At 71.3% G+C, this 56,501-nt stretch carries 49 protein-coding genes and 5 pseudogenes (2 of these 54 only partly in view); 23 read left to right on the forward strand and 31 right to left on the reverse strand.

Annotated features, from left to right (window positions below; translation table 11 throughout):
- The 5 genes from ACXKR8_RS06675 to ACXKR8_RS06695 all read right to left on the reverse strand — a co-directional run.
- Positions 1–1,162 carry the 5' portion of a CoA transferase gene (locus ACXKR8_RS06675; RefSeq protein WP_458271966.1) on the reverse strand. The gene continues 299 nt to the left of window position 1, outside the view, so 1,162 of the gene's 1,461 nt are visible here — the first part of the coding sequence; it begins with the start codon at positions 1,160–1,162; the stop codon falls past the left edge of the window.
- Positions 1,159–1,860: a TetR/AcrR family transcriptional regulator gene (locus ACXKR8_RS06680; protein ID WP_458271967.1), complete on the reverse strand. Its 702-nt coding sequence runs from the start codon at positions 1,858–1,860 to the stop codon at positions 1,159–1,161. The genes ACXKR8_RS06675 and ACXKR8_RS06680 overlap by 4 nt, the downstream gene beginning before the upstream one ends.
- Positions 1,861–1,935: 75 nt before the next feature.
- Positions 1,936–2,199, reverse strand: coding sequence for a DUF6296 family protein (locus ACXKR8_RS06685; protein ID WP_458271968.1), 264 nt, complete (start codon positions 2,197–2,199; stop codon positions 1,936–1,938).
- A 207-nt stretch (positions 2,200–2,406) separates the two neighbouring features.
- Positions 2,407–2,760, reverse strand: coding sequence for a cupin domain-containing protein (locus ACXKR8_RS06690; RefSeq protein WP_458271969.1), 354 nt, complete (start codon positions 2,758–2,760; stop codon positions 2,407–2,409).
- A 43-nt stretch (positions 2,761–2,803) separates the two neighbouring features.
- Positions 2,804–4,339 (reverse strand): hypothetical protein, encoded by a 1,536-nt coding sequence (locus tag ACXKR8_RS06695; RefSeq protein WP_458271970.1) that lies wholly within the window; start codon positions 4,337–4,339, stop codon positions 2,804–2,806.
- Between the two features lie 278 nt (positions 4,340–4,617).
- Between ACXKR8_RS06695 and ACXKR8_RS06700 the strand changes: the two genes are divergently transcribed.
- A complete protein-coding gene (locus tag ACXKR8_RS06700) occupies positions 4,618–5,304 on the forward strand; it encodes a hypothetical protein (protein ID WP_458271971.1) in 687 nt (228 codons plus the stop codon).
- Between the two features lie 18 nt (positions 5,305–5,322).
- On the opposite strand, the gene ACXKR8_RS06705 is transcribed toward ACXKR8_RS06700, so the two are convergent.
- Positions 5,323–5,766 carry a MarR family winged helix-turn-helix transcriptional regulator gene (locus ACXKR8_RS06705; protein ID WP_458271972.1) on the reverse strand — a complete coding sequence of 148 codons (444 nt, stop codon included), beginning with the start codon at positions 5,764–5,766 and terminating at the stop codon, positions 5,323–5,325.
- Between the two features lie 153 nt (positions 5,767–5,919).
- Between ACXKR8_RS06705 and ACXKR8_RS06710 the strand changes: the two genes are divergently transcribed.
- The gene (locus tag ACXKR8_RS06710) at positions 5,920–6,783 is read left to right on the forward strand and encodes an NAD(P)H-binding protein (protein WP_458271973.1); all 864 of its coding nucleotides are present in this window, start codon (positions 5,920–5,922) and stop codon (positions 6,781–6,783) included.
- Between the two features lie 99 nt (positions 6,784–6,882).
- On the opposite strand, the pseudogene ACXKR8_RS06715 reads toward ACXKR8_RS06710, so the two are convergent.
- The 7 genes and pseudogenes from ACXKR8_RS06715 to ACXKR8_RS06745 form a co-directional block, all read right to left on the reverse strand.
- Positions 6,883–7,743, reverse strand: a pseudogene (locus ACXKR8_RS06715) (DMT family transporter); the annotation flags it as partial.
- Positions 7,740–8,246, reverse strand: a complete 507-nt coding sequence (locus ACXKR8_RS06720) for a MarR family winged helix-turn-helix transcriptional regulator (RefSeq protein WP_458271974.1) — start codon at positions 8,244–8,246, stop codon at positions 7,740–7,742. The gene ACXKR8_RS06720 and the pseudogene ACXKR8_RS06715, both read right to left, overlap by 4 nt.
- Positions 8,247–8,284: 38 nt before the next feature.
- Positions 8,285–8,734, reverse strand: coding sequence for an acyl-CoA thioesterase (locus ACXKR8_RS06725; protein WP_458271975.1), 450 nt, complete (start codon positions 8,732–8,734; stop codon positions 8,285–8,287).
- Positions 8,724–11,111, reverse strand: coding sequence for a bifunctional salicylyl-CoA 5-hydroxylase/oxidoreductase (locus tag ACXKR8_RS06730; RefSeq protein WP_458271976.1), 2,388 nt, complete (start codon positions 11,109–11,111; stop codon positions 8,724–8,726). Before ACXKR8_RS06730 ends, ACXKR8_RS06725 begins: the two co-directional genes overlap by 11 nt.
- A gap of 11 nt (positions 11,112–11,122) precedes the next feature.
- Positions 11,123–12,781, reverse strand: coding sequence for an AMP-binding protein (locus tag ACXKR8_RS06735; RefSeq protein ID WP_458271977.1), 1,659 nt, complete (start codon positions 12,779–12,781; stop codon positions 11,123–11,125).
- Complete coding sequence (locus ACXKR8_RS06740) at positions 12,781–13,746, reverse strand: acyl-CoA thioesterase (RefSeq protein WP_458271978.1); 966 nt, start codon at positions 13,744–13,746, stop codon at positions 12,781–12,783. Before ACXKR8_RS06740 ends, ACXKR8_RS06735 begins: the two co-directional genes overlap by 1 nt.
- The gene (locus ACXKR8_RS06745; RefSeq protein ID WP_462100367.1) at positions 13,743–13,970 is read right to left on the reverse strand and encodes a hypothetical protein; all 228 of its coding nucleotides are present in this window, start codon (positions 13,968–13,970) and stop codon (positions 13,743–13,745) included. The genes ACXKR8_RS06740 and ACXKR8_RS06745 overlap by 4 nt, the downstream gene beginning before the upstream one ends.
- A gap of 56 nt (positions 13,971–14,026) precedes the next feature.
- Between ACXKR8_RS06745 and ACXKR8_RS06750 the strand changes: the two genes are divergently transcribed.
- The 3 genes from ACXKR8_RS06750 (at position 14,027) to ACXKR8_RS06760 (ending at position 15,708) form a co-directional block, all read left to right on the forward strand.
- A complete protein-coding gene (locus ACXKR8_RS06750; RefSeq protein WP_462100368.1) occupies positions 14,027–14,179 on the forward strand; it encodes a hypothetical protein in 153 nt (50 codons plus the stop codon).
- Positions 14,180–14,344: 165 nt separating this feature from the next.
- Complete coding sequence (locus ACXKR8_RS06755; protein ID WP_458271980.1) at positions 14,345–14,785, forward strand: RidA family protein; 441 nt, start codon at positions 14,345–14,347, stop codon at positions 14,783–14,785.
- A gap of 74 nt (positions 14,786–14,859) precedes the next feature.
- Entirely contained in the window at positions 14,860–15,708 is an 849-nt protein-coding gene (locus ACXKR8_RS06760; protein WP_458271981.1) for a fumarylacetoacetate hydrolase family protein, read from the forward strand.
- A 25-nt stretch (positions 15,709–15,733) separates the two neighbouring features.
- Here ACXKR8_RS06760 and ACXKR8_RS06765 read toward each other — a convergent pair whose 3' ends face one another.
- Both ACXKR8_RS06765 and ACXKR8_RS06770 read right to left on the reverse strand, forming a co-directional pair.
- Positions 15,734–16,609 carry a PaaX family transcriptional regulator gene (locus tag ACXKR8_RS06765; RefSeq protein ID WP_458271982.1) on the reverse strand — a complete coding sequence of 292 codons (876 nt, stop codon included), beginning with the start codon at positions 16,607–16,609 and terminating at the stop codon, positions 15,734–15,736.
- Between the two features lie 22 nt (positions 16,610–16,631).
- On the reverse strand, positions 16,632–18,140 hold the full coding sequence (locus ACXKR8_RS06770; protein WP_458271983.1) for a carboxylesterase/lipase family protein: 1,509 nt from the start codon (positions 18,138–18,140) through the stop codon (positions 16,632–16,634).
- Between the two features lie 131 nt (positions 18,141–18,271).
- Here ACXKR8_RS06770 and ACXKR8_RS06775 point away from each other — a divergent pair, with 131 nt between their 5' ends.
- The 4 genes and pseudogenes from ACXKR8_RS06775 to ACXKR8_RS06790 all read left to right on the forward strand — a co-directional run bounded on the left by ACXKR8_RS06775 (position 18,272) and on the right by ACXKR8_RS06790 (position 21,198).
- Positions 18,272–18,661: an AsnC family protein gene (locus ACXKR8_RS06775; protein WP_462100369.1), complete on the forward strand. Its 390-nt coding sequence runs from the start codon at positions 18,272–18,274 to the stop codon at positions 18,659–18,661.
- Positions 18,658–18,855, forward strand: a pseudogene (locus ACXKR8_RS06780) (hypothetical protein); the annotation flags it as partial. The gene ACXKR8_RS06775 and the pseudogene ACXKR8_RS06780, both read left to right, overlap by 4 nt.
- A gap of 65 nt (positions 18,856–18,920) precedes the next feature.
- Positions 18,921–19,241, forward strand: coding sequence for an Lrp/AsnC ligand binding domain-containing protein (locus tag ACXKR8_RS06785; protein ID WP_462100370.1), 321 nt, complete (start codon positions 18,921–18,923; stop codon positions 19,239–19,241).
- Positions 19,242–19,629: 388 nt separating this feature from the next.
- The gene (locus ACXKR8_RS06790; RefSeq protein ID WP_462100371.1) at positions 19,630–21,198 is read left to right on the forward strand and encodes an alkaline phosphatase family protein; all 1,569 of its coding nucleotides are present in this window, start codon (positions 19,630–19,632) and stop codon (positions 21,196–21,198) included.
- Here the strand turns inward: ACXKR8_RS06790 and ACXKR8_RS06795 are convergent.
- Complete coding sequence (locus ACXKR8_RS06795) at positions 21,168–21,617, reverse strand: ANTAR domain-containing response regulator (RefSeq protein ID WP_458271986.1); 450 nt, start codon at positions 21,615–21,617, stop codon at positions 21,168–21,170. The two genes, ACXKR8_RS06790 and ACXKR8_RS06795, sit on opposite strands and share 31 nt — an antisense overlap.
- Before the next feature lie 630 nt (positions 21,618–22,247).
- Between ACXKR8_RS06795 and ACXKR8_RS06800 the strand changes: the two genes are divergently transcribed.
- The 11 genes and pseudogenes from ACXKR8_RS06800 (at position 22,248) to ACXKR8_RS06850 (ending at position 36,867) form a co-directional block, all read left to right on the forward strand.
- Positions 22,248–23,972, forward strand: coding sequence for a glycosyltransferase (locus ACXKR8_RS06800; protein ID WP_462100372.1), 1,725 nt, complete (start codon positions 22,248–22,250; stop codon positions 23,970–23,972).
- Between the two features lie 98 nt (positions 23,973–24,070).
- On the forward strand, positions 24,071–24,607 hold the full coding sequence (locus ACXKR8_RS06805) for a hypothetical protein (RefSeq protein WP_462100373.1): 537 nt from the start codon (positions 24,071–24,073) through the stop codon (positions 24,605–24,607).
- Positions 24,608–24,612: 5 nt separating this feature from the next.
- Complete coding sequence (locus ACXKR8_RS06810) at positions 24,613–25,887, forward strand: glycosyltransferase (protein ID WP_458274914.1); 1,275 nt, start codon at positions 24,613–24,615, stop codon at positions 25,885–25,887.
- 389 nt (positions 25,888–26,276) lie between these two features.
- A pseudogene (locus ACXKR8_RS06815) lies at positions 26,277–26,561 on the forward strand (phospholipid carrier-dependent glycosyltransferase); the annotation flags it as partial.
- 250 nt (positions 26,562–26,811) lie between these two features.
- Complete coding sequence (locus ACXKR8_RS06820) at positions 26,812–27,738, forward strand: hypothetical protein (RefSeq protein WP_462100776.1); 927 nt, start codon at positions 26,812–26,814, stop codon at positions 27,736–27,738.
- A complete protein-coding gene (locus ACXKR8_RS06825) occupies positions 27,735–29,006 on the forward strand; it encodes a glycoside hydrolase family 5 protein (protein ID WP_458271989.1) in 1,272 nt (423 codons plus the stop codon). The genes ACXKR8_RS06820 and ACXKR8_RS06825 overlap by 4 nt, the downstream gene beginning before the upstream one ends.
- The gene (locus ACXKR8_RS06830) at positions 29,003–29,665 is read left to right on the forward strand and encodes a hypothetical protein (RefSeq protein ID WP_458271990.1); all 663 of its coding nucleotides are present in this window, start codon (positions 29,003–29,005) and stop codon (positions 29,663–29,665) included. The genes ACXKR8_RS06825 and ACXKR8_RS06830 overlap by 4 nt, the downstream gene beginning before the upstream one ends.
- 40 nt (positions 29,666–29,705) lie before the next feature.
- Entirely contained in the window at positions 29,706–32,348 is a 2,643-nt protein-coding gene (locus ACXKR8_RS06835; protein ID WP_462100374.1) for a CBM96 family carbohydrate-binding protein, read from the forward strand.
- Between the two features lie 211 nt (positions 32,349–32,559).
- On the forward strand, positions 32,560–34,395 hold the full coding sequence (locus tag ACXKR8_RS06840; RefSeq protein WP_458271992.1) for an ABC transporter ATP-binding protein: 1,836 nt from the start codon (positions 32,560–32,562) through the stop codon (positions 34,393–34,395).
- Complete coding sequence (locus ACXKR8_RS06845; protein ID WP_458271993.1) at positions 34,392–36,164, forward strand: ATP-binding cassette domain-containing protein; 1,773 nt, start codon at positions 34,392–34,394, stop codon at positions 36,162–36,164. The genes ACXKR8_RS06840 and ACXKR8_RS06845 overlap by 4 nt, the downstream gene beginning before the upstream one ends.
- A gap of 136 nt (positions 36,165–36,300) precedes the next feature.
- Positions 36,301–36,867: a hypothetical protein gene (locus ACXKR8_RS06850; RefSeq protein ID WP_458271994.1), complete on the forward strand. Its 567-nt coding sequence runs from the start codon at positions 36,301–36,303 to the stop codon at positions 36,865–36,867.
- A 20-nt stretch (positions 36,868–36,887) separates the two neighbouring features.
- Here ACXKR8_RS06850 and ACXKR8_RS06855 read toward each other — a convergent pair whose 3' ends face one another.
- The 6 genes and pseudogenes from ACXKR8_RS06855 to ACXKR8_RS06880 form a co-directional block, all read right to left on the reverse strand.
- Positions 36,888–37,403 carry a CGNR zinc finger domain-containing protein gene (locus ACXKR8_RS06855; protein ID WP_458271995.1) on the reverse strand — a complete coding sequence of 172 codons (516 nt, stop codon included), beginning with the start codon at positions 37,401–37,403 and terminating at the stop codon, positions 36,888–36,890.
- A 66-nt stretch (positions 37,404–37,469) separates the two neighbouring features.
- Entirely contained in the window at positions 37,470–38,408 is a 939-nt protein-coding gene (locus ACXKR8_RS06860; protein ID WP_458271996.1) for an SLAC1 family transporter, read from the reverse strand.
- A gap of 71 nt (positions 38,409–38,479) precedes the next feature.
- Positions 38,480–39,466, reverse strand: a complete 987-nt coding sequence (locus tag ACXKR8_RS06865; protein WP_458271997.1) for a zinc-dependent alcohol dehydrogenase family protein — start codon at positions 39,464–39,466, stop codon at positions 38,480–38,482.
- Between the two features lie 56 nt (positions 39,467–39,522).
- Positions 39,523–39,954: a nuclear transport factor 2 family protein gene (locus ACXKR8_RS06870; protein ID WP_458274915.1), complete on the reverse strand. Its 432-nt coding sequence runs from the start codon at positions 39,952–39,954 to the stop codon at positions 39,523–39,525.
- Positions 39,928–40,815: pseudogene (locus tag ACXKR8_RS06875) on the reverse strand (alpha/beta fold hydrolase); the annotation flags it as partial. The pseudogene ACXKR8_RS06875 and the gene ACXKR8_RS06870, both read right to left, overlap by 27 nt.
- 144 nt (positions 40,816–40,959) lie before the next feature.
- The gene (locus ACXKR8_RS06880) at positions 40,960–42,333 is read right to left on the reverse strand and encodes a helix-turn-helix domain-containing protein (protein ID WP_458271998.1); all 1,374 of its coding nucleotides are present in this window, start codon (positions 42,331–42,333) and stop codon (positions 40,960–40,962) included.
- A 692-nt stretch (positions 42,334–43,025) separates the two neighbouring features.
- Here ACXKR8_RS06880 and ACXKR8_RS06885 point away from each other — a divergent pair.
- Positions 43,026–43,505 (forward strand): hypothetical protein, encoded by a 480-nt coding sequence (locus ACXKR8_RS06885; RefSeq protein WP_458271999.1) that lies wholly within the window; start codon positions 43,026–43,028, stop codon positions 43,503–43,505.
- Positions 43,506–43,651: 146 nt separating this feature from the next.
- Here the strand turns inward: ACXKR8_RS06885 and ACXKR8_RS06890 are convergent, their stop codons facing one another.
- From ACXKR8_RS06890 to ACXKR8_RS06925, 8 genes and pseudogenes are all read right to left on the reverse strand, one after another.
- A complete protein-coding gene (locus ACXKR8_RS06890) occupies positions 43,652–44,008 on the reverse strand; it encodes an STAS domain-containing protein (RefSeq protein WP_458272000.1) in 357 nt (118 codons plus the stop codon).
- A 518-nt stretch (positions 44,009–44,526) separates the two neighbouring features.
- Positions 44,527–45,849 carry an IS4 family transposase gene (locus ACXKR8_RS06895; protein ID WP_458270346.1) on the reverse strand — a complete coding sequence of 441 codons (1,323 nt, stop codon included), beginning with the start codon at positions 45,847–45,849 and terminating at the stop codon, positions 44,527–44,529.
- 310 nt (positions 45,850–46,159) lie between these two features.
- Positions 46,160–47,002, reverse strand: coding sequence for a carbohydrate kinase family protein (locus ACXKR8_RS06900; protein ID WP_462100663.1), 843 nt, complete (start codon positions 47,000–47,002; stop codon positions 46,160–46,162).
- Between the two features lie 94 nt (positions 47,003–47,096).
- On the reverse strand, positions 47,097–48,419 hold the full coding sequence (melA, locus tag ACXKR8_RS06905) for an alpha-glucosidase/alpha-galactosidase (RefSeq protein WP_458274916.1): 1,323 nt from the start codon (positions 48,417–48,419) through the stop codon (positions 47,097–47,099).
- A 9-nt stretch (positions 48,420–48,428) separates the two neighbouring features.
- Positions 48,429–49,354 (reverse strand): annotated as a pseudogene (locus ACXKR8_RS06910) (SIS domain-containing protein).
- A 58-nt stretch (positions 49,355–49,412) separates the two neighbouring features.
- Entirely contained in the window at positions 49,413–50,285 is an 873-nt protein-coding gene (locus ACXKR8_RS06915) for a carbohydrate ABC transporter permease (protein WP_458272003.1), read from the reverse strand.
- A complete protein-coding gene (locus ACXKR8_RS06920; protein WP_458272004.1) occupies positions 50,285–51,268 on the reverse strand; it encodes a carbohydrate ABC transporter permease in 984 nt (327 codons plus the stop codon). The genes ACXKR8_RS06915 and ACXKR8_RS06920 overlap by 1 nt, the downstream gene beginning before the upstream one ends.
- The gene (locus tag ACXKR8_RS06925) at positions 51,268–52,605 is read right to left on the reverse strand and encodes an ABC transporter substrate-binding protein (protein WP_458272005.1); all 1,338 of its coding nucleotides are present in this window, start codon (positions 52,603–52,605) and stop codon (positions 51,268–51,270) included. The genes ACXKR8_RS06920 and ACXKR8_RS06925 overlap by 1 nt, the downstream gene beginning before the upstream one ends.
- Positions 52,606–52,959: 354 nt before the next feature.
- Here ACXKR8_RS06925 and ACXKR8_RS06930 point away from each other — a divergent pair, with 354 nt between their 5' ends.
- Positions 52,960–53,763 carry a DeoR/GlpR family DNA-binding transcription regulator gene (locus ACXKR8_RS06930; RefSeq protein WP_458272006.1) on the forward strand — a complete coding sequence of 268 codons (804 nt, stop codon included), beginning with the start codon at positions 52,960–52,962 and terminating at the stop codon, positions 53,761–53,763.
- A gap of 249 nt (positions 53,764–54,012) precedes the next feature.
- On the opposite strand, the gene ACXKR8_RS06935 is transcribed toward ACXKR8_RS06930, so the two are convergent.
- The gene (locus ACXKR8_RS06935) at positions 54,013–55,467 is read right to left on the reverse strand and encodes a right-handed parallel beta-helix repeat-containing protein (protein WP_458272008.1); all 1,455 of its coding nucleotides are present in this window, start codon (positions 55,465–55,467) and stop codon (positions 54,013–54,015) included.
- A 277-nt stretch (positions 55,468–55,744) separates the two neighbouring features.
- On the opposite strand from ACXKR8_RS06935, the gene ACXKR8_RS06940 reads away from it, so the two are divergent.
- On the forward strand, positions 55,745–56,501 hold the 5' portion of the coding sequence (locus tag ACXKR8_RS06940) for an endo alpha-1,4 polygalactosaminidase (protein WP_458272009.1). 110 nt of this gene lie beyond the right edge of the window; only the first 757 of its 867 coding nucleotides appear in the window; the start codon lies at positions 55,745–55,747; the stop codon falls past the right edge of the window.

Raw genomic sequence — 56,501 nt, forward strand, 5'->3', positions numbered from 1 at the left:
CCATGTAACCGGTGATGAAGTCGTTGATCATGCCGGTGACCGGGAGGCGGGGGGCACCGGGGGTGCCTTCGATTGTCATCAGCCCGGAGGCTGCCGAGCCGTTCATGTCGAAGCCGCCGCGTTCGGCCCAGGGGCCGGCGGATCCGTAGCAGGAGACGGAGACGGAGACGATGCCCGGGTACCGCTGGGCCAGCGTGGCCGGGTCCAGGCCGAGGGCCTCGAGTTTGCTGCCGCGGTGGTTGTTCACCACGACGTCGGCCTCGGCGAGGAGTTGGTGCGCCCGCTGCCGCCCGGCCCCGGTGGACAGGTCGATATAGGCGCTGCGGGAGCCGACGTTGGCCTCGGCGTAGATGAAGTCGTGTTCATAGTCGTTGGGGCGGGTCGCGCACAGCACGTCGGCGCCCTGCTCGGCGAGGGTTCGCCCGACGGTGGGGCCCGCGATGGCGTGGGTGAACGACAGCACGCGGACGCCGTCGAGGGGGCGGTCGGCGGGGGCGAGGGGCCGTGGTGGGGCGTCGCCGATGCGCCGCAGGCCGATCACGGGCTGCTCGGCCAGCAGCGCGCCCTGGGGGTGCGCGCGCCATTCGTCGGGGGTGCGGGCGACGCACAGGGGCAGCCCGGCGCGGTTCGCGGCTTCCTCGAGTGCGAACGCGCCCCAGGTGGCGATGGCGGCCGCGACCTTGTCGCGGTCCGGGGGCACGTCCAGGAAGCGGCACCAGGCGGCGGCCAGGTGCGGGTAGACGCCGGAGGCCAGCACGGTACGCCCGTCGCGGGTCCGGTAGGAGTCGAGCAGGAAGGGGTTGTCGGCGACCAGGGGGTGGGGTGGGAGTTCGCCGCCGAGCGTGGGGTGCCAGAAGGCGTGCGGCGTGATGCCGTGGACAGCCTGGCGCAGATCGAGGTGCAGGTCCTGGACGGGGCCGCCGCGCTGTCGGTGCAGGGCCATCGCCGCGACGGCGCAGGCCATGACGGGTATGCCGATGCAGGCGCCGAGCCGGTGCCGGCCGGGGACGATGGGGTCGCGTCCGGCGAAGGTGACCGTACCGCCGGCGTCGGCTGCCGTCAGGCCGGTGTCGGCGAGCAGGCGGTCGAGGGCCGCCGCTGGATCGAACTCGTCGCCGGTGCAGCCGGCCAGGCCCTCGCGGGGCTGGAGCGGAGCGGTCATGGGCGGGCTTCCTCGGTGGGATCGGCGGGCGCGGCAGGCGCGGCGGGTGCCGGGGCGGCGGCGGGCGCCGGGGCGGGGTGCGGTTCGCGCGGCGTGGACAGGTGCCTCACCACGGCGGTCAGGGCCTTGGCCGCCAGGTCCGGCGGGGGTGCGCCAGTGGCGGCTTGTTCCGTCAACGCCTGGATGTCACAGCCCTCCGCGAGCGCCACCAGCAGGCGCACCAGTTCGTCGACCGGAACCGTCGGGACCCGGTCCGCGGTGTCGAGCGCGGCGGAAAGCGCGGCCGTCAGTTCCGCCCGCCCGAGCGCTTCGTGCTCGGTCAGCCGGGCGGCCACGCGCGGAGTGCGGATGGCGTGCAGGGTGAACTCCATCGACACCAGCACCCATCTGCGGTCCGGCTCCATCGCCGCGAGCGACAACGCGGCGTCTCCGTCCAGGATTCGGGACAGTTCCGGCCCGGTCGGCAGGGCGCGGCGCACCCGATCGGCGCGGGTGCGCCACTGACGGTCGAAGAGCGCGAGGAACAAGGCGTCCTTGTCGGGGAAGTTCGAGTAGAACGCCCCCTTCGTCAGCGTGGCGCGGGCGCAGATGTCGGGGATGGAGGTGGCGGCGAAGCCCTGCTCGGCGAACAGTTCCCACGCTGCGTCCAGCAGCGCCGCGATCGTCGCAGGGCGTCTCTTGGTGATTCCTCTGGGCATGCCCGGACCCTAACAGATACCGTTCGGTATCGGATACCCATCGGTATGCAGGCGCGACCGGTACGAGCGCGGACGTCAGACCGGCAGGCGGCGGCAGGACACGGGGCGTCGGGGGTCCTGGTGGACACTGCTGACCAGCATCCGCACCTCGTCCCCGTCGCTGATCTCCGCGCGTACGATCCCCGTCTCGTCGCAGTACACCGGGTGGCCGCCGGGGCCGCGGACCTGGGTGCGGCGCACCACCACGGTGTCCCCGTGGCCGTGCACGTCGCCGGGAGCCGGGGCGGCGAAGACCAGCTCCCTCGCGTCTGCGTCCGCGTCCGCGGCGTCTGCCGACATGGTGAACCTCCTGGTGTCCTCTCGCATCTATACCCGTAACCCCCCGATATGACCCCTCTTGTCTCATGGCTACGGACGTCGTGGCAGAGGCATCCTGGACGAGCTCACCGGACTCCTGGACCGGCCACCGCGCCTGGGGCCGCTTCCCGGCCCTTCTCTCGGTTGCCGTCTGCGGTGGGCGGGCCCGAGCGGGGGCGCCCGGCGGCTTCAGCGGGGGCGGTAGCGGATTTCGAGCATCACGCATCCCGTGCTGGTGCGGTAGGGGCCGTGGGGCATGCCGGGCGGCCGGCAGGCGTAGTGGCCGGCGGTGAAGGTGGCGCCGAGGGTGAGGTCCTCCAACTGGCCCTCCAGGAGCAGGACTTCCTCGCAGTACTCATGCCGGATCACCCCGGCGGGAGAGGTGTCGAGCCCGGCGGCCCATCGCGCCAGGCGGGTCAGCTCAGCGCTGTCACCGCTGGGCGCCGAGCTGAGCACACGCTCCGAGACCCCGGGCGCTCCGGCCACGTCCGTCCAGGGCAGGCCGTCGACGGCAAGGAACTCCTGGGCCTGCTTCAAGTCCATCGGTTCCTCCAGCCGCTACGGAGGGGCTGATCCCCACGTCGCTCTATCGTGCCTGTGACAGCGCCGCGGAGACCTCGGCGCGCGCACCCGCGACCCGCAGGGACAGCACCAGGTTCTCATGGAGGTCGGCCGAGATGCCCTGGGCGACCTCCAGCAGGAGTGGCACCAGGCGGACCGGGTCGGCGAGCGCCACCCGGGCGCATTCGCTGCTGGCACGGGTACGGAGGTAGATGTCGAGGACAGCGCGGGCTTCCCGGTGCCGTGCCTCGGCGACCAGGTCGGCCACGGCCGCACCCACGTCCACGGCGGACCTGCCCATGGCCAGCCGCAGCAGTTGGTCGCCGTCCGCGGAGCGTCCGGTGGCGCTGAGGGCGTCCGCCGCGGCAAGCACCAGGTCGAGCGGCAGTGCAGCCGCCTCCCACAGCAGGGTGGCCCAGTCCGCGGCCATGCCCGCCCGCTCCAGTTGCGCCGCCAGCAACGGGAACCGCGCGGCCGGCTGGTGCGCGGCCTCCGCGAGGACGACGTGCGCCTGGCCGCCGTGGCCCTGCGCGCGGAGCCGTCGCAGCATCTCGACGGTACTGGTGACCGCCGCACGGTCGGTGTCGTCCACCGCGGGTGCGACCCTGGCAGCGGGCGTGTCGGCAGCCCCTGCGAAACGCGCACCGTGGGAGGCGCCGCCTGCCCCCGGCAGACCGGGAGCCGCGAGATTCGCCACGGAGACCGTGGTCGGCGCGCCGGAGAACCGGGCGCCGCGAGGTGCGGCCACGGCCGTCCCGGTGACCTGGTCCGCGGCTGCCTCGGTGGAGCCTGCCTCGTCCCTGACCTTGTCCTTGACCTCAGGGCCCGCGCCGGCGAAACGGGCGCTGCCCCGCTCCCGACGCTTCCGCTTTGGCACGGGGGTGGTCTGGGGTTCCGGATCCGACGGCCAGGACGCCAACGGCGCGGCAGCAGCAGGCGGCCCTGCGGGCTGGGCCGTGGGCTCGGCCGTGGGCTGGGCCGTGGGCGGTGCCGCGCGGCCCGGCTGAGGTTGAGGCCGAGGTTGGGGTGAGGCCGACGACGGCCAAGGTTCCCAGGGCGAGAGGTGGCCGGATGCCACCTCCGCCTGCTCCAACGCAGCGACACGGCTGCGTAGTTCGGCGATGCGGCTGCAGATCCGCGCGTAGTAGTCGCGAGCCCAGGCCAGATCGCTCCCGCCGGCCTGCGGATCCTCCATGCCGGTGACCGAGGCGCTGATCTTCTGCAGGTCCTGCAGGCGTCGGCTTGAGTGCCGCTCCTCCTCCCGCAGCAGGCGCAGCCGTTCGATGAGCGTCGCCTTGACGCCTTCCGCACGGTCATAGGCGCGGACCGAGGCGCGGTGCAGGGGGCGGAGCCGTGCTGCTTCGTGCCGGGCGTTCTCCCTGCCCCTGACCGCGGCGAAGTCCTGGAGCAGGGATTCGATCACGTCCCAGGGCGGCACCTCCCGACCCTCCAGGCAGGCGCGCATTCCTTGGGCGTCGCGCTGCCAGAACTCCCGGAACCAGCTGCCGTCCCAGTCGACGAGAGCCGCGACCCCGCTCAGGCGCTCCGCGAAGTCCCGCATTTCTCCTGGAAGTTCAGGGAGCCTCTGCAAGGTCGCCACATCCGCCCCTCGACACTGGATTCGTCTCAAAGGCACAGAACACCATCAGTGTTTCGGGCTTACTACGCGAGCTTTACCGACGGGTGTAGCCCCTGGCCCGTCCATGATTTTCGGAGCGGCTCCCGCCTGGAAGCCCGCCGCCGCCACCGGCGCCCAGGACGTGGTGGGTTGGTCGTCCGTGGTATTCGACTTCTCGGATTGGGCTCCAAGCGGCCGGTGGCCACCGCTACGCTGCCTGCATGATCGGTCGCCGCTTCGCCGCCCTGGCAACTGCCCTGCTTCTTGCCGGCACGAGCGCCGCGTGCGGCAGCTCGAAGTCGTCGTCGGACGCCAAGGCCGAGGTGAGCGGGCCCGGCGTGTATTCCCCCACCGCCGAGCCCTCCGACCTGTGCAAGCCGCTGAGTTACCAGTCGTTCGCCGCACTCATCGGCACCCCGGACACCACGCAGCCCCCCGACTACCAGGTCTCCAAAACGGACCAGGAGCGGACGACGACCTGTGTGCAGTCCCTCCAGCACCAGTCGAACGGGAAACTCGACGCAGCGGCGCCCCAGGGAGAGGTCGAGACCGACCTGACGTACTGGCAGGACGTCGACACCGCGAAGAACGAGTTCGGCGCAGTCCGACAGGACGCCACCGGCGGAACCGCCAAGGACGGGGCGACCACTCCCGTCGACGGGGTGGGCACCGAGGCGTTCCAGTACACCCTGAAGGAGTCCACCAGCAGCGCGGCCACGCTGTTTCTGGTGGCCCGGCACAGCAACCTCGTGATCACCGTGAAGCTGGACGCGCTCAGCTCCACACCCTGGACCGACCAGCAGTTCAACGATCTCTTCGCCCGGATGGCCGACCACATCAAGGCCGTTTTCCCGGTGGCCCGCAGCGCTGCCCCGGCCCCGACGGGCACCGCCTCCCAGCAGCCGTGACAGCCGTTGGAGTCGTGGTCATCCGACGTTGCCGCCGGGTTCGCCCAGGAGACCGCTCGCCGACCGGTGGATCTTCGCCAGCGCGCTCAACAGGTGTGTGCGTTCGGCCTCGGTGAGGTCCGCGGTGACCTGATCCTCCATCAACCGCCGTTCCGCTTCGACCGGTTCCCGCAGCGCACGCCCCGCGTCCGTGAGCCAGAGCCGGACGAGCCGGTTGTCCCGGTCGTCGCGGCGACGGGTGAGCAGACCGCCGCTGGTCATCCTGGTGGCCATCTTGACGACGGTGGGAGTCGTGACGCCCACCGCGGCGGCGACCTCCCCGGGCGTGCGTCCGTCCTGTTCCCACAGCACGGCGAGCAGGTGGTTCTGGCCGAGGTGCAGGCCGTGGCGCCGCATGGCCCCGTCGGCCAAGGCCCGGAGCGCCTTTGTTGTTCTGCTGTGCAGGTCCAGGAACTCGGGCATCACGGTCTCCGGAGGGTGTCGATCCAGGTGCGGATCCACGGTGCGGATCCAGGTGTCGATCGGGGCGCCGGCAGGTCGATTGACGGCTAATCAGTTACCGGCTAGCGTTCCCCGCATCAATCGTTAGTCGGCTAGCGTCTCTACGGAGTCCACATGTTACTGGTCACCGGAGCCACCGGAAACATCGGCCGAGAGCTCGTCCGCGAACTCGACGCGAGGGGCGCCAAGGTGCGCCTCCTCGTACGCGACCGCGCCCGCGCCGCCGCCCTGCCCGAGCCCGCCGAGCGCGCTGTCGGGGACCTGGACGACCCGGCGACACTGACGAGCGCGTTCGCCGGCGTCGACACTCTGTTCCTGCTCACCCCGGGCATCGGCACCGCCCACACCGCCCACGCCGTCGCCGCCGCCCGGGCCGCCGGGGTGCGCCACCTGGTGCATCTGTCCTCCATCAATGTCATCGGCGACCCGATGCCCGCGATGGGCCGCTGGCACCACGAGCGCGAGGAGATCGTCCGCGGCTGCGGCATACCCGCCACGATCCTGCGGCCAGGCGGCTTCATGACCAACGCCCTGGAATGGGCGCCCACCATCCGCGAGCAGGGATACGTCCTCGACCCGACCGGCCCCGGCCGCCACGCGCCGATCGACCCCGCCGACATCGCCGCGGTGGCGGCCCTCGCCCTCACCGAGGACGGCCACCAGGGCAGGGAATACGTCCTGACCGGCGATCAGTCGCTGACCGTCTCCGAGCAGGTCCGGATCATCGCCGCCGCGATCGGCCGCGACATCGAGGTCCGCCAGGCGGTCACACCGGCTCAGGCCCTGCAGTCACGCTTCCCCGACGGAGCGCCCCCGGCGCTCGCCGCCGCCATCACCGAGGCGTTCACGCTCATGCGCGCCGACACCGCCGGCTTCCAGACCGACACCGTGGAGCGGCTGCTCGGACGCAGGCCACGCACCTTCGCCGACTGGTGCGCCCGCAACACCGACGCGTTCCGGCGCCCCGCCGACGCCTGAGCCGGCGGACGACCGCACTGTCCGGCCTCGACCGCGCCACCAGCGAGGGGACGGCTCCGGCGCGGCCGTCCGGCCGTCGGGGTCGGAGAACAGGGCGAGCCCGCCCAGGATGAGCGCCGCTCCGAGCAGTTGCCACCTGGTGACCGCCTCCCCGAGGGCCAGCACCGCCGCCAGCAGGCCGAACAGCGGGATGAGGTTGAGGACGATCCCGGCCGTGCCCAGCGAGACTCGGGTGATGGCGTAGTTGTACAGCAGGAAGGCGACCGCGAACCCGACGCCGCAGCCGACCGCCGCCACCCAGTGCCCTGCCCCGGCCGCCCCCGTGCTGATTCGGCCGCCGGCCGCCCACTGCCAGGCGACGAGCGGCAGGCTGAACAGGAGGCCGAACGCGAACTGATAGGCGGTCATCGGAAGCGGCGGCACCTCCACGACGACACGGCCGGCGAGGGTGACATAGAGCGCCGCGGCGAGGGACCCGGCGAGCACCAGCAGGTTCCCCGCGTTCAGACCCAGCCCGGGCTGGGAGCCACCGAGCGCGGCGACGCCGGCAAAGGCCAGCGCAACCCCCGCGACCACCCTGCGCGCAGGGCGCCGGCGCGTGACGACGGCGCCCAGGGCGATGACGAAGCAGGACTCGGTGCCGGCCAGCAGGGACGCCTGGGAGGCCTGGGTGTGCGTCAAGCCCAGATCGACAGCGGCATAGGTCAACGTCGGCTCCAGCAGCCCCAGCAGGGCCAACCGGCCCAACCGCCGCATTCCGACCGGACGCTGATGGCCCTTCAGCAGCAGGACGCCCCATATGACCGCGGTGCCGGTGGCGAGGGTGACGACCAGGACGGTCATCGCGGGCAGCCCCGCCAGCGCGTACTTGGCCGCCGCGTTCTCACCACCCCAGCAGGCCATGGCCGCCACCAGCGGCACGAGGCCACGGCCACGGCTGCGACCGTCCGGGGCGCTCATTCCACAGCCGTCTCGACCGGGCAGACCTCCTGCGGGCAGGCGCTGTAGTCGCACAACCGGCAGACGCGGTCCGCCTGCGCACGGCTGGCAACCAGCGCGGACAGCATGCGTTCGGCCAGGCCGGTCAACTGCCGCTGCTCCGCGGAGGTCAGCGCCTGCAGGGCCACGCCGGCCCTGGCCCGTCGGGCTGCCAGCACCTTGCGTGCCATCTGCTCGCCCGTGGCGGTCAGATGCAGGGCCACCGCCCGCCGGTCGGTGAGCCCCGGACGCTTCTCGACCAGCCCCTGCTCGACCAGCCCCGCCACGAGCCGCACCGTCCCCGAACCGGTCAGCCCCACCACGCCGGACAGCGCGTCGATGCCCTCACCCGGGCAGCCGTGGAGTGTGGCCAGCGCCGCGGCCGTCGTCGCATTGAGCGCTCCGGCGTCCGCCGCACCCGCGAGCACCTCGTCCTGCAGGGCCACCGCCAGTGCGGCGATCAGATTCACGCCTCTGTCATCCACACCTCCAAATTACCTGACTGAGTCAGTCATGTATAGGGTCAGCCGCTGCGCTCCCCCGCGGCGCCGGTCGGCGCGGTGAGCGCCGCACGCCACTGGTCGGGCCAGGGGGCGCTGCGGCCGGTGCCGCGGGGGACATGGGCGGTGACGTAGCGGCCGCGGGCCGCGAGGCGACGCGGCTGATCACCGGTCTGCTCGCCCCAGACCTCGAAGCGGAAGGTCAGCGACGAGGTCCCGACCCGCTCCAGCACCACGGTCGACGTGACCTCCTGGCCGAACCGGAGGGTGGAGCTGAAGTCGGCTTCGTAGCGCACCCGGGGAGAGACCCCGAAGTACTCGGTCAGCCCCCGGTCCCGCATCAGCTGCGCCTCCGCCGCCTCGACGAAGCGCACGATGGAGGAGTTGTGGTGGTGTCCGGCCGCGTCGGTGTCCATCCACTCGACGCGGCCGCGGTACGCGGCCCGGGCGATCCCGGCCGACTCAGACGACATGGGCCGGTGCGGGGGACGGCGTCCAGCGCAGGTGGAGGGTCTGCTGCGGGTCCCGGCTGTCGTCGCGCAGCAGGGCGAGTCGGGGACGCACCGCGTCGGTGCGCGCGGTCGGCGGTTTGCGCCGCCCGGCCCGGTACGGCAGCGGCCAGGTCGCGGCGGCGCCCTGGTACTCCTGCTCGGCCGCCGCGTGCAGGGTCCACTGCGGGTCGTAGAGGTGGGTGCGGCCCAGCGCGCACAGGTCGGCACGTCCGGCCAGCAGGATCGAGTTGACGTCGTCGTAGGACGCGATCGCGCCGACCGCGATCACGGCGGTGCCGGTGCCGGCGGCGACCTCGTGCCGGATCCGGTCGGCGAACGGCGTCTGGTAGGAGCGGCCGTACGCGGGGCGCTCCTGCTTGGCGACCTGGCCGCTGGAGACGTCGATCGCGTCCGCGCCGTGGGCGATGAAGGCGCGGGCGATCTCCACCGCGTCCTGTTCGGTGGTGCCGTCCGGCACCCAGTCGGTCGCGGAGATGCGCACGATCACCGGCCGGTCGGCCGGCCAGGCCGCGCGCACCGCGTCGAAGACCTCCAGCGGGAAGCGCAGCCGGTTCTCCAGCGGGCCGCCGTACTCGTCGGTGCGGTGGTTGGCGACCGGCGAGAGGAAGGAGGAGAGCAGGTAGCCGTGCGCGCAGTGCAGTTCGAGCAGGTCGAAGCCGGCCTGCGCGCCCCGGCGGGCCGCGGCGACGAAGTCGGCGAGGATCTGGTCCAGGTCCGCCCGGGTGGCTTCGCGCGGGGTCTGCATCCCCGGCCCGTAGGGCAGCGGCGAGGGGGCGACCAGCGGCCAGTTGTCCTGCGGCAGCGGTTCGTCCATGCCCTCCCACATCAGCCGGGTGGAGCCCTTGCGTCCGGAGTGGCCCAGCTGGAGCCCGATCCGCGCGCTGCTGCGGTCGTGGACGAAGGAGACCACCCTGGTCCAGGCCTCGCGCTGGGCGTCGGTCCACAGCCCGGTGCAGCCGGGGGTGATCCGCGCCTGCGGCGAGACGCACACCATCTCCGTCATCACCAGACCGGCCCCGCCCATGGCCTTGGAGCCGAGGTGGACCAGGTGGAAGTCGCCGGGCAGTCCTTCGGTGGCGCTGTACATGTCCATGGGCGAGACGATGACCCGGTTCTTCAGCTCCAGCGCCCCGATCCGGAACGGCTGGAACATCGCCGGCGCCACGGTCTCCAGGCCCTGGGCGGCGGCGAACGCGGCGTCCACCCGGTCGGCGAACTCATGGTCGCGGGTGCGCAGGTTCGCGTAGGTGATCCGGCGCGAGCGGGTGAGCAGATTGAAGCAGAACTGGGTCGGCTCCTGGTCGGTGTACATGCCGATGTTCTCGAACCACTCCAGCGAGGCCTGGGCCGCACGCTGGGTGGACTCGACCACCGGACGCCGCTCGGTCTCATAGGCGCTGAGCGCGGCGTCGGTGTCGGGGTGTTCGTGCAGGCAGGCGGCGAGGGCGAGGGCGTCCTCCATGGCGAGCTTGGTGCCCGAGCCGATCGAGAAGTGCGCGGTGTGCGCCGCGTCGCCGAGCAGGACGAGGTTCCCGTCGTGCCAGCGCTCGTTGTGCACGGTGCTGAAGTTGAGCCACTTCGAGTTGTTGGCGTACACCTGGTGCCCGGCCAGTTCCTCGGCGAACAGCTCGCGCAGCCGGGAGACCGCGTGCTCGTCGGAGGCGCCGGGCCGGAACGCGGTGTCGGCCGTGGCGTCGAATCCCGCGGCGTGCCAGACGTCCTCGTGCATCTCGACGATGAAGGTCGAGCCCTGCTCGGAGTAGGGGTAGCCGTGGACCTGCATGGTTCCCCACGGCGTCTGCTTGATGAAGAACTGGAAGGCCTCGAACACCCGGTCCGTGCCGAGCCACATGTACTTGTTGCGGCGGCGGTCCACACTCGGCCGGAACGCGTCCGGATACCCGGCCCGGGTCTGCGAGTTGACGCCGTCGGCGGCCACCACCAGGTCATGGGCGGCGCGCAGTTCCGCGACCGCGGGCGCGGGTGTGGAGAAGCGCAGGTCGACCCCGAGCGCGCGGCAGCGCTGCTGCAGCAGATGCAGCAGGTCCTTGCGGCCCATGGCGGCGAAGCCCTGACCGCCCACGGTGTGGCGCTCGCCCCGGTAGTGGATGTCGATGTCCGTCCAGCGGGCGAAGCGCCGGGCCATCGCCTCGGCGAACTCGGCGTCGGCGTTCTCGATGCCGCCGAGGGTCTCGTCGGAGAAGACCACGCCGAAACCGAAGGTGTCGTCGGGGGCGTTGCGTTCCCAGAGCGTGATCTCATGGGCCGGGTCGAGCTGCTTCATCAGCGCGGCGAGGTACAGGCCTGCGGGCCCGCCGCCGACGATCGCGATCTTCACGGTGCTTCCTCTCAGTGCTCGGCGGGACGGGCGGCGGACTGCTCGTCCTCGACGATCTTGCGGAGCGCGAAGCGTTGCAGCTTCCCGCTGGCGTTGCGCGGCAGGCTGTCCCGGAACCGCACGTCGCGGGGGTACTTGTAGGGCGCGAGGACCTGCTTGACGTGGTCCTGGATCTCCTTGGCCTTGGCTGCACCGGGCTCGATGCCCGGGCGCAGCACCACGAAGGCGCACACCACCGAGCCGCGCTCGGGGTCGGCGCGGGGCACCACGGCGCATTCGAGCACGTCGGGATGGCTCTCGACGGCTGCTTCGACCTCGGGCCCGCCGATGTTGTAGCCGGAGGAGACGATCATGTCGTCGCCCCGGGCGTGGTAGTGGAAGTAGCCGTCCTCGTCCCGGTGGAAGATGTCGCCGGTGACGTTCCAGCCGTTGACCACATAGTCCTTCTGCCGCGGGTCGTCCAGGTAGCGGCAGCCGACCGGGCCGATCACGCCGAGCCGCCCGGGTTCGCCGGGGCCGAGTTCGCGGTCGTCCGGGCCGAGGATGACCGCGCGGTAGCCGGGCAGCGGCTTGCCGGTGGCGCCCGGCCGGATCTGGTCCCCCGCCGCCGAGATGAAGATGTGCAGCAGTTCGGTGGCGCCGATGCCGTCGATGACCGGCAGGCCGAGTTCGTCCCGCAGCCGGTGCCAGGTGTCCTCGGTGATGTGCTCGCCCGCCGACACCGCGATGCGCAGTCCGGCCAGCGACCGCTCGCGGCCGGCCCGGACTATGGCCCGGTACGCGGTCGGCGCCGTGGCCAGCACGGTCACGCCGAGCTCGGCCACGTACTGGGCGAGCTGCTCGGGGGTCGAGGCCTCGGTGAGCAGGGCGCCGGCGCCGGCCCGGAGCGGCAGGACCACGAGCATGCCGAGGCCGAAGGTGAAGGCCAGCGGGGCGGAGCAGGCGACCAGGTCGTCCGGCCGCAGGCGCAGGGTGTGCCGGCCGAAGGTGTTGTCGATCGACAGCAGATCGCGGTGGAAGTGCATGGTGATCTTGGGGACCCCGGTGCTGCCGGAGGTCGGACCGAGCAGCGCCACGTCATCGGCGGCGGTCGCCACATCGGTGAACTCGCCCGATTTCGCGGCCGCGCGCGCGACCAGGTCGTCGGGCCCGGCGCCGCCGAACTCCACGACGCGCAGCTCGGGCAGCGTCAAGTCCCTTACCGCGTGCACGTCCTGGGCGAACCGGTGGTCCACCAGCGCGACCGAGGGCCGGGTCAGCTCGGCGATCGGCGCCAGTTCCCGGGTCCGCAGCGCCGCCATGGTGGTGACCACCACGCCGCCCGCCTTGAGCACGCCGAGCCAGGCGGCGACCGTCCACGGGTTGTTCGGCGAGCGCAGCAGCACCCGCTGGCCGGGCACCAGGCCGAGGTCCTCGGTGAGCACCTGGGCCACCTGGTTGGCGCGGAGCCGCAGTCGCCCGTAGCTCCAGATCTCGCCGTCCGGGGTGCGCAGGGCGGGGCGGTCGGCGCCGAAGGCCTCGGTGGGGACGTCGATCAGCTCGGTGCCGGCGTTGAGCCGGTCCGGGTAGTGCAGTTCGGGGGTGGTGAACTCGATGGTCGGCCACTCCCGCGCGGGCGGCAGGTGGTCGCGGGTGAACGGGTCCAGGTGGGCCGAGCGGGAAAGGGACATCAGCGTGCCGGTCCTTCCGTGGGTCTGCCGGGGCGGATCATGCCCTCCTGGACGACGGTGGCCACGTGCAGCCCGTCGCGGGTGTAGAAGCGGCCGGTGCCCAGACCGCGACCGGCCTCGGCGGACGCGGCGTCCTGGACGTAGAGCAGCCAGTCCTCGACCTGCGGGGGCCGGTGGAACCACATGGCGTGGTCCAGGCTGGCGGTGACCAGTCCCTCGTCGGCCCAGGCCAGGCCGAGGACGCGCAGCACCGGCTCCAGGATCGTGTAGTCGCAGACATAGGCGAGCGCGGCCAGGTCGCGCTGGGCGTCGCCGAGCCCTTCCACCGGGCGCAGCGGGTCGAACGGCCGGACCCAGACCGCCTGGTGCGGCGCCCGTCCGCCCTCCACCGCGAGGTAGACCGGCCCCGGCACGTGCCGCATGTCGAAACCGCGCCCGCCGGACCAGTACGCCTGGGACTCCGCGGTCATCGTGCCGCCGGTGCGCCCGGCGAGGTACTGCGCGGAGTCCGGGAGCTCCTCCGGATCCGGCACGGTCCCGGCGAGCTCGGCGGCGTGGACCGGGCCGGCCTCGCCGGCGGCGAAGTTGGCCAGGCAGACGTAGATCGGCTTGCCGTTCTGGTAGCCGCGCACCTGCCGGGTGCTGTAGCCACGGCCGTCGCGCAGGACCTCCACCTCGTAGCGGACCTCGGCGCCGATGTCGGCCGGGCGCAGGAAGTAGCTGTGCATGGAGTGCAGGGTCTTGCCGTCGGTCACCGAGCGCATCGCGGCCGCGGCGGCCTGGGCGACCAGGTCGCCGCCGTAGGCCTTGGGCCACGGGCAGGGCTGGGTGACCGCGGTGAAGGCGAGATCGAGGTGCTCGGGCTGCGCAGGGGCGAGCGTGAGCGCCGCCGTGACGATCTCCGAGGTCGGCGTCGTGGCGGCCGAGGTCTGCGTCGTGGCGGCCGGCGGCGTCGGGGCGGTCATCGGTTCAGCCAGTCGCGCAGTTCGGCGTCGTCGACGTCGGGGAGGTTGACCACGATGTTCTCGGGGGTGCGGGTGGTCATCCACACCAGCGGCTTGGTGCGGGAGAGGTTGCACTCGACATGCGGCATGAACGGCGGCACAAAGACCCAGTCGCCCTCCTCCATGTCGAGGTAGTCCTCGAACTTGTCGCCGAAGTAGATGCGCGCGCGGCCGGAGAAACACATAGCCGCCGGTCTCCGCCTCGCCGTGGTGGTGCGAGGTGGAGCGGTAGCCGGGCTCGTTGCTCACCTTGCCGAACCACAGCCGGGTGGCCGGGGTGTGCTGGATGCTCACCCCGGACACCCGCACCGCGCCACCGGAGTCGGCGGTGTCGCCCAACTCCGCTCCGGCCCGGGTGACCACCGGAACGACCAGGCCGCCCGGCTGTCGATAGATCGAGTTGTCGCCCTCCAGGCGGTACCTGCTGAGGTCAGGCTCCATGGGGGTCGTCTCCGTCCGGTTGAGAACTTGTTGTACCTCGTATTTTTCACTGTCGTCATATAAAGTCAATATACAACGCCGGACGAATCCGCGTCCGCTCGACCAGACGGAGGCCCCCATGCCGCCCTTCGCCGTCAATCCGCCCAGCCTGCCGACCCCCAGCGGCTACTCCCACGGGACGCTGGCCGGCCACACCCTCTACCTGGGCGGGCAGACCGCCCTCGACGCCGGGATGCGGATCGTGCCCGGCGGCATCGTGGAGCAGTTCCGGCAGGCCTTCGGCAACGTGCTCGCCACCCTGCGCGAGGCCGGCGGAGAGCCGCAGGACCTGGTCAGCATCACGATCTACCTCACCGACATCCCCGACTACCAGGCGCACGGCCGGGAGATCGGCCGGGTCTGGCGGGAACTGGCCGGCCCGGTCTACCCGGCCATGGCAGGCATCGGCTGCACCGCCCTGTGGCAGCCCGAGGCGCTGATCGAGATCGTCGGCGTGGCCGTGATCCCCGAGCACCGGCTGCGGACGCCGAGCGACGACCAGCCCCTCGCGCAATCCTGACGCCCGACACCGAGACGCTCGACACCGAGACACCTGACACCGAGACACCTGACACAGAACCGAAGGAGCTGTGCATGAAGCTCGCCACCCTCCGCGTCCCCTCCGCCGCCGGCCCGGCCACCCGGGCGGTCCGACTCGACGGGGACCTCCTCGTCGATCTCGGTGACGCCGATCTGGGCGGCTTCCTCGCCCGACCCGACTGGCGCGCCCACGCCGAGGCCGCCCGGGCGGACACCGGGACGCCGGCCTACCCGGTGGCCGGCGCCGCGTTCGCGCCGCTGGTGCCCCGTCCGTCGAAGATCGTGTGCGTCGGGCTCAACTACCGCAGCCACATCCTGGAGATGGGCCGTGAGCTGCCGGAGCACCCGACCCTCTTCGCGAAGTTCGCGGACAGCCTCGTCGGCGCCGACGACGAGATCGTCAAGCCCGAGGAGAGCGAGGCGTTCGACTGGGAGGCAGAGCTGGCCCTGGTCATCGGACACACCGTCAGGCGGGCGCGCGGCGCGCAGGCCGAGGCGGCGATCGCCGGCTTCACCGTGCTCAACGACGTCACCGCCCGGGACTGGCAGAACCGCACCCAGCAGTGGCTCCAGGGCAAGGCCTGGGACTCCAGCACCCCGGTCGGCCCCTACCTGGTCACCCCGGACGACCTGCCCGGAGGCGTCCGCCCCGCCCTCGGCATCCGACTGGAGCTGGACGGTGAGGTGATGCAGGACAGCTCGACCGCGGACCTGCTGTTCGACCCGGTCGCGCTGGTCGAGTACGTCTCCACGGTGGTGCGGCTCAACCCCGGGGATCTCATCGCCACCGGGACCCCCGGCGGCGTCGGCCAGGCCCGCAAGCCCCCGAGGTTCCTCACCCGCGGTTCGAGGATGGTGACCCGGATCGAGGGGATCGGCCAGTTGCAGAACCGCATCGCGTAAACGCACGCACTGCGTCTCGACCAGGTCAGGTGTCGGCGTGGATCACCGTTGCGGCGTGCTCGCGGGCCGGGCCGCTCAGCGCGCGGTTGAGGTCGCCGAAGAGCACACCGGCGGTCTCGCCGCTCCAGCCCGGGGGCAGCAGTTGCAGCGGCAGCCCGGGGTCGCGATAGGGCAGCCTCCGCCACTGGGTCAGCATCGGGAGGTACGTCCGGAACGCCGCCAGCGGCGTCGTCCCATCGGCGGACACCCGGTCGAGGATGGGGCGGTACTGCTGGAGGAAGTCCGCGTACATCCCGGTGAGCTCGTCCAGGTCCCACCATGCACGCACCTTGGACCGCAACTCCCCGAAGGCGAGGTGGTCGCCGCCGAATATGTCCACGTAGGCCGACAGACCGCGACGTTCCAGGGTGCGTCGGGTCTCCGCCGCCAAGTTGCCCGGGGCGATCCACACCCCGGGCGCCGCGGTGCCGAAGCCCAGCCGGGTCAGGCTCGTGCGCAGCTCGTGGCGCTTCTCCCGCTCGGATTCCGGCACCGAGAAGACGACCAGCAGCCAGCCGTCGGCGACACTCGCCCGGGCGCCCTCGAAGATGCGCGTGTCGCCCTCGGCCAGCACTTCGAGGGTCGCACCCTCGAGGGTGTAGCCGGCCGCCTTCCCGTGGCGCTCGGGGCGCAGCACGCCGCGCCGCTTCAGCCGGGAGATCGACGAGCGCACGGCCCGGTCCTCAAGGCCGAGGTCGGCCATGAGCCTGACCAGGGAGGCGACGGACAGCCAGTTGTCCTCGCTGCGCGCGTACAGGCCGAAGGCGGAGAGGATCAACGGTCCGATCCTGCTGTCACGCCCGCTCGCCGCCGCCGCCGGGGCCGGGGCAGGTGCGGGCTCCACCGTCGGCTCCGTCGTCATAGCTGCACTCTATAGCTGCACTCTAGCTGAGCGCCCGCGGGTCCTCGGTGGTGGTGCTGACGGTGTCGAACCGCATCGTGGTGGGCCGGTCCTCGGTGTAGCGCTCCCACGTCGGCAGCTGGGCGTGGTTGGGGTCGCCGGTGCGGATGAAGGAGATCCAGGCCCGGTGCATCGCGGTGCTCAGCGCCTGCTGGTCGGCGGGCTCGATGCCGTCGACCAGGGGCGCGTGCGACCAGTTGTCGAAGTTGTCGAACACAAACGGCAGTTCCAGGCAGTGCGGGGCGGCCAGGCGGCCCTCGTAGGCGGGGGTGGCGTAGTCGAAGCGGTACGCCCACACCGGCCGGCCGCGGGTGGCCCGGGCCCGGGCCACCTCGATGGCGGGTCCGGCGAACAGTTCGTGGGAGACCAGGTCCTCAAGGACTTCCAGGGGGGTGGCGCCCGGGCGCCTGGCCTCGTGGGCGGCGTAGACCTCGGCGGCCCGGTCGCCGAAGGAATCGGCCGCGCGGGCCAGGACCTGTTCCCGGGTCGCGTCGGCGTGCAACGGGCTGAGGGCGAAGACCAGGTTGGCTTCCTCCCTGGTCCACCCGATCAGGATGTCGATGTCGAGTGCGGCGTCGTCCAGGACCAGTTCCACCGCGTCGCGGGTCAGGGTCACGTCGTCGCGCACCGGGGTGTGGGGCACGGTCCAGTGGCCCCAGGCCATGGAGGGGATGAACACCTCGGTGCTCGCCTCGATCAGGCGGGTCCACGGGACCCGGCGCAGTTCGTCGAGGTCCTTCGCGCCGACGGCGTCCAGGTAGGCGGCGGCGATCCGGCCGGATTCGGCAAGAGCGGGGATGGGCAGGCCGAGCGGCGGGCTCTGCAGGATGGCGCGGTGGAAGAGGGTGTTGGACTGCGGGTGGGCGGCGAGTGCGGCCGTCGAGAAGGCGCCGCCGGACTGTCCGGCGACGGTGATGTTGCCGGGGTCTCCGCCGAAGGCGGCGATGTTGTCGCGGACCCATCGCAGGGCCGCGATCTGGTCGGTGAGCCAGACGTTGCCGGGTTCGCTGTCCGAGCCGCCGTGCTCGGATCCGAAGTGCAGGTAACCCAGCGCCGCGAGGCGGTAGTTGATCGTCACCACGACCAGGTCGCCGTCGCGCGCGAAGGTGTCGCCGGCGTAGATGGGCAGGGAGCCGGAGCCCGAGACGAATCCGCCGCCGTGGATCCAGATCAGCACCGGCCGCGAGGCACTGTCGGCAGCCGGCGTCCAGACGTTCAGGGTCAGACAGTCCTCGTCGAAGGGCGGCGCACCATGGCCGCCGAGGGCCGAGACCGCGGGGCCTCCGTAGGACTGCGGGGCGCTGGGGCCGTAGGCCGCGGCGTCCAGGACGCCGTCCCATCCCGGGTGCGGCTGGGCAGGACGCCAGCGGAGGTCGCCGACCGGGGCGGCGGCGTAGGGCACGCCCTTGAAAACGGCCAGCCCGTCCTGGTGCACGCCTCGCACCGGGCCGCCCGTCGTGGCGACCTGAATCCCTGCTGTCGAGTCATCCATGGTGCTTCCCTTTCCTCGGTGTTTCCGCTGCCGGGGCCATGGGACAGTGATACGGGCTGCCAGCAGATCCGCACCTGTTCAGGGTGTCAAATACAGGAACACTGACAGCTGGACGCCCTACTATGCAGATCATGCGACATGAACTGGACGCCACGGACCGCCGGATCGTGGCCGTCCTGCTCGCGGCGCCGCGTGCCTCCTGGCGCGAGGTCGCCCACTGCCTGGAACTGTCGGAGCGCACCGTCATCCGCCGCGTCACCCCCTGTTCGCCGACGGCGTCCTGCGCAGCACGGCGGTCCGCAACCCCGCCCACGCCCCCGGCGTCATCCCCATGTCGCTGCGCATCCGCTGCCGCCCCAGCAAGATCCAGTACGTGGCCAACGCCCTCGCTCACCGCAGCGACACCAACTGGGTCGACATCCTCGGCGGGGCGACGAGATCACCGCCGTCTTCTTCCTCGACGGACCCGAGTCCCGCAACACGCTTCTGCTGCGCGACCTGCCCGCCCACCGAGGCCGTGAACTCCTGGACCTCCCCACACCCTGCTACGGGTCTTCACCAACGCGTTCCGCTGGACCGCGGGCCTGCTCTCCCCCGAGGAATCAGCCCGTCTCACCCATACCCGCTGATCGCCCCGCCCAGCCCGCTCGCCATCGATGCCGCGCTGATCGCAGCCCTGACCGAGGACGGCCGCGCCAGCTACGCCGACCTCGCCCACCGCGCCGGCACCACCCCGCTCACCGCCCGCCGGCGCCTGGACGCGCTCGTCCGCGCCAGGTCGTGCGCCTGGCCACCGAGGTGGACCTCGCCCTGCTCGGCATCCACGCCGAAGCCCTGCTGTGGATCACCGTGCAGCCCGGTGCGCTGGAGGAGACCGCCCAGGCCCTCAGCACGCACCCCCAGGTCCGCTTCACCGCGGCCACGACCGGCCCCGCCAACCTGCTGCTCGCCCTGGCCGCGACCGACCTCGACGCCCTCTACGCCTTCCTCACCACCACGATCGGCTCGCTGCCCCGGATCACCGCCGTCGAGATCACCCCGCTGCTCGCGACCACCAAGCGCACCGGCCTGATCCGCCGGACGGCGGTGTCGAAGACCTGACGGCCTTTCCGCCCGGGGGGCGATCGTCGGCGGCCCTCGCCGAGAGCAGTGACCGCTCCAGCCTCGCGCAGCTGACCTAACACGGGGGTAACAGGCGCAACTTGTCAGCGCGCCGGTGTCGCGCCGGGGGCCGGGGCGCGAACGGTCCGTGAACTTGTGCTGCGCACCCCTGCCGTTGCTGCGGCGGGCGGGTCAGGATCACGCCGAACCGCAGGGCCGATCGCGTTCGAGCCCCTGCCAGAGTTTCGAGGAGTTCCTGTGAATCGTCGTCACCTCCGCCTGGCCGCCGTCCTCGGCAGCACCGGGCTGCTCGCCGCAGCGGCGCTGACCCCGGCCGGCGCCGCCACCCGGCACCCGGCCGCCGCCAAAGCACGTCCTGCTGATCTCCGTGGACGGCCTGCACCAGTCCGACCTGGCCTGGTACCTGGCCAAGCACCCCGCCTCAGCGCTCGCCACCCTGGTGCACGGCGGGGTGGACTACACCCACGCCAAAACCACCACCCCCTCCGACAGCTTCCCCGGCATGGTCGCCCAGGCCACCGGCGGCGGCCCCGGCACCACCGGTATCTACTACGACGACACCTACAACGCCGCGCTGCTCCCGGCCGGCACCACCCACTGCAAGGGCGTCAAGCCGGGGGTCGAGGTGGATCTGACCGAGGACCTGGACCTCGACAAGACCTCCATCGACGCCGGCCAGGGCCTGAAGAACCTCCCCGGCGGCATCCTGTCCATGACCGGCAACCCCACCACGCTGATCAACCCGGCCGCGCTGCCGGTGGACCCCACCACCTGCAAGCCGGTCTACCCGCACTCCTACCTCCAGGTGAACACCATCTTCGAGGTGGCCCGCCAGGCCGGGCTCCGCACCGCGTGGTCCGACAAGCACGCGGCCTACGAGATCCTCGACGGGCCCTCCGGCACCGGCATCCAGGACCTGTTCACCCCCGAGATCAACTCCGACGCCCTCGGCTACCCGGCCGGCAACGACTGGACCACCGACAACAAGGCCACCCAGCAGTACGACAGCTACAAGGTGCAGGCGGTCCTCAACGAGATCGACGGCTACGACCACTCCCGCAGCCACAAGGTCGGCACCCCGGCCATCTTCGGCCTCAACCTGCAGTCGGTCTCCACCGCCGAGAAGCTCCCCAGCTCGGACGGCCTGGCCGGCGGCTACACCGCCAAGGACGTCCCCGGACCGCTGCTGCAGAACAACCTGGACTACGTCAACGCCGAGATCGGCGCACTCACCGCCGAGATCCGCAAGCAGCACCTGCAGGGCAGCACCACGATCATCCTGTCCGCCAAGCACGGCCAGTCCCCCACCGATCCCGCCGCGCTGACCCGGGTCGACGACGGCCCGCTGCTGGACGGGCTCGACGCCGCCTGGAAGAAGCTCCACCCGGCCGCGCCCGCCCTGGTCGTCCACGCCGTGGACGACGGACGCCATGCTGATCTGGCTCTCGGACCGCTCCCCGGCCGCCACCGCCTTCGCCAAGAGCTACCTGCTGGCCCAGAGCGGCACCGGCACCGACATCGACAAGAACCCCAAGCCCTTCACCCACGGCGGCCTGACCAAGGTCTACGCCGGTGCCGCCGCCGCCCGCTACTTCGGCGTCAAGCCGGGCGACGCCCGGGTCCCGGACATCTACGGCGTCGCCCAGTACGGCGTCGTCTACACCGGCGGCACCAAGAAGGTCGCCGAGCACGGCGGCGCCCACGCCGACGACCTCGACGTCCCGCTGGTCGTCTCCGGCGCCGGCGCACCCGACCAGGTCGTCGACAACGCCACCGTCCACACCACCCAGATCGCCCCGACCATCCTGGACCTGCTCGGCCTGAACCCGAACAAGCTCCAGGCCGTCCGCGAGGAGGGCACCAAGGCCCTGCCCGTGCGCTGAACAACCGAGGGGCTGCTCGGTGTCACTGCGCGACCTCGCCACGCTCGGGGTAGATGCGGGCCACCGGGTTGCCCGCCTCGCGCACGAGCGCGGCCGAGACGACCTCCCGGGCGATGTCCCTGACCTTGCGCCGCTCGTTCCGGGAACGGTCCACCAGCATTCGGAACGCCGCATCGGGATCGCACCGGAGCTCCGCCATGACGATGCCCTTGGCCTGCTCGATCACCCCCCGTGCCTCGATCGCCTCACGGAGCTGGTCGTTCTCCTCACGCAGTGCGTCCACCTGCGGGTCAGCCGGTTTCGCCTCCCGACCGGACTCCTGTCCCGTTTCCTGTCCGGACCGTGCCAGCTCGCTCTGGAGCTGTTCCAGCGTGCCCTCCATCGTGGTCATCAACGACCGCGCCATCATGATCAGCGCGCCTATCCGGACGTTGCTTCTACCGTCCGGAGCGTCCCCCCCTTGGGTCACCATGACTGCCATGGTGCGGCAGGACCGAGATCAAAACTGACAGCCGGAGCAAGAGAAGTAACACAGGGTTTACCTCGGGCAAACGGTACGTGAACGCCCCAGGCGGCACAGGTGTGATCGATCGTCACATGTGAATGGTTTGACCGTTTTGAGTGAACGTCAGGTGTCCTCAAGTGGGCCCGGCGGACTCGATTCTCTGCTAGCTTCCAAAGAACCGCCGGTCCCCGAGGGTCCGGCGTCGCCCGCCACGAGAACCCGTGAGCGGTCGGGTACCAGCAGCGGTACCCCGGGCCGTCCCGCCGTCAGCGGGTCGGCACTGCCGAGCGGAGTCGCGGAGTCACCGCGCACTCCCCGCACCATCCGCGCACCAGAGACGTGCGCCGACAGGTACCCCGCTCCGCATCCCGCACGGCTGCGTTCCCGTACCCGGCTTCTCGCTCAGGGGGTTCTCCATGCACATCATCGACATCGGCTACGAAACCCAAGGCGGCGCCCGCCGCACCAGTCCACCCGACGCGGCTCCGCCCCGGCTCAGCGTGCTGATCCCGACCCGCAACGAGCAGGACAACATCACCGAGCTGCTCAGCCGGCTGGGTCCGGCCCTGCTGCCGCTGGGCGCCGAGATCCTCTTTTGTGGACGACAGCGACGACGACACCCCGCAGGCCATCGAACTCGCCGCCCACGGCAGCGCCGTCCCGGTCCGGCTGCTGCACCGGCAGCCGGACGAGCGCACCGGCGGCCTGGGCGGGGCCGTCCTGGCCGGGGCCGAACACGCCTGCGGCGCCTGGGTGATGGTGATGGACGCCGACCTGCAGCACCCGCCGGAGGCCGCCGCACTGATCGCGGCGACCGCGATGCGGCACAGCGTCGACCTGGTGATCGGCACCCGCTACGCGGGCTCGGGCTCCGGCTTCGAGGCGCAGCACGGCGGCCTGCGCGGTCTCGGCCGCAGGCTCGCCTCCACCGGCTCGACCCGGCTGGTGAAGTCGGTGTTCCCACGCCGGCTGGCCACCGTCAGCGACCCGATGAGCGGCCTGTTCGTGTTCCGCAGGGACGCGGTGAAACTGCAGTGGATGCGACCGGACGGCTTCAAGTTCCTGCTGGAGCTGCTGCTGCGCAACCCGGCCGCCCGGGTCGCCGAGGTGGCCTACGAGTTCGCGCCGCGCCACGCGGGTGAGACCAAGGCCTCGCTCCGCGAGGGGCTGAACTTCCTGCGCCAGGTGTCCCGGCTGCGCCGCCAGCGGCTGATCGGCCAACTGCGGAAGGGGCCCGAGTCCAGCGCCGAGCGGGGCCGCCAGTTCGGCCGGCTGCTGGCCTTCGGCGCGGTCGGCGCGTCCGGGGTCGCGGTCAACACCGCGGCGCTGTGGGTGTTCTTCCAGGTCATGGGCCTGAACCATCTGCTCGGTGCGGCCCTGGCCACCCAGGTCTCCACCACCTGGAACTTCGGCCTGGTCGAGCTGCTGGTCTACCGTGGCCGGGGCAACGGCACGGTGCGCGGGCGGGCGCTGCGCTTCTACGCCATGAACAACATCCTGATGCTGGGCCGGCTGCCGGTCATCGAGGTCCTGGTCCGCTCCGGGTTCGGTGTGCTGGTCTCCAACGCGGCCACGCTGGTGGTGCTGTTCCTGCTGCGCTTCGCGCTCAGCGACCGGGTGATCTACGGCGCCGCCCGCCAGGACAGCGGCCGCGACCCGGTGCTGCTGCTGGTGGACCCGGCCGCGGAGGCCGGGCCCGCGGACCCGGCCGCCGCCCGCAAGCGCTCGCACTATCTGACGTACCGTTACGACGTGGCCGGCACGGTCACCATCGGCTCCCAGATCCGGCTGCCCGAGCTGGAGTTCTTCCGGGCCCAGTGGATCGCCGACACCGACGGTCGACATCGCGGTACGGGTCGGCGACGTCGGCCGCCGCAGCCCGCGCCGCCGCGCCGCGATGACCGAGCACGGCGGAACCGACCGGGTGCTGCGCTACGAGGAGCACCTGGGCCGCTTCGGCGCCAACTTCAAGGTCGAGCTCGGCAAGACCATCACCATCACCGTCGGCCCGCTGCTGGCCCGCTCCCCGCACGTCGTCTACACCAATGTCATCGAGGCGCTGCTGCGCTACGTCCTGGTCGCCCGCGGCCGGATGCTGCTGCACTCCGCCTGCATCGAACTGGACGGCACCGGGGTGATGCTGTCGGCGCTGACCGACACCGGAAAGACCGCGACCATCCTGCGGCTGCTGCGCGAGCAGGGCGGCCGCTTCCTGTCCGACGACATGACCGTGGTGGACGCCACCGGCAACGCGGTGTGCTTCCCCAAGCCGCTGGACCATCAGCTCGCACACCCTGCGGGCCGTCCACGCCGACGACCTGACCAAGAAGGAGTGGCGCCGGCTGCAGTTCCAGAGCCGGCTGCACTCCAAGGGCGGACGGTCCATCGCGCTGCAGCTGGCCCGCTTCAATCTGCCGATCATGGGCATCAACGCGCTCACCCAGATCATGATCCCGCCGCCCAAGTACACCGTGGACCGACTGGTCCCCTGCCGCCTCGGCAGCAGCACCCAGGTCCAGGAGCTGTTCGTGATCCAGCGCGGCGCTCCCAGGCTGGCCGACATCGACCACGCCGACGCGGTGGAGCAGATGCTGGCCAACACCGAGGACGCCTACGGCTTCCCGCCCTACCGCTACCTGGCCCCGGCGATCACCGTGGACGGCCTCAACCACGACCAGCTCAAGGCCAGGGAGCGGGAGATCCTGGAGGGCTTCCTGTCCGGCGTCCGGACCCGGGCGCTGGCCTCGGACAGCTTCGGCTGGGCCGACGAGATCCCCCGGCTGCTGCGCGAGGAGCGCGGCAGCTCCGGTCCCGCCGACCGGACCGGCGCCGCCCCGGAGCCGGTGGCCGCTCAGGTGTCCGGTCCCGCCGTCTGGCCGCACTGGACCACCTCCGTCCCGCTCGTCCCCAAACTGCCGAACAAGCTGCCGAAGCCCGCCACCGGCGGCGCGGTATGACCCGACTGCTCTTCCTGGCCCTGTACGCCCCGGTGACCGTCGCCCTGCTGGTGGTCGCGCTCACCACGCTCACCTGGATGCTGGACTCCTGGCGCACCCCGCGCGCCGTGGGCCAGATGCCGTTCCGCACCCCGGACACCCCCCGGCTGTCCTTCTCGCTGCTGGTCCCGGCCCGGCACGAGGAGGCGGTGCTGCGGCACACCGTGCGCCGGCTGCTGACCCAGGACCATCCAGACTTCGAGGTGCTGGTGATCGTCGGCGACGACGATCCCGGCACCACCGCGGTCGCCGAGGAGCTGGCCGCGGAGGATCCCCGGGTCCGGGTGGTGGTCGACTGCAGCGTCCCCAAGAACAAGCCCAAGGCGCTGAACACCGCGCTCAAGGAGTGCCGGGGCGAGATCACCGGGGTCTTCGACGCCGAGGACGAGGTCGCCCCGGCGCTGCTCACCCACATCGACGCCACCTTCCGCGCCGAGCGGGCCCATGTGGTGCAGGGCGGCGTGCAGTTGATGAACTACCGGAGCAGCTGGTGGTCGCTGCGCAACTGCCTGGAGTACTTCTTCTGGTTCTCCAGCCGGCTGCACTTCCACGCCCGCAACGGCTTCATCCCGCTCGGCGGCAACACCGTCTTCCTGCGCACCGACCTGCTGCGGCAGGCCGGCGGCTGGGACGCGGACTGCCTGGCCGAGGACTGCGAGCTGGGGATCCGGCTGAGCACGGCCGGGGCCAAGGTCGCGGTCGCCTACAACCCCGAGCTGGCCACCCGGGAGGAGACCCCGCCGACCCTGCGCGGCCTGGTCAAGCAGCGGACCCGGTGGAACCAGGGCTACCTCCAGGTGCTGCGCCGCGGCGAGTGGAAGCGGCTGCCGAGCCGGGGCCAGCGGCTGATGGCCCGTTACCTGCTGGCCATGCCGTATCTGCAGGCCTTCTCCGGGGTGCTGGTCCCGGTCTCCGCGGTGACCGGGCTGCTGCTCAAAGCCCCGGTGCCGTTCGTGCTGATGACCTTTCTGCCGCTGGCGCCGACCCTGGCCACGATGGTGGTGGAGGTGGTCGGCCTGAGCGAGTTCAACCGGATGTTCGGTCTGAAGGTACGGATCAGGGACTACGCGAAGCTGGTCGTGGGCGCGGTCCCGTACCAGCTGGTGCTCTCCTTCGCCGCGCTCAGGGCCGCCTACCGGGAGGCCCGCGGCGAACAGGTCTGGGAGAAGACCGAGCACATCGGAGCACACCTGGACCAGGAGGCCACCCGTCCGGTGGCCGTGGGGAGCACGAACCGATGACCCTGCAGACCTTCACCGCGCACTACCCGGAGAGCCTTCCCGAACTCGACCTGGATCTGGAGCGCGCCCCGGCCAGACAGCCCGGCCGGCGGCTGGCCCGGCTGCGCTCGCAGCTGCTGGCCCGCCGGTACGACCTGCTGCTGATGCTGCTGCTCACCGCCGTGGCCGGCTGGGTGCACGCCAACGGGATGTACGACAGCCCGTCCCGCTTCGACGACGAGGGCAGCTACACCGCCTACGCCTGGGCGGTGCAGTACAAGCACGTGCTGGGCCACTACACCTACTGGTACGCCCACCCGCCGCTGGGCTGGATCCAGATCGCGGTCTGGAACACCCTCACCAACGGTTTCGCCCACGCCCCCTACGCGGTCGCCGCCGCCCGCAACTTCATGCTGGTCTGCAAACTGGTGTCGATCCCGCTGATGTACGGGCTGGCCGCGCGGATGGGCTTCACCCGGCTCGGCCGGGTGATCGCGATCGCGCTGTTCGCGTTCAGCCCGCTCGCGGTCTACTTCACCCGTGCCGCGCTGCTGGACAACATCGTCACCCCCTGGCTGCTGGCCTCCTTCTTCTTCGCCGCCTCCCCCCGGCGCAGCATCCGCGGCGCCACCGCCGCGGCGGTCTGCCTGGCCGTGGCGGTGCTCAGCAAGGAGACCGCGCTGCTCTATCTGCCCGCGGTGGTGGCGATGCTGTGGCAGCACACCGACCGGCGCAACCGCAGGTTCCAACTCGGGCTGTTCGCCGCCTGGTTCACCATGCTCTGCGCGGCCTACCCGCTCTATGCGCTGCTGCACAACGAGCTGCTGATCGGCCCCGGCCACGTCAGCCTGGAGTGGGCGGTCAAGTGGCAGCTGTTTCAACCGCACCGGCAGCGGCAGCATCTTCGACCCCAACAGCCTGGCCCACACCGTCATCCGCAGCTGGATGGACCAGGACGCCTGGCTGCCGAAACTGACCCTGGCCCTGGTGCTGCCGGGCCTGGCGATCCGCCGGACCAGGGCGCTGGCGCTGGCCTTCAGCATCCAGGTGGTGCAGCTGCTGCGCGGCGGCTACCTGCCGTACCCCTATGTCATCGCCATGATCCCGTTCGCCGCGCTGACCGTGGCCGGGACGGTGGACTGGCTCTGGCAGCTCGGCCGCGACGGGTGGCTGACCCGGCTGAAGCCGGAGACATGGGCCCGGGCCCGGAAGTGGACCTGGTCGGCGCTGGTGCTCGCGGTGGTCGCCGCGATGACCGTCACCATCGGCCAGGCCTGGAGCTACCCGCTGCGCGACCTGCGCACCCAGGACCGGGACGCCGGCAGCGCCGCCGCGCTCGCCTGGGTCGAGGCCAACGTCCCGCACAGCGCCTATGTGGTGGTGGACGACGCCTTCTGGGTGGACCTGGTCCGCGCCGGATACCCGCAGGACCACATCATCTGGTTCACCAAGCTCGACGTGGACCCGGCCGTGCGGGTGCCCGGCCATCCGCAGTGGACCGGCATCGACTATGTGCTGCTGGACCAGCAGGACGACCTGTCGCTGCACATGCAGAGCGACGGGCAGCCCTCCCCCGACACCAGGAAGACCTACCCCACCCTGGGCACCGCGCTCGCCCACGCCACCGTGGCCGCGCACTACGGCACCGGCCTGGACGCGGTGACGGTCCGCCAGGTGGATCCCAACCGGCCCACCGTGCAGCAGGTCGCGGCCCAGCGCGCGGCCGAACAGAAGGCCGCCGCGGCCGAGGCGGCGGCCGCGCAGGAGGCTGCGAACAAGGCGGCCAAGGCCCGGGCCGAGGCGCAGACCGCCGCGGCGAAGAAGGCCGGGGCGAGGAAGGCCGGTCAGGCGAAGTACGGCGCGAAACGATGAGCCCGGTGTCGGCGGCCCCGCACCGGCGCCCGGTGGCGCCCTCCCGGCCACCGGGTCGTCGGCTGCGCCCGCGGGCCTCGGCCGTGGGAGCGGCGGTGCTGCTGCTGGTCGCGGCCGGGGTGGTGGTGCCCCGGCTGCTCGCCCCGGACCGGCCGACCACGGTGTGCGCACGGGACGCCTTGCAGCAGCGGGCGCTGCTGGACCTGCGGCAGTTCGCCTCCTGGCTGCGGGAGTACCGCGTGGCCGGGTTCGTCGGTGAGGTCGGCTGGCCGGGCGGGCCGGCGGTCAGCAGCGCGGACAGCAAGCGCTGGAACGCCCTGGCCGAGCAGTGGTACACCGCCGCCGACCGGATGCGGCTACCGGTCGCCGCCTGGGCCGCCGGGCCCTGGCCGGACTCGTACCCGCTGGCGGTCGACCGGGCTGCCCCGGGCAGCAGGGTGCTGAGCATCGCCGGACCGCAGGCCAGCGTGCTGGCACGGCACACCGGGCCGCTGCGCGGCATCTCGGCCGCCGACGGCTCGTTCGGCACCTCCGCGGCCGACTTCAGCGCGACCAGCCCCGGCGCGTACGGCAGCGCCTACGGCTACGAGGGCGACGCCGACGACGCCTACCTGGCCGCGCAGGGCGTCACCCTGCTGCGGCTCCCGGTCTCCTGGGAGCGGCTGCAGCCGGTGCCGATGGGCCCGCTGGCCCCGGCCGAGGTCGCCAGGCTCCGTGACGCGGTGTCAGCCGCGCAGAACCACGGCCTGCACGTGCTGCTCGACCTGCACGGCTACGGGGCCTTCCAGGCCGCCCCCGGCCGGACCCTGCTGCTGGGCTCGCCCCAACTGCCGGCCGGAGCCCTGGCCGACCTCTGGTCCCGGCTGGTCCCCGCGCTGCCGCCGATGTACGGCTACGACCTGCTCAACGAGCCCAGCCGACTCGCCGTCAAGGGCCAGGCCGCGCAGGTGCTCTGGCAAGCGGCGAGCCAGCAGGCCGTGGACGCGATCCGCCGGGCGGGCGGCACCGGGGTGGTCGTGGTCGGCGGCTACGCCCGGATGGGCCCGGGCGACTGGGGGACGGCGCAGCCCAAGCCATGGATCGTCGACCCGCGCGGACGGGTGGCCTACGACGCGCACGCCTACTTCGACTCCGACGGCAGCGGGCGCTACGCGTCCTCCTACGCGACTGAGCTGACGCAGGCTCAGCGGGTGGCGGGGCAGGCTCCCGGCTGCTTCGCGCTGAACCTCTTCGCACCCTCGTCCGCCGTCGATCGGACCCTGCCGTGAAACTGCCCGCGCTGCTCCGCCGGCCGCTGTTGCCGTCCCTCCCCCTGGGCTCGCTGCGCTCGCGGAGGTCCGCGCTGAGCGCGGGTCTCGCGGCGGTGCTGCTGGTCGGCTGTCTGTTCACCGTGCACAACCTCGGTCACCGGTCGTCCTCGCCCCGCTCCGCGGCTGCCCAGCGGGCGGCGGGGATGCCGGTCGCCAATCAGCGCCCGCCGCTGCTGCCGGCCGGCCCCACCGCGCTGCCCTCGCCGTACACCGTCCCGGCCGGAGGCACCGCGTCCCCGGGGACGCGGCTGGACTGCCCCACCGGGTCGCTGCCCGGAATCATGCTGACCGAGGTGGTCTTCGACCCGCCGCTCACCGGCGGCACCGACTTCACCGTGCAGACCTACCGGATCACCGTCACCGGCCAGATCAACAACGAGACCGGGGCGGCCCTGACCGTCAGCGGCGTCACCGCCCAGGTCCGGGGCGAGAGTTGGCACCCCCGTCTCACCGTCCCGAAGGTGGTCGAGCCGGGGACGTCCGTGCAGATCACCCTGTCCGGCAAGTACAGCAGCGACTACGCCGGCCCCGCGCCGCTGAGCACCGACCTGCTCTGGGACTGGCAGAACCCGGCCCTGCGCGCCTGTGGCGTCAAGGGCCTGATCTACGACGACTAGCCCCACCCAACCCCCCTGTACCGCTCCAGGAGCCGCCGCCATGTCCACCGTCACCCCTCCCTCCGGTAGAACCGCCCTGCGCAGACCCGGCCGCCGTCGCCTCCTCGCCGTGCTCGCCGTCATCGCGACCATGCTCGCCCTGTGGAGCGGCTACGGCCCCCAGCACGTCTCCGCCGCCTCGCTCACCACCGTCGTCGCCAGCGCGGACGCCACCGTCACCTCCGACACCCCGGACACCAACGACGGCACCGACACGGCGCTGACCGTACGTGCGACCGCCGACCCCAAGCCCGAGGCCGACGTCTACATCAAGTTCACCGTCACGGGCCTGACCGCGCCCCCGGCGGGCGCCTCGCTGCAGATCTACAGCAACGCCGTCAGCGGCAGCGGCGTCCAGCTCTGGACCGCGGGCAGCAGTTGGACCGAGACCGGCATCACCTACGACAACGCCCCCGCGCGGGGGTCGACCATGGTCGCCGACATGCCCAACCTCACCGCGAGCACCTGGGCAACGGCGGATGTCAGCACCGTGGTGACCGGCAACGGAACCTACACCTTCGTGCTCACCACCGCCTCGACGGTGAGCAAGAAGTTCGCCTCCCGCGAGGTCGCCGCCACGCCGCCGAAGCTGGTCCTCAATACCGCCTCGGCCGCGGCCACCGTCACCGCCGCCTCGGGCTCGGGCCAGACCGCCCCGGTGGGGACGGCCTTCGCCGCTCCGCTGGCCGCCACGGTCAAGGACAGCGGCGGCGCGGCCGTCGCCAACGTCCCGGTCACCTTCACCGCGCCCGCGAGCGGCGCGTCGGCGGCCTTCACCGGCGGGGCGAGCGCGATCACCGTCAACACCGACGCCTCCGGCACCGCCACCACCCCCGCGCTGACCGCCAATCCGACCGCCGGAAGCTACGCCGTCACCGCGGCGTCCACCGGAGCGACCTCGGCCTCGTTCACTCTGACCAATGGCACGAGCGGCACCGCGACCCCGACCCCGACACCGAGCAGTACGCCGACTTCAGGCGGTTCGATCACCGTCAACGCCGCCGCCGACGCGACCATCGAGGCGGACACCCCCGACGCCAACGACGGCAAGGACACCGCGCTGACGGTACGGGCGGCCGCCGACCCCAAACCGGAGGAGGACGCCTACCTCAAGTTCACCGTCACCGGTCTGACCGGTCCCCCGACCAGCGCCTCGCTGCAGATCTACAGCAACGCGACCAGCGCCACCGGCGTGCAGGTCTGGACGGCCGACAACGGCTGGACCGAGACCGGCATCACCTGGAACAACGCCCCGGTGCGCAGCGCGACCTCCGTCGCCGACATGGCCCATCTGGTCGAGAGCACCTGGGCCAGTGTCGATGTCAGCGGCGTGGTCACCGGCAACGGCACCTACACCTTCGCGCTGACCACGACCTCGACGCTGGCCAAGAAGTTCGCCTCGCGCGAGGTCGCCGCGACCCCGCCGCGACTCGTCCTCAACACAGGGAGCGCCAGCGCGACAGCGTCCGCCTCGGCCAGCCCCACCCCCAGCCCCAGTCCCAGTAGCGCCAGCCCAAGCCCGAGTTCGAGCCCGAGTCCGAGCCCCACAGTGACCGCCACCGGCGGCACCGGCGCGCTCAGCCCGACCGGTGGCAGCGGCCAGAGCGCGATGGTCGGCCGTGCCTTCGCCTCCCCGCTGAGCGTCAAGGTCAGCGGCGCGGGCAGCGGGGTGTCCGTCACCTTCACCGCCCCCGCCTCCGGAGCCACCGGCACCTTCGCGGGCGGCGGCGCCACGGCGACCGCCACCACCGACAGCACCGGCACGGCGACCAGCCCCGTCCTCACCGCGGGAAGCACCTCGGGGACGTACCAGGTCGTCGCCACCTCCGCCGCCCCCAGCGGCAGCGCCACGTTCTCGCTCACCGACCACGACCCGGTGATCGTCGCCGCGGGCGACATCGCCTGCACCGCGGGCGACGTGCCCACCGCCACCGCCTGCCAGCAGCAGGCCACCGCGAACCTCGCGCTCAGCCTGCACCCCGACGCCGTCCTCCCCCTCGGCGACGAGCAGTACGAACTCGGCTCCGGCAGCGACTTCAGCACCCAGTACGGCGCCTCCTGGGGCCAGTTGGCGCCGATCTCGTTCCCGGCGCCGGGCAACCACGAGTACGGCTACATCGGCAGCGCCATCGAACCCACCGGCGGCACCGGCTACTTCAGCTACTTCGGGGACGCCGGGCACCCGCTGTCCCCCGGCTGCACCACCCTGTGCAAGTCCTGGTACAGCTACAACATCGGCGACTGGCACCTGATCTCGCTGGACAGCCAGTGCGCGGTGATCGGCGGCTGCAACCCGGGCAACCCCGAGTACCAGTGGCTGCTGTCCGACCTCAACGCCAACACCAAGGCCTGCACCCTGGCCTACTGGCACATCCCGATCTACTCCAGCAGCCAGGACCACCAGCCCGATATGCAGGCCGTCTACCAGCTGCTCTACACCAAGAAGGCCGACCTGGTGCTCAACGGCCACGCCCACTTCTACGAGCGCTTCTCCGGCCAGGACGGCGCCGGCAACGCCGACAGCGCCAACGGCATCCCCGAGTTCATCGTCGGCACCGGCGGCCGCAGCTTCTTCTCCATCCGCGACACCCCTCGGCCAACAGCGTCACCCGCATCGCCAACACCTTCGGCGTGCTGCAGCTGACGCTGTCCCACAACGCCTATAGCTTCAACTTCGTCCCGACCAACACCGGCGGCTCCACCGACTCCGGCAACGGCACCTGCCACTGACGGGGCTGAGGGGGTCAGCGGGAGCCAACCCAGGAAACCCCGGGGTTAATTGCGTTGCGGCGAGGTGGACATCACGATCACCATTCAAGCACCCGTCGCCCCGCCGGGCCGGACGAGGAGAAGGCATGCCCGCGGACAGGAGTCAGCTGCCGGCCCCGGCGACGGCCAAGCGTTGGGTGTTGCCCGCCCTCCTCGGACACTCCTTCGCGGAGGCGCCGGCCGTGACCACCCTGACCGCGGTCACCGCCGTCCTCGCCGGTGCGGCCCCGGTCGGCATCACCGTCGCGATCGGCGAGTTGGTGGACCGGCTCACCTCGGCGATCGGCCAGGGCCTGGGCACCCCGGCGGCACGGGAGTGCTACCGCTGGGTGGCCCTCATCGTCGTGCTGTTCCTGCTCACCCACCTCGCCGAATCGGCGCGGACGGCGCTGGGCCGGGCTCTCGGCCGCCGGGTCACCGGCCGGCTCAGCGAGCGGGTGATGCTGGCCGCCTCCGAGCCGGCCACCATCGGCCACCTGGAGGACCCCGACTACCTCGGCCGGCTCGCGCGGGCCCGGGGCGACGGGACCATCGACATGCCGCCCGGGGAAGCGGTCTTCGGCTTCTCCACCAAGGCCTCGATGTGGGTGACCAGCATCGGCTCCGCGGCCCTGCTCGCCCGGGTCACCTGGGGACTGGGGCTGATCGTCTTCGTCGTCTTCGTCGTGATCCACTCCCGACTGGTCCGGAACTACCGGATCGCCGTCATCGAGTCCGTGAATCAGACGACGAAGCTCCGCCGTACGTCCTACCTGCGGGACCTGCCGACCACGCCGGGCGCGGCCCGGGAGGTGCGCCTCTTCGGCCTCGCCGCCTTCTTCCGCGACGCCTACCAGTCGGAGTGGCGCGAGAACATGACGGAGGTGTGGCGACGGCGGCGCGAGCACCGCCTGTTCGTGGTCATGGTGGTCGTGGTCACCGGCCTCACCGTCGCCTCGGTCTTCTTCTACCTGGGACACCGGGCGGCCACCGGTGGTTCGACGGTGGGTGATCTGGCGATCGGCGGCCTGGCCGTCCGGGCGCTCCTCCAGGTGCTCCGCGCGGACGACGACGATCTCCGCCTCGGCTTCGGCTCGCAGGCGGCCGCCGCGGCGTTCGCGTTTCCCGTGGTGGCGGGGCCGGAGGAGGCCCCCTGGTCGGCGCCGGTCGCGACCCTCTCCTGCGAGGACCTGCGCTTCCGCTACGGCGGCGGCGCCGCAGCCGAGGTGCTGCACGGCATCGACCTCGCCGTTCCCGCAGGTCAGTCGCTCGCCATCGTCGGTCTCAACGGGGCCGGCAAGACCACGCTGGCCCGGCTGATCGCCGGCCTGGACGCTCCGAGCGGGGGTTCCGTGCGCGTCGGGGGCACCCCCATCGAGGACGCCAACCGCCGCAGCTGGCAGCGTCAGGTGGTCGCCGTCTTCCAGGACTTCGGCCGCTATGAGCTGACCGTGCGCGACAACCTCGCCTTCGGTTCCCTGGCCCACGCGGACGACGAGGAGGGCCTGCGCGCGGTGGCGCGCCAGGCCGGGCTGCTGACGTTCATCGAGGGACTCCCGAACGGCTGGGACACGGTGATGTCCAGCGGCTACCCCGGCGGGGTCGACGCCTCGGGCGGCGAGTGGCAGCGCATCGCCATCGCCCGGGCGCTGTTCGGCCTGCGGCACGGCGCCCGACTGCTGATCATGGACGAGCCGGCCGCGAGCCTCGACCCCCGCGCCGAGGCCCAGCTCTACGACACCTTCCACGAGCTCACCGCGGGCGCCACCACCGTCGTGATCTCGCACCGTTTCGCAACCGTGCGCAAGGCGGAGCGGGTGGTCGTGCTCGACCACGGCCGGATCATCGAGGACGGCACGCACCAGGATCTGATCACTGCCGACGGCCGGTACGCCGAGTTGTTCCGTCTGCAGGCCAAGCGTTTCGAGGAGACACCGTCGTGATCAGCGCCCTGCGCTTCGTCCTCAGCATCGCACCCCGCACCGACCGGGTCCGGTCCCTGCTGGTGCTGGCGGTGGCGTTGCTCGAACCGGCCACCGGGATCGGCCTCGCCGTGCTGCTCGGACTGTTCAGCGAGGTGGCGAGCCGGCATTCGACCGGCGACGTGGCGCCGCTCGCGCTGTGTGTGGCGGTCTTTGTGATGCTCACTCAGGGCACCTTCATCGCCGGCTACTTCACCCGTCTCCGGCTGCAGGAGGAGATCCAGAACGAGGTGGAGTGCCAGTTCATCGACGTGGTCGGCACCACGCCGACGCTGGAGATCCACGAGCGTTCGAGCCGCTCCGACCGGGCGGCGGTGGTCCGCGGGGCGCGGGGCGAGATCGGGCCGGCCTTCGACCGGCTGCTGTGGCTGGCCGGATCCGCACTGGCCCTGATCGCCTCGGCCGTGCTGATGGCCTCGGTCGTCCCCGTCCTCGCCGTGCTGCCGCTCTTCGCCGTCCCCGCGGTGCTGGCCACCCAGGCGGCGGACAAGAGGCGTGGTCAGGCCGTGCAGCGCGGCACGTCCCGGACCCGGCTGGCCGGTCATCTGTTCACACTCGCCACCACCGCCGGACCCGGTCGCGAGACCCGGCTCTTCGGACTGGCGGAGGAGCTGCGGCGGAGGCACCGCGCGGAGTGGGACGCCGCAGGCCAGGACATCGCCCGGACCGATCGACGGGCCCGGGTGCCGGTCGCGCTGGCCTGGCTGTTCTTCGTGCTGGCCTATGCGACCGCGATCGTCCTGATGGTGCGGGCCGGCCTGACCGGCGACGCCTCGCTGGGGCTCGTCGTCGCGGCCGTCACCGTCAGCAGCCAGATCACCGGACAGGTGCAGAGCCTGTTGAACCTGACCTTCTGGACGCTGGAGTCGCTCCGGGCCACCCGGGCGTTCCTCGACGTGGTGGCGGACGGCGCCGTGGAGCGGGCAGCCGTCCTGCCGGCCACGCCGGTGCCGGTGCCGGCCCGGCTGCACCGCGGCATCACCGTGCAGGGCCTCAGCTTCCAGTACTGGAACCGCGATCAACCTTCGCTGACCGACATCGACCTCGAACTCCCGGCCGGCGCCGTGGTGGCCCTGGTCGGCGAGAACGGCGCGGGGAAGTCGACGCTCGTCAAGCTGCTCAGCGGCCTCTACCGGCCGGACGCGGGGCGCGTCCTGGTGGACCGGGTCGACCTCGCGCAGTTCGCGCCGGAGGACTGGCGCGCCCGGATCACGGCGGCCTTCCAGGACCCGGTCCAGATCGAGATGTCCCTGCAGGACACGATCGGGCTGGGCCGGCTCGAGCACCGCGACAACCCGGAGCGGATCCTCGAAGCCCTGCGGACGGCCGGCGGCGACACACTCCTGGCCTCGCTGCCCGAGGGCCTGCCGACCCGGCTCGGGCGAAAATCGTGGGACGGCAAGGGGTTGTCGGGCGGCCAGTGGCAGACGGTCGCCAACGCCCGCGCGGCGATGCGCCGGGCGCCGCTGCTACGGGTCCTGGACGAGCCCTCCGCCAGTCTCGACGCACGGGCCGAGGAGTGGCTGTTCCAGCAGTACGCCGACCTGAACCGCTGGGAGGGCGGCGTGACGGTCCTGGTCACCCACCGCTTCACCACCGCCCGGGCGGCCGATCTCATCGTGGTTCTGGACGGCGGCCGGGTCGTCGAGGTCGGCACCCACGACACGCTCAGTCAGGCCGACGGACTCTACGCCGAGTTGTACCGCCTGCAGGCCCGGTACTTCGTCTGATCGGACGCAGTGGACCTGTGGAGGCAGGGTCTCTGGGGCGCGCGGATGTGCCGATACGTCAGTACTCCGCGCACGCCGGCCACACAATGACCGCATGAGAATGTATGCGCAGACGTCTGCCCGCAGGACCCGGCAGGTGGTTGCCGACCTGTCCGCCATCGCCGTGATCACCCTGGCGGTGTGGTTCGCCCTCCTGATCCACAAGACGATCATGCTGCTCGCCGGGCCGGGACGGGCCGCCGAGAGCGCGGGCAACCAGCTGGCCGGCGGACTGGGCGACGCCGGCAACGCGGCCTCCAAGGTGCCGTTCGTGGGAGACACCCTGAAGAAGCCCCTGCTGTCGGCGGCCGGGGCCGGCCACGACCTGGCCCAGGCGGCCCAGGCCGAACAGAACTCGGTCCGCGACCTGGCGTTCCTGGTCGCCCTGGTGCTGATCGTGGTTCCGGTGCTCACGGTACTGCTGCTGTGGCTGCCGCCGCGGCTGCACTGGATGCGTGCGGCGAACCGGGCGCACACCCTGCTCACCCGCCCCGGCGGCGCCGACCTGTTCGCACTGCGGGCCCTCAACGGCCCGCTGCGGGACCTGGCCCGGGTGGACGCCCCGGACGGGGACCTGGTGGGCGCCTGGCGCCGCGGCGACGAGGCCGTGATCAAAGACCTCTGCCGACTGGGCCTCCGCCAAGTCGGCCTCCGCCACGGCTGAACGCCCACGGCAACTGCTGCTCACTTCTCCGTAGACGCCAGGCCGGCGGCTCGGGCGCGGTGTCGGCGGGCCTTCATCCGGTTTCCGCAGACCTCCATGGAGCACCAGCGGCCGGTGTTGTTGCGGGAACGGTCCAGCAGAAAGCGTCGGCAGTCGTGGTTCTCGCACGGGCGCAGCCGGCCCGGCGCCTCCTGCTCGACCGCCGCCCAGGCCAGCACCAGCCGGGCGGGCGCGCCGTCCGCGCCCGTGAGCTGCCAGCGCAGCCCGTCCTCGTCCAGCACGGGCAGCCTGCGCACACCGTCGAGGTCACCGGACAGCGCCGACGCGGGCAGGTCCGCTCTGACGACGCCCTGCAGCAGGTCGCGTACCCGGCGCAGCTCCTGCACCTTGGGCCGGCCGTGGGCCAGGCCGTGCCCGGCGAGCCAGGCCGACGTGACCTCGTCGTCCGCGAAGCGGTCCCCGGTGCTGGGGGTGCTGTCGAGCACCTCCAGCAGCAGGGCGACGTCGTCCAGGGCCTTGTCGTCCTCGGATCCCACGTCGGCACCACCTTTCTCCGGTAACCTTCTTATTCTACCTGAATGGTTATCCGCCTTCCGCGACGGTCAGAGCTGACGGCGCCCCAGCGCGATCAGCGTGCGGACGGCGATCCCGCCGACCAGTGCGGTGGCGGCGGCCAGGACCAGCCAGGTGTAGACGAGATGACCGGCCGGGTGGCCTGCGTCGATCCAGTGCAGGGTCGCGCTGGCGACCGCGGCCCAGGAGAAGGTGAAGGCCCAGGTGCTGGGGGTGAACTTCAGCCGGAGGAACAGCGGCAGCAGCCGCACTTGGGCCAGCACCATCAGCAGGCCGTAGCCGGCCAGGCCGGCGGCGACGATGTCGATGCGGTCACCGTTGATCGCGAAGTAGGCCAGTGAGGCCACCGCCGCCGGTGCCACCTCGATGGCCAGGGTCGGCAGCAGCGGCGCCGGCAGGGCGGGCCGGAAGAGGAGGCGGCCCAGGATCATCGATCCCAGGACCAGCCAGCAGATCACCCCGAGGCCGAGCATCACCTCGGCCAGTCGGCGCTGGCCGACCTCGGCAGCGGAGGCCGAGGCGACCAGGCCGCCGGCCACGGTGGGCAGGAAGTAGCCGGGGTGCAGCTTGTCCAGCTCCAGCGGGCCGTAGATCCACTGGCCGGTGAACCAGCCGCCGAGCAGGACCGTGAGGCCGAGGAACACGTCGACCACGACCCGGCCGGCGGTCTGCGCGTGCGGCGCCAGACCCTGGGCCGCGAGCAGCATCGGGGTGACCACCGCGAGCGAGGCGAACGGCCCGGCGATGTGGTCCAGCAGGTCGGCGCTCAGTCGGCCGCGCCCGGAGGCCGCGTACCGCAGGTAGAACGCGAGGGTGACCAGCCACACGGCCGCCGACAGCGCGAGCAGCACATCGCCCACCGCGCGGGGGGCGTGCCCCTGATGGGCGGCGGTCACCCAGGTGCCGGCGAGACCGGCCAGCCCGAAGGACATGCCGAAGAAGTTGAGTGGGATCCGTCGAGCAGCCATCGTTGACTCCTCCGGTGCCGTCCCCGGCACCATGTCGTAAGGGTCGATTGAGACCTGGGGGTTCTTCGTGCTCACTCGGCGATGTCGATGACGATCTTCCCTGCCGCCGCGCCCTGCTCCACCGCATCGTGGGCGTCGCCGACCGAGGAGAGGTCGAACCGCCGGGGGTCGACGCGCGGTGTGAGTGTTCCGCTGTCGACCAGGGGGGCCGCGGCGGCGAGGATCTCCCCGTGGTGGGTCCGGCCTTCGCCGGTGAGCATGGGGAGGAGGGCGAAGATGCCGGAGTAGGTGGCACCGCGGAAGGACAGCGGTGCGATGCTGGGGTTGCCCCAGCCCAGCGCGCTCACCACGTGCCCGGTGTGGACGCGTACCGCGGTGAAGGAAGCTTCGAGGGTGGCTCCGCCGACGGTGTCGAAGACGATGTCGAAGCCCTCGCCGTCGGTGTGCCGGGCGAGGTACTCCTCGGGCGTGGTGGCGGTGTAGTCGATCGGCGTGGCACCCAGTTGTTCGATGGTCTCCAGGCTGCGGGCGGATCCGGTGGCGTACACCTGGGCGCCGCGTGCCAGGGCGAGTTGGACGGCGATGTGTCCGATGCCGCCGGCTCCGCCGTGGACCAGGACCTTCTGTCCTTCGTGCACCCGGGCCCGGTCCACCAGGCCCTCCCAGGCGGTGATGGCGGCCAGTGGCAGTGCGGCTGCCTGCCGCGGGCTCAGGGCCGCGGGCCTGTGCGCCAGCAGTCGGGCGTCGACCGCCGCGTACTCGGCGAGCGAGCCCTGGAGCGTGCCGACTCCGCCGGTGAGCCCGTAGACCTGGTCGCCCGGGGCGAACCCGGTGACGCCCGTGCCGACCTGTTCGACGACGCCGGCCAGGTCCAGGCCGAGGACGGCGGGCAGCCGGCTCTGGGCGTGGGCGGCCTTCCCGGCCCGGATCTTGGTGTCCAGGGGGTTCACCCCACTCGCCTGGACCCGCACCAGCACCCGCCCCGGGCCGGCGGACGGGATGGGGATCTCGCTCAGGACCAGGGGGCTGCCGAACTGCTCCAGTACTGCCGCTCGCATGGGATCGCCTTTTCTCGCTGTCGCTTGTCGATGGGGTGCCAGGAAGGGTTCAGTCGTCAGCGGATGAAGTAGGCGTTCATCATGGCGATGTCCGTCAGATAGGTCTCGATGCGGATGATCTTGCCGTCGCGCAGAGCGAGCACCGACACGAGGTGCTCGTCGAGGATTCGGCCGTCCTGCTGGCCGGTGTTGTGCAGGATCAGTGCCACCGCATCGCGCCCGGCGGTGACGTGCTCGATCTGGATGTCCAGGCCGTACCCGGCCATGGCCGCGAACCGCTCGAAGATCGCATCGATGCCGCGGGCCGTCCCGGAGACCGCGTTGTCGCCCGGCAGGACCCACTCCACCTCGTCGTGCAGCAGTGCCCGCAGCCGTACCGGGTCCTTGGCCGCCTGCGCGGCGCGGAACTCCTCCCCGACCGCGTACAGCGCGGCCGGATCGTCCCGCTGCTCGGAGACCAGCAGGGTGCGGCCGAGGAAGTCCTCCATCAGACTGGCGGCCTGGTCAAGCTGGGACTCCAGCAGGAAGTGGCCGCCGTCGAGCAGGTGGACCTCGGCCGCGGGCAGGTCACGGATGAAGGCGCGGGCTCCGGCCGGGGCGAAGATCTCGTCGTTGCGGCCCCAGACGGCCAGCAGCGGCACCTGCGAGCTGCGGAAGTACTCGTGCACGGCGGGGTAGAGGGCGACATTGGTGGGATAGTCGGCGAACAGCGCCAGCTGCACCTCGGAGTTGCCCGGCCGGTTGACCAGGGCGTGGTCGTGCCACCAGGTGTCGGGGCTGACCACACTCGGGTCCGGCACCCCGTGGGTGTACTGCCAGTGGATGTTCTCCACGCTCAGGACGCCGAGCAGCGGCGCGGCGTTCTCCGGCGTCCTGTCCTTGGCGTAGCGCCACAGCGGGGCCCAGAAGGAGTCGACGAAACCCTCCTCGTAGGCGTTGCCGTTCTGCGTGATGACCGCGGTCACGTGCTGCGGGTTCCGCAGGGCGAGCCGCCAGCCCACCGGGGCGCCGTAGTCCTGGACGTAGAGCGCATACCGGTCCACGCCGAGCTGCGACAGCAACCCGGCGGTGATGTCGGTGAGCCTGTCGAAGGTGTAGTCGAACTCGGACACGGCGGGCGCGCTGCTCAACCCGAAGCCGATCAGATCCGGCGCCAGCACGTGGTACTGCCGGGCCAGCCGGGGGATCAGGTCGCGGAACATGAACGAACTCGTCGGCGCGCCGTGCAGCAGCACGAGGGTGGGCGCCGCCGGATCCCCCGCCTCGCGGTAGAAGACCTCCAGGCCGTCCACCTGCACGGTGCGGTGGTGCGTCACGGGAGTTGCCGGGGTGGTGGCCGTGGTGTTCATGAGTAACTTCCTCTGCCGACTTAAAAGGTTACTAGCAGAGGACCACAATCACCGTAACCTGTCAAATATTCCTTGATGGTTACGCACGGCAGACAGCCGGCCCGGCGTCCAAGCCGCCCGCGCCGCAGGTACGCGAGCCTTCGGCTACGCGTGAGGGCCGGCCTCACACCAGAGGGCCCGTTGCGCGAACCACAGGTCGTGGGCAGCGCTGGGAGACCGCAGCAGCGATCGTTCGAGCAGCGACTCGCTCCGCGCCAGGCGCTTGCGTACCGCGGACACCGAGATGGACAGCGCGGTGGCCGTGGGGCCGATGCGGGCGTCAAGACTCAGCCAGGTGGTGAGGGTCTGTGCGATGCAGGCCGGGACGTCCGGTGCGGTGACAGGTCGCAGCTGCTGTCGGGCCCATACCGCGACGCGGGGCAGCGCCAGCAACTCGTCCAGGGTGGGCGGAGGCAGCGGCGGAGGCGGGGCCTGCACGGCGACGGTTCGGACAGCGAGTGCCAGCGCGGCCTGGTCACCGAGCCGGTGCAGGTCCAGGCCGAGCAGTTCCTGGACGCAGGCCAGGCGCGCGCTCAGCGTATTCCGGTGGATCTTCAGGTGGGCGGTCGCACTGGAGTGGAAGCTGAGCCAGGACGCGGCGGTGGCCAGCAGTTCCGTGCAGTCGGGGTCCTGTGGCCGCTTGGCGCGGTGCGCGCGGACCGGCGCGAGGAAGGTCTCGGCCCAGGCCGAGGCGGCGGGCCCGATGGTCAGTGCCAGATCCGGGCCGGCGGCGAACGAGGCCTGTCGTTCGCAGCGGTCACGCGCGGCGGCCAGGGCGTGGAACGCCTGGGCGTAACAGGTCGCGGCCTCCCGCAGGGGCAGGGCGTCACTCTCCCCGATCCAGCAGGCAGCGGCCACGTCGGCCGGCCACACCCGGGTCGGGGCGCTGTCACCCGGCGCGATCACGAGAATGTGGTCGGCATACACCGGGCAGGGCACGATCCACGCGTCCTCCGCCGCTTCGGCCAGTTCCTCGGCCAGTTGACGGCGGATCTGCGGCGGACCCTCGATGACGTACACGCGAACCGTCGCGGGCAGATCCGGGCCCAGTGCGCCCGCCACCTGGCGCGCGACCGAGGTATGACCATTGATCAGCAGGTGCAGGACCGCTTCGCGAGTCCGGGCGTCGGCGGCCTTCAGTCGACGCTGCAGCCGACCGGTGTGTTCCGCCGACCAGGTCAGACCCAGCACCGAGCTGGCGTCCGCGAGCAGAAGCGGCAGGCCGGGTGGCGTCGGCCGTGGCACCACGGCGGCGAGAAGCGGTGCGTGGGCGCCCCGCGACCCCGGGAGCGGTCCCGGGAGCGGCCCCTGGAGCGGTCCCTGGAGCGGGAGGACGATGCAGGTGAGCCCGTCCTGGTCCAGGGCGACGGACCCTAATCGCCGCTCAGCCAACTCCCGTGCACCGCGCAGCGCGAGGGCCCGCTCACCCTCGCCCGGGGCGGCAGGGCAGGAGTGGGTCGGGGCCCCTGCGGCGTCCATCAGGAGGACGGTGGCCCCTGTGCGTCCCCGCAGCCAGCGAAGGACCGACTCGGTCCCGCCCTTGCGCGCGGCACGCTGCATATCGAGCAGGTCGTCAGCTCGTCGGACCCGTCCTGGCGCTGCCGCGTCCGTCCGCAGATCACCGTGCACGTGGCCCCCCGAGAGACATTCGCTGGTCGGTCGGCCGCACTGTAGCCAGGTGCCGACAGGAGCACAACGGGTTCTCGCTGTGCAGACTGGCACCGCAGGGCCCGCCTCACCGTGCAGTGGCAGCCTTCAGGCAGCCCGGCACCGCGATACGTTCTCCTTGGCTGCCGGGGGAGAGCCTGATCGGGAGCGCCGCCAGGCCGTCATCACCGCCTGCCTGGCGGCAACCTCCGGGTGCGAACGGCTCCCTCCTTGGTACTGCCCTTCCCACGCCCTTTGACCTCACCGGGCCTGACCGCGCCGGCCCCGACGGTCTCAGCGACATCGTCGGGCGGTAGGTATTGCCCGGTCCTCCGGCACCGTGACATCCGAGTTCACCTACCGAGGAGGCGAACGGAAGGGCGCCCTCCGCAGTCGGTCGCTGTGATCCGGGCCACGGGGATGCCTGCCTCTTGGCAAGTCCGCGCAGTCGCGCTAGTTTTTGAGCAGTCGCTCAAATCTTTGCGCGTCAGCCAGTCCGACCTCGCCCCCGGAGCCGATGCCTTATGGATGCACCGCACTTCACTGGACGTCAGCAGCAGATCCCCGGCCACAGCGGCAGCCGCTGGGACGGTGACCTGTACGTGGGCTTGGCGCTGGCTTCCGGCGTGGCCGTCCTCCTCCTCGCTCTGCTGCTGCCGATCGAAACCAGTGAAACCGACCGGCCCGGTGTCCAACCCCGGTACAGCCTCTACCACATGAACGGCCCGATGGTGCTGCTGCCTGCCGCGATCCCGCTGGTGGTGGCCCTCCTGGTCGGCATCGTGCTGTACGTCGGCCGGCACGGCGACCGGAGTTGGACGCTGCCCGTGGCCTGGACCCTGTCCGGCGCTCTGCTCTGCGCCGCCGTCGTCGGTTTCCTGACCTTCCTGATCGGTCTCTTCGTGATCCCGACCGGCGGGCTGCTGGCCGCCGCCACCGGTCTGGCCCAGAGCGCCCGACCGCGGCGTGCAGCACCGGGTCTCGGCGCTGTGCCGCAACCGTAGGCACGGTGGCCGCAGGGTCTCCCGCAGCGCCGGCTCGTCCACCTGGATCACCGCGGTCCCCGCACAGCCGCCCCTCCACTGCCGGGTGGTTGACAGTGGGCGCCGTGGTCCGCGACCGACCCGCACAGGTCGCGCGCAAGCGGCCGCTACCCGAGGGGCGGCGCGGCGCCGTCGCGAGTGGGGCCGTCCAGGGTGGAGATGATCTGGTCGACACCGCACATGGACAGCAGTCGCTTGATCGGATCCGTGGGTGAGAGCAGGACCAGCGACCCCCCTGCGTTCATGGCCTGGCGCAGGATCCGCAGCAGGGCGTTGAGGCCCATGGAGTCGCAGAAGGCGACCTGTGCCATTTCCAGGACCAGATCCCGGTGGCCCGCCTCGATCAGTGCCGCGGCCGCGGCGGTCAGCGTGTCGCCGCCGCCGAGGTCGAGGTCCCCCGCGAGCGCCAGCACGGCGCGCGTTCCCTGCTGCTGCCGCACCTGGAGAGTCAACGCTGAGGACATGATCCGGGCTCCGTGCAGAGTGAGGGGCGGCCAGAGCGGAGGGTGACGCAGCACTGGTGAGCGGGTACGGGACCACATTATGTCCTCAACAGCCGGTATGTGTTTCTTGCCCACGGGTCCGCATGAGGTGGCCCGACCGGGACAGGAGTCCCAGCGGGCAGCAATCCCGCTGTTTCGGTTGATACAGGTGGTTTTCCCACCTACCGGCGAAGGGTGATTCCGTGGAGAACGGCATGTGGGGCTACCAGACGAACTCCGGCTACCAGGCCGGGGCGGACCTGAGCGGATACAAGGTCGAGGCGACCGACGGCCATATCGGCAAGGTCGACAAGCACTCCGAGGACGTCGACGCCGGTTACATCGTGGTCGACACCGGGCCGTGGATCTTCGGCAAGCACGTCCTGCTCCCGGCCGGAACCATCACCGGCGTGGACAGCACCAACCAGATCGTCCAGGTCGGCCGGACCAAGGACGAGATCAAGAACCAACGCCGTGTAGTTAGGGCGGCCGGGGCCGTGTCAAGGGTCGCTTGTGAGCATGGTGACGCTGATCGTGGCTTTGTAGGTGGCTCGGTCGATGACGGGTCCGCGTGCGTTGTACTTGGAGATCGCTCGTTTGACGATCCGGTCTTTGGTGCGGACCCGCCGTGCGGGCAGTAGATGAGCCAGCACATGGCGGCCGATGGCTCCGACCAGGTCGATCACGGTCTCGGTTGTGGTGCCCGCGGCCAGGACGAGCTGGTCGCGGGCGGCAGACAGGGCGACGGTGAAGCCGGCCCGGTCCGGGTCGGTGCCAGGGACGCTGTCGGTCGCGTCCGTCATGGCGGTCCGCAGGACCTGATAGGCGACCAGCAGCGCCCAGATCTCCTGCTCGACCCCGGCCGGTGTGCGGGCGCGCAGGACGCGTCCGCCGAGGATTGTGGATTTCAGCTCCGCGTAGGTCGTCTCGACCTCCCAGCGTTCGTGATAGAGCCGTATGAGTTCGGCGGCCGGGTGCGTCGAGGGGTCGGTGAGGGTGGTCAGCAGCCGGTAGTGGCCAGTGCGGACGCCTTTGGAGGTGACGATGCTGATCTCGGCGTCGATGACCCGCACGGTCAGCGCGCCGAGCCGGGCCAGGAACGAGCCGTCGCTGCAGCGGGCCACCGGCGGCAGCCTGCGAGCGGACTTGCACCGCACCAAGAGGTGCGCACCGCTGGCGGCCAAGCGGTTCAGCAGATCGGTGGCGGCGAAGTTCCGGTCGCCCAGCAGTAGCATCCCGGCATGCAGGTCGCCTGCCAGCCGGCCCGCGTACTCCAGCTCGCCGGTGGTGGCCGGGCCGAACGCCGCCCCGATCACCGCCCTGGTTCCACAGGCCACCAATGCCGCCAGCCGGACCTGCGGATAGCCTCCGGAGCCGTTGTTGCACCGCTGCTTGGTGAACAGCGTGAGGTTCGCCGGAGTGTCCGGCACGGGCAACAGCGTGCCGTCGACCGCCACCACCAGCAGCCCGCGCCAGCGGGCCTGGACCGCTGTCGTCGCCACCGGCCCACGTACCAGATCGAACAGCGCCTTCAATGGCGCCGCCCCCAGGCGCTGGCGGGCCTGACGCAATGCGCCGGCGCTCGGCCTGACCGGCGCCGGGCCCGCCAGGCCCGCGCACAGCCGGTCGAAGACCTGCTGATAGCCCAGCCCGGCGAACAACGCCCCGGCCAGCAGGAGATACACGGTCACTCGCGCCGGCAGCAGCCGGACCCGCCGCTGGACCGCCCTCGTCCCCGCCAGTACCTCATCGACCATTTCGAACGGCACGATCCGAGTCAACTCGCCCAGATGGCCCGGCGCGAACGGCCCTACCGCAGCCACGACTTCACAAGGGATGACAGAATCAGCACGCAACGGAGCTCCTGCAGAACAGTGATCTTGGCAGACACGGTTCTAACAGGAGCTCCGTTCATGCATCAGGCGACTTGACACACCAGCCTCATGCCTAACTACACGGCGTTGGATCAAGAACTCCCCCGAGTTCGACAAGGACAAGCACACCGGCGACGCCGACTACCACCAGCAGGTCGGCACCTACTACGACAACGGCATGCCGCACAGCTGACCTGCCGGTACACGCAGGGCGGGGCCCGCACGGCGGAACTGTGCGGGCCCCGCCCTGCGTCTGCCTTCATGCCCTCAGCAGATCGCGAGCGGCCTTGGCCTCGGCGGCGTCGGGCTGGGCGGCGGTGCCGCCGGGGGCACGGGTGGAGAGGGCCCCGCAGACGCAGCCCAGGCCCATGGCCCCGGCAAGGTCCCCCGAGCCCGATCCCGAACCTGAGCCCAACCAGCCCGCCAGGAATCCGGCGTCGAAGCTGTCCCCGGCCCCCACCGTGTCGACCGGCCGGACCTCGGCGCCGCGGACCTCCAGCAGCTCACCCCGCTGCAGCGTCACAACTCCGTCCCGGCCCCGTTTCACCACCGGCACGGGTCCGGCCGCAGCCAGCGCGGCCAGCGCCTGCTCAACCGAGCTGGTTCCGGTCAGCGCCAGCGCCTCGGCTTCGTTCGGCAGCACCAGGTCGCAGGCGGCGAGCAGGCCGGGGGCCAGCTTCCAGCCCCGGGCCGGGTCGTCGTTGGTGTCCAGCGAGGTGGTGCTGCCGGCCGCCCGCGCCGCCCGGAAGTGCGCCGGGAGGAGCGGGGCGAGCGCGGGCTGCAAGAAATACGAGGCGGCATGGACATGCCAGGCCCGGGGCAGTTCGGCCGGGGCGAAGTGCGGCAGGCAGCCGGGGGCGGTGAGGATGGCCCGGTCGCCGTCGGGCCGGTTGAGGCAGACGGTGAGCGCGGTGGGCAGGGCGGGGTGCCGGACGCAGGCGCTGATGTCCACTCCCGCGCTGGACAGGGTGTCGAGGACGAAGTCCCCGGCCGCGTCCCGGCCGACCATGGCGGCCAGCGCCGTGGACAGGCCCAGCCGGGCGGCTCCGTGCGCGACGATCGCCGCCGATCCGCCCAGGGCGAGGGTTCCGGCCTCGACCAGCGTCTCGGCCTGGCCGAACGGGGGTGCCTCCGGGCTCCGCCGACCAGCACGTCCGGGTTGGCGTCGCCGACCACCAGCAGGTCATGACGAACCATCAGCGAGCCTCTGCCCGAAGCGAGTTGCGCAGTTCAACGGGCAGCGCATCGCCATGGGCGGCGGCCATGTCGTCGCACAGGGACCAGATCTGATCAGTCGTCAGAGCGGCCGCCGTGGCCGGGTCGCACATCGCGGCGTGCCGGATGTGCCGGGGGTCGCCCTGCACCGCGGCGGCCACGGTCAGTTCCACCACATTGAGGAAGCTCCGGTTGAGCGCCGCGAGTTGCGCCGGCAGTGCGCCCACGTGGTGCGGGTGGACCCCGAGCCGGTCGAGGGTGGCCGGGACCTCGACCGCCGCGCCCTCGGGCAGGTTGGTGATCAGGCCGGTGTTGGTGGTGGTCACCTGGATGGTGCGCTGCTCGCCGGTGACCAGACTGTGGATGACCTGCGGGGCGTACTCGGCCGCCTCGGTCGCCTCCGGATCCTCGCCCAGCTCCTGGCCGGCGGCCAGGGCGTCGCGGACCCGGGCGTACTCCGCCAGGTTCTCCTCACTGATCCCCGCGTAGCCGCGCACCGGGATCCGCAGCCGGTCGATCTCCTCGGCGTGGCGCAGATACCAGGGCACGTACTCCGAGGAGTGCTCGCTGGTCTCGGTGGGAAAGCGGCCCAGCCTCCGGTACATGTCCACCCGGACCCGGCGTCGGAGCTCCGGGTCGCGGGCGATCGCCTCGTCCAGCGCGGGGTAGAGGTCACGGCCCCGGTGCTCCCAACGCAGGATCCAGCCCTGGTGGTTGACCCCCGCCGAGAGCACGTCCACCTCCTCGTGCGGGACGCCGACGATGGCGCAGAGGTCGTGCACGGTCCAGAACACCGAGTGGCACAGTCCCACCGCCTTGACCCGCGGCGCGATCGCGGCGAGGTACTGGAGGTTCATCGCCATCGGGTTGGTGTAGTTGAGCAGCCAGGTGTCCGGGCAGATTGCGGCGATGTCCTCGGCCAGGCCGCGCAGCAGCGGGAAGGTGCGCAGGGCGCGGAAGATGCCGCCGATGCCGAGGGTGTCGCCGATGGTCTGCCGCAGACCGTAGGCCTGCGGGACGTCGAAGTCCGTCAGTACGGCCCGGTGGCCGCCGACGGCGACCATGTTGACCACGACATCGGCGCCTTCGAGCGCCGTGCGGCGGTCGGTGCTGGCGGTGACGACCGGCTTGGCGTCGTACTGCCGTGCGGTCAGCTCGGCCAGCCCCTGGGCGACCCGCAGCCGTTCCGGGTCGATGTCGTGCAGGGACAGGCGCACGTCGCGGAGTTCGGGGAAGGACAGGATGTCCCGCAGCAGCTGGCGGGTGAACACGACCGATCCAGCGCCGACAAAGGCGATGCGAATCACGGGAGTTCAGCCTTTCTGATGGATCTGGAGGAGCCGTGCAGCACCCGTGGCCGCCGGGCGGAGGACGACCGCGCGGGTGAGGTGGCGCGGGGTGTCGGGGTGCAGGCCCTTGGCGGCCGCCAGGGCGACGGCCAGGCGCTGGGCGACGATGAGCGAGGCGAGCGGATCGAGGTCCTGCTCGATCCACAGCCCGCCGGTGGCGGCGACCTGTTCGGCCAGGCCCTCGGGGGCCGGTCCGAACATCCAGACCGCGGAGCGCTGGTCGGTGATGGCGATGGGTCCGTGCCGGTACTCCATCGCCGGGTAGGACTCGGTCCAGCTGAGCGAGGCCTCGCGCATCTTCAGCGCGGCCTCGGCGGCCAGGCCCACGGTCCAGCCGGCGCCCAGGAAGGTGAACTGGGTCCGCTCGGTGAGTCCCTCGGGCAGGGGCAGCGCCAGGGCGCGTTCGGCGTCGGCGAGGGCGCGGGTCAGGTCCTCGCCGAGGTGCGCCCGCAGCAGCGTCAGCGCAGTGGTCGCGAAGCGGGTCTGGACCACCGAGCGCTCGTCGGCGAAGTCCAGCACCACCGCCTGGTCGGCGGCGCCGACCGCCGGGGTGGCCGGATCGGCGGTGATCACGGTGCTGGGCTCCGGCGTCCGGTCCAGGAAGTCCAGTACCTCGGTGGTGGTACCGGAGCGGCTGATGGCCAGGTAGCGGTCGTAGCTGCGTCCGGTGGGCAGTTCCGAGGCCGCGAAGGCGTCGGTCTCCCCGTGGCCGGCCTCCTCGCGGAGTCGGGCGTAGGCCTGGGCGATGAAGAACGAGGTTCCGCAGCCCACCACCGCCACCCGCTCGTCCTGCCGGGCAGGCCCGGAAGGGAGCCGGTGGCGGCCAGTTGGACGGCCCGCCGCCAGCAGGCGGGCTGGTCGGCTATCTCGTTTTCGACATGGGTGGTCACGGTGGCTCCGTTCTGAAGCGGCGAGAAGGGGCGCGAAGGGGCTCGGCGCGGCGGCCGGTCAGCCCTTGAGCCCGCTGAAGCTCATGGTCTGGACGAACTGGCGCTGCGCGAGCAGGAAGCCGAGGATCAGCGGCGCGGTGGCCACCACATTGCAGGCCATGAGTTCCTGCCAGTCGACGTGGTGGGCGCCCTGGAAGTTGAGCAGCCCGAGCTGGATCGTGTAGAGCTTGGGATCGTTGATCGCGACCAGCGGCCAGAGCAGGTCGTTCCAGGAGTTCAGCAGAGTGAAGACGGCCAGGGTCGCCAGCGCCGGCTTGGCCAGCGGCAGCACGATCCGGAAGAACACCCCGAAGGTGTTCAGGCCGTCGATGCGTCCTGCCTCCTCCAGTTCCTTGGGCAGCGAGAGGAAGAACTGCCGCATCAGGAAGATGCCGAAGGCCGAGGTGAGGAAGGGCACGAAGGCCGCGGCCAGGGTGTCGATCAGACCCAGCTTGGCGAACATGAAGTAGGTGGGGATCATCAGCATCTGCGTCGGGATCATGATGGTGGAGAGCAGCACCACGAAGCCGACGGTCCGGCCGCGGAAGGACAGCCGGGCGTAGGCGTAGCCGCCGAGCGAGCACAGCACCAGGTGGCCGCAGACCGCGACGCCGGAGACGATCGCCGAGTTCAGCATCCAGCGCGCCACCGGCGCGTCCCGGAACAGCCGGACGTAGCCGCCGATGTGCAGGGCGGACGGGATGAAGCGGGGCGGGAAGCGGTTGATCTCGCTGTTGGCGGTCAGCGAGGTGAGCAGCATCTGCGCCAACGGCAGCAGGAAGAGCAGCGCGAGCGGGGCCAGGAACAGGTGCCAGCGGCTGAACCGGGGCTTCTTCCGGCGGACGACCGGCGCGGTGTCCTTCGCGGACAGGGTGACGACCTGGGGTGCCATCAGAAGGCCTCGCTCTTGGTGAGCTTGGAGTAGGCGAACAGGCCCAGGGTCAGCAGCAGGGTGGCCGCGAACAGCACATAGGCGATCGCCGAGCCGTAGCCGTAGCGGGACAGTTCGAAGGCCTGGTTGTAGATGAAGTAGACGACGGTCTGCGAGGAGCCGAGCGGGCCGCCCCTGGTGGTGGTCAGCACCAGTTCGAAGATCTGCAGCACCGAGACGGTCTCCCAGACGCCCACGAACACGGTGACCGGCGCGACGGCGGGGAGGATCACATGGCGGAACTGCTGCCAGCGGTTGGCGCCGTCGAGGGTGGCCGCCTCGACGATGTCCTGCGGGATGTCCTGCAGCGCGGCGAGGTAGACGATGACCGAGAAGGCCAGGTCGCCCCAGAGGTAGATCAGGGCGATGACCCACATCACCTCGTGGCGGTCGGTGAGGAAGCCCTGCCGTGGCAGGTCCAGGGCCCGCAGGGCGTTGTTGGCCAGGCCGAACTGCGGATCGAAGACGTAGTTCGCCAGGATCCCGGTCGCCGCGGCGGAGACCACCAGCGGCACGAAGACGGCGGTCCGGTAGAAGGCGATGAACCGGATGTTGCGGTTCAGCGCGGTGGCGACGAAGACGCCCAGCACCAGCACGATCGGCACGTACAGGACGGTGAAGAGCACGGTGTGGTCGACGGCCGACCTGAGGTCCGGGTCGTGGACCATGGTCTCGTAGTTGGTCCAGCCGGTCGGCTGGGGCGGGGTGAAGCCGTTCCAGTGCTCACGGGAGATCAGAAAGGCCCAGCCGGCCGGGAAGAGGGTCAGCGCGACGATGATCAGGGTGGCCGGACCGGCGAAGGACCAGCCGGTGAGGTTCTCGACCACCCGCCGGCGGCGCCGGGTCCACGTCCCCCGCGGGACGGCGGTGGCGACGGCGGCCTGTCGGCGCCTGTTCGGCGGGCGGGTGCGCTCGTGCTCCGAGATCAGGATCCCGCGCTTCATCAGTCGCCCTGCGCCAGTGCCGTGTCGGCTGCCTTCGCCGCTGTGTCCAGGGCCGTCCTCGGGTCGCCCTGCCCTTGCAGCACCTGGGCGATGGCCTTGCCGACGGCCTGCGAGAGCCCGTTGTACCCGGGCACCGTCGGGCGTCCGATCGCGGCGTTCTTGAGGTTGTCCTCAAGGGTCTGCGCACCGGGGTACTGGTGGGCGTAGGCGACGAACTCCGGGCTGGTGACCTCGCTGCTGCGCAGCGGGAGGTTGCCGGTGGCGAGGTTGAACTTGGGGTCGACCGCGGCCGAGGTCAGCCACTGGGCGAAGGTGTAGGCCCAGTTGGCCCGGTCCGCGTCGTGGTGGTCGTACAGCGTCCACAGGTCGGGGCCGGATATCGTCTGGTGGTTCTGCCCGTCGAAGGCCGGCAGGTAGACCACGCCGTAGTCCAGGCCGGCCGTCACATTGTCGGCGAGCTGCCAGGGCCCGGTCATCAGCATGCCGACCAGGCCTGACTTGAAGAGGTCGGCGTACTTCTGGTCGTCCTGGGAGAGGTAGACCGACTTGTCGGTGACCGCCATCTGCTGCAGGAAGGTCAGGGCCGACACTCCGGCGTCGGAGTTGAACGCCGCCTTCGTGCCGTTCGCGTTGAGGACGCTGCCGCCCTTCTGCCACAGCAGCGGCCAGAAGTGCCAGGTGGTGTCCTCGGAGCCGGACACCGAGTAGGCGGTTCCGAAGACATTGTGCGACGGGTCGGTCAGCTTCTTGGCGTCGGCCCGGAACTCGTCCCAGGTCCAGCTGTTCGTCGGCTGGGCCAGTCCGGCCGCCGCGAACAGCTTCTTGTTGTACATCACCGCGATGTTGTCGACCACCGCCGGGAAGCCGATCACATGGCCGTTGGGGGTCGCGGTCTGCCGGGCGGCGCCGGGGAACTCGTCCCACTTCACCGACGGGTCGGCGACCTTGCCGGTGATGTCGAGGGTCCGTCCCGACAACTGCATCTGGGTGGCCCAGCTGCCGAAGTTGTAGGAGATGTCCGGGTAGGTGTCGCTGGTGAACGCCGCGGTCAGCTTCGGGAGCAGCTGGTCGGTGGTCGGTGCGCCGGGGGACATATCGATCGTCACATTCGGGTGCAGCCGGTGGAACTGGGCGGCCAGGCCCTCCAGGATCTTCTCCGGTCCCTGGTCCTGCCCGGTCCAGATGGTGATCGTGGTCGGCTTGGAGGTGTCCAGCGGAGCGCCCGCCGTGGAACCGGCGCTCGAACAGCCGGACATGGTGCCGAGCACCGTCGCCGCGGACAGGGCGGCCGCGAAACCCGCGCGGTGCCAGGTGGGTCTCGCCGATCTGCTGTGCACGAGGTGGCCCCTTCCAGTCGGTCCAACAGGGGAGGTGAGCCGTCAGTCGATCACTGGTTTCGATCACTGGGCTGGGGGACATTCAACGGCGCGCCCCGGCCCCGGGCAAGGAACTGCTCGAATCACGCAGGGCTGCTGCTCGTTTCGATCCCAGCGCGCGGATCCCGATCACGACCACGCTTGAAGTGCCTCGCATCCGTTCGATACGATCCCTGGAACGTCGGATTCGATCATTCGACGTCAGAGGTACACCCATCCGGTAGGTGGCAGCTGCCACGAGTCCGGACTGAGTCGCCAGGACCGCCGGCAGGCGTCCGAGGCGGGGATGTGCCCTCCGCCCTATGGAGCTCCGCGATGGCCGCAGGCGGCCGCCGTATCGGGACTTTGCGCCAGTCCGACCGGGTCTCGGCGATCCTGGACCACCTCGCCTCCAGTGGTGCGGTCGACGTCACCGACATCTCCACCGAACTGGGGGTTTCGCTGGCCACGGTCAGACGCGACCTGTCCGCGCTGGAGGAGCAGAACCTGCTGACCCGCACCCACGGCGGGGCGGTGGCCCGTGATGCCAACCACGTCCTGCCGGTGCGCTACCGCGACAGTCAGGGCCGGACGCAGAAGCAGGCGATCGCCCGCGCCGCCATGCGCAGCCTTCCGTGCGGGCCCCATGTGGTGGCCGTCAACGGTGGCACCACCACCAGCGAACTCGCCCGGCTGCTGGCGACCAGGACCGAGCTGACCGTGGTCACCAACGCGCTGAACATCGCCAACATCCTGGTCAACCGCCCCCGGGTGAAACTCGTGGTGACCGGCGGGGTGGCCCGCTCCAACTCCTACGAGCTGGTCGGTCCGTGGGCCGAGGGGACGATCGGCGGCATCAACATCGGCACCGCCTACATCGGCATCGACGGGATCAGCGCCACCGGTGGCCTCTCCACCCACGACGAGGTCGAGGCCCACATCAGCACCGTGATGATCCGACGCGCCCGCCGCGTGGTGGTGGTCGCCGACGGCTCCAAGGTCGGCCGGAGCCTGCTGGCGCACGTGGTGGCCGTGGCGGACGTGGACGAACTGGTCACCGACTCCAGCGCGGACCCCACCGAGCTGGCCGCGCTGCGGGCGCACGGGGTGAGGGTGACCATCGCCGACGCCGACCACTAGCCTCGTGCCGAGCAGGGTGCCCAGGCGGGTTCAGCGTCAGAGGCCGAGCAGCCGGGCGGCGTTGCCGGCCGTAGAGGGGTTCCAGCAGCTCGGCCGGCAGCCCCAGCGCGTGCACGTCCCAGCGGCCCAGGTGGTTGTGCGCGTCCACGGCTCGGAACGCGGCCTTCGGCACCTGGGTGACGGTGACCCTGGCCTGCGAACGCGGGGTGAAGTCCGCCAGCCGCAGGCCGCCGTCGCCAACGTCACCGGTCAGCACCGGGGGCTCAGGGCGCTGTGGGCGTCGAGGCCGGTGCCGGCCCGGTACGGTGCCCAACCGGTGTACGTGGTGCCGTGCCAGCCCCACTGCAGCGCGCGCGGGGTGCGGCCGGCCGCGGCGTAGACATTGCGGTCGACCACGTCGCCGCGTCCGGAGTCGGACCGGGGCACCGTGCCCAGCAGCAGGACGCTGCCGCCGGCCGCGCAGACGGTGTTGCCGGTGATCCGGTCGTTGCTCTCGTGATACTGGATCAGGAACTGCGGGGAGCCGTCGCGGTCGGTGTTGTCGTCCCGCAAGGTGTTGCCGGTGAAGGTGTTGTCGAACGCCTTGCCGGTCCGCACTCCCCCGCAGTCCGCACGGCCGTCGCAGTAGCCGCCGGTGGCGATCCCGACGAAGCGGCTGCGCCGGACCAGGTTGTCCCGGACGGTCACATGGTCGGCGGCTCCCCTGGGGTTCTCCGCGGCGACCTCGATCCCGATGTCGTCGCGCACGGCCGTGTTGTCCGCGACGGTGATGTGCGTGCCGCCGTCGATGTAGATGCCGTCCGCGCAGTTGCAGTACGTCCCGTCGGCGTAGTAGGCGGGGTTGCCCTCGGAGATGATGTTCTGCACCAGGTTGGACCCGATGAAGCCGTTGCGGGCACGGTTCAGGTCGGTGTAGCGGTAGCGCGCCGGGAGGGTGGGCTCGTAGCCGATCGCGTCGATCCCGATGTTGTTGTTGTCGTGGATGTGGTTCCCGGTGATCCGCCAGCCGTCCACATTGCCGTTGACCACCACCGACTCGCTGGCGCCCAGGGTGAGGTGGTCCACCTCGTTGCCCTCGATGCGCAGGTTCCGCACGGACCGGGTCGCCGAGTCACCGTAGACGGCGATCCCGTGGGCGTTCATGTCCATGCTGCCGAGCGTCCGGTTGTGGTTGCCCAGGTCGTGCACATGGTTGCCGCTGAGGACCACGCCGCTGTCGCCGCCGTGCACATAGATGCCGATCGGCATGGCGTCGATGCGGGTGGTGCGATAGCCGGTGATGTCCAGGCCGCGGACGGTGACGTTGCTGCTACCGGTGATGGTGACCATCGCCGAGCGGCCGTCCGGGACCGTCAACGAGGAGCCGTCCAGAACGGGGTGCTCACCGGGAGCAGCAGTGAGGGTGATGCCGCTGACGTCCTTCAGGCTCACCCGCTGGGCGTAGTGGCCGCCCCGCAGCTCGACCGTGCCGCCGCCGTGGCGGCCCAGCGCGGCGACCGCGTGCTGGACGGTGGCGAAGGGCGCCCGACGGGTACCGGCCGCGGCGTCGGATCCGCGCGGGGCGACGTACACGACGGCACGGGCGGCCGCGGGCGCCGGTGACGTCGATGGCGCCGGTGGCGTCGTCGCTGTGGCCGTCGCGGTCGGGGACAGCAGCGCGAACACCGTGACCGCCGCGAGGACCGTCCGTCCTTGGAATGGCATCAGCAGAAATTCCTTTCCTACCAGGCGGCAGCCGCCGTCAGTGAAATGCCGGGATCCTGGCACCCTTCCCGCGGAGCGTCAACGGCAACGCGCCGAACCAGCGGAAACGCGCATTTCGAATGACGGTTTTTCCGGTCGGTGACCAGCGCCGATATGACCCAACCGCGCAATAGGAATGAGCACTTGGGTCATTATTCTCGACGCGCCGCTGATTCGACTGCGTGAATACTCCGGTCACGGGTGATAAAGCCCCTCGCACCATCGCTGGAGGCAGTCGATGTCCCTCTCCCGCACTCCCCGGAATCTCGCTCTGGCCGGCGCCGCCGCGGTCCTCGCCGCAGTGGCCCTGGTCCCGACCGCGTCCGCCGCCACCCCCGCCGCGCCCGCCCCGGTCAGCTGCTCCGCCTGCTGGCACCCGGCGCTGAAGACCTCGTGGAACTGGGTGATCTCCGACGTTCCGACCGCACCGTTCCGCAAGGTCGCCATGTACGACATCGACGGCTTCAACGCCTCGTCGTCCGATGTCGCCGCCCTGCACAAGGCCGGCATCAAGGCCGTCTGCTACCTCTCCGCGGGCACCTACGAGGACTGGCGCTCGGACGCCTCGAAGTTCCCCGCCGCGGTCCTGGGCAAGGGCAACGGCTGGCCGGGCGAGAAGTGGCTGGACGTCCGCGAGCTCCAGAAGTCCAACAGCGTGCTGCGCTCGATCATGGACGCCAGGCTGGACATGTGTCGCAGCAAGGGGTTCGACATGGTCGAGCTGGACAACGTCGACGGCTACTCCAACAGCACCGGGTTCCCGCTCAAGGCGGCCGACCAGACCTACTACGACGCCACCCTCGCCAACGACTCCCACGTCCGCGGCATGGGCGTGCTGCAGAAGAACGACAACGAGCAGATACCCACGCTGCTGCCGTACTTCGACGGTGCGCTCAACGAGCAGTGCAACCAGTACAAGGAGTGCACCACCGCGCAGAACGGGTCGTACGGACTCAACCAGTACGTGGCCGCGGGCAAGCCCGTGTTCCAGGCCG

Source organism: Streptacidiphilus sp. PAMC 29251 (genome assembly GCF_054208735.2).

Excerpts from the sequence above, each read along its gene's own strand:
- ACXKR8_RS06680 (WP_458271967.1), bottom strand. The coding sequence starts at position 1,860 with ATGCCCAGAGGAATCACCAAGAGACGCCCTGCGACGATCGCGGCGCTG.
- ACXKR8_RS06685 (WP_458271968.1), bottom strand. The coding sequence starts at position 2,199 with ATGTCGGCAGACGCCGCGGACGCGGACGCAGACGCGAGGGAGCTGGTC.
- ACXKR8_RS06690 (WP_458271969.1), bottom strand. The coding sequence starts at position 2,760 with ATGGACTTGAAGCAGGCCCAGGAGTTCCTTGCCGTCGACGGCCTGCCC.
- ACXKR8_RS06695 (WP_458271970.1), bottom strand. The coding sequence starts at position 4,339 with ATGCGGGACTTCGCGGAGCGCCTGAGCGGGGTCGCGGCTCTCGTCGAC.
- ACXKR8_RS06700 (WP_458271971.1), top strand. The coding sequence starts at position 4,618 with ATGATCGGTCGCCGCTTCGCCGCCCTGGCAACTGCCCTGCTTCTTGCC.
- ACXKR8_RS06705 (WP_458271972.1), bottom strand. The coding sequence starts at position 5,766 with ATGCCCGAGTTCCTGGACCTGCACAGCAGAACAACAAAGGCGCTCCGG.
- ACXKR8_RS06710 (WP_458271973.1), top strand. The coding sequence starts at position 5,920 with ATGTTACTGGTCACCGGAGCCACCGGAAACATCGGCCGAGAGCTCGTC.
- ACXKR8_RS06725 (WP_458271975.1), bottom strand. The coding sequence starts at position 8,734 with ATGTCGTCTGAGTCGGCCGGGATCGCCCGGGCCGCGTACCGCGGCCGC.
- ACXKR8_RS06735 (WP_458271977.1), bottom strand. The coding sequence starts at position 12,781 with ATGTCCCTTTCCCGCTCGGCCCACCTGGACCCGTTCACCCGCGACCAC.
- ACXKR8_RS06740 (WP_458271978.1), bottom strand. The coding sequence starts at position 13,746 with ATGACCGCCCCGACGCCGCCGGCCGCCACGACGCAGACCTCGGCCGCC.
- ACXKR8_RS06745 (WP_462100367.1), bottom strand. The coding sequence starts at position 13,970 with ATGTGTTTCTCCGGCCGCGCGCGCATCTACTTCGGCGACAAGTTCGAG.
- ACXKR8_RS06755 (WP_458271980.1), top strand. The coding sequence starts at position 14,345 with ATGCCGCCCTTCGCCGTCAATCCGCCCAGCCTGCCGACCCCCAGCGGC.
- ACXKR8_RS06760 (WP_458271981.1), top strand. The coding sequence starts at position 14,860 with ATGAAGCTCGCCACCCTCCGCGTCCCCTCCGCCGCCGGCCCGGCCACC.
- ACXKR8_RS06765 (WP_458271982.1), bottom strand. The coding sequence starts at position 16,609 with ATGACGACGGAGCCGACGGTGGAGCCCGCACCTGCCCCGGCCCCGGCG.
- ACXKR8_RS06770 (WP_458271983.1), bottom strand. The coding sequence starts at position 18,140 with ATGGATGACTCGACAGCAGGGATTCAGGTCGCCACGACGGGCGGCCCG.
- ACXKR8_RS06775 (WP_462100369.1), top strand. The coding sequence starts at position 18,272 with ATGCGACATGAACTGGACGCCACGGACCGCCGGATCGTGGCCGTCCTG.
- ACXKR8_RS06795 (WP_458271986.1), bottom strand. The coding sequence starts at position 21,617 with ATGGTGACCCAAGGGGGGGACGCTCCGGACGGTAGAAGCAACGTCCGG.
- ACXKR8_RS06805 (WP_462100373.1), top strand. The coding sequence starts at position 24,071 with ATGGGCATCAACGCGCTCACCCAGATCATGATCCCGCCGCCCAAGTAC.
- ACXKR8_RS06820 (WP_462100776.1), top strand. The coding sequence starts at position 26,812 with ATGGACCAGGACGCCTGGCTGCCGAAACTGACCCTGGCCCTGGTGCTG.
- ACXKR8_RS06825 (WP_458271989.1), top strand. The coding sequence starts at position 27,735 with ATGAGCCCGGTGTCGGCGGCCCCGCACCGGCGCCCGGTGGCGCCCTCC.
- ACXKR8_RS06835 (WP_462100374.1), top strand. The coding sequence starts at position 29,706 with ATGTCCACCGTCACCCCTCCCTCCGGTAGAACCGCCCTGCGCAGACCC.
- ACXKR8_RS06840 (WP_458271992.1), top strand. The coding sequence starts at position 32,560 with ATGCCCGCGGACAGGAGTCAGCTGCCGGCCCCGGCGACGGCCAAGCGT.
- ACXKR8_RS06860 (WP_458271996.1), bottom strand. The coding sequence starts at position 38,408 with ATGGCTGCTCGACGGATCCCACTCAACTTCTTCGGCATGTCCTTCGGG.
- ACXKR8_RS06865 (WP_458271997.1), bottom strand. The coding sequence starts at position 39,466 with ATGCGAGCGGCAGTACTGGAGCAGTTCGGCAGCCCCCTGGTCCTGAGC.
- ACXKR8_RS06870 (WP_458274915.1), bottom strand. The coding sequence starts at position 39,954 with ATGGAGGACTTCCTCGGCCGCACCCTGCTGGTCTCCGAGCAGCGGGAC.
- ACXKR8_RS06880 (WP_458271998.1), bottom strand. The coding sequence starts at position 42,333 with ATGGACGCCGCAGGGGCCCCGACCCACTCCTGCCCTGCCGCCCCGGGC.
- ACXKR8_RS06885 (WP_458271999.1), top strand. The coding sequence starts at position 43,026 with ATGGATGCACCGCACTTCACTGGACGTCAGCAGCAGATCCCCGGCCAC.
- ACXKR8_RS06890 (WP_458272000.1), bottom strand. The coding sequence starts at position 44,008 with ATGTCCTCAGCGTTGACTCTCCAGGTGCGGCAGCAGCAGGGAACGCGC.
- ACXKR8_RS06915 (WP_458272003.1), bottom strand. The coding sequence starts at position 50,285 with ATGGCACCCCAGGTCGTCACCCTGTCCGCGAAGGACACCGCGCCGGTC.
- ACXKR8_RS06920 (WP_458272004.1), bottom strand. The coding sequence starts at position 51,268 with ATGAAGCGCGGGATCCTGATCTCGGAGCACGAGCGCACCCGCCCGCCG.
- ACXKR8_RS06930 (WP_458272006.1), top strand. The coding sequence starts at position 52,960 with ATGGCCGCAGGCGGCCGCCGTATCGGGACTTTGCGCCAGTCCGACCGG.
- ACXKR8_RS06935 (WP_458272008.1), bottom strand. The coding sequence starts at position 55,467 with ATGCCATTCCAAGGACGGACGGTCCTCGCGGCGGTCACGGTGTTCGCG.